Origin of the sequence: Winogradskyella alexanderae, assembly GCF_020166335.1 — a bacterium.
Lineage (GTDB): Bacteria > Bacteroidota > Bacteroidia > Flavobacteriales > Flavobacteriaceae > Winogradskyella > Winogradskyella alexanderae.
On record NZ_JAIUJR010000003.1, the window covers coordinates 1 to 57,671 of the forward strand.

Annotated in this window: 46 protein-coding genes (1 of these 46 running past the window's edge); 10 read left to right on the forward strand and 36 right to left on the reverse strand. The window is 35.3% G+C overall.

The features are described 5' to 3' along the window. The 5 genes from LBU54_RS05775 to LBU54_RS05795 all read right to left on the reverse strand — a co-directional run. A partial coding sequence (locus LBU54_RS05775; protein ID WP_224527077.1) for a choice-of-anchor L domain-containing protein occupies positions 1–4,157 on the reverse strand: 4,157 nt, incomplete at its 3' end. Positions 4,158–4,451: 294 nt separating this feature from the next. Next, a complete protein-coding gene (locus LBU54_RS05780; protein ID WP_224527079.1) occupies positions 4,452–6,233 on the reverse strand; it encodes a T9SS type B sorting domain-containing protein in 1,782 nt (593 codons plus the stop codon). 34 nt (positions 6,234–6,267) lie between these two features. Next, entirely contained in the window at positions 6,268–9,657 is a 3,390-nt protein-coding gene (locus tag LBU54_RS05785; protein ID WP_224527081.1) for a T9SS type B sorting domain-containing protein, read from the reverse strand. Between the two features lie 108 nt (positions 9,658–9,765). Further along, positions 9,766–10,593, reverse strand: a complete 828-nt coding sequence (locus LBU54_RS05790; RefSeq protein ID WP_224527083.1) for an ABC transporter permease — start codon at positions 10,591–10,593, stop codon at positions 9,766–9,768. Positions 10,594–10,646: 53 nt separating this feature from the next. Then, positions 10,647–11,546: an ABC transporter ATP-binding protein gene (locus LBU54_RS05795; RefSeq protein WP_224527085.1), complete on the reverse strand. Its 900-nt coding sequence runs from the start codon at positions 11,544–11,546 to the stop codon at positions 10,647–10,649. 129 nt (positions 11,547–11,675) lie between these two features. Between LBU54_RS05795 and LBU54_RS05800 the strand changes: the two genes are divergently transcribed. Next, complete coding sequence (locus LBU54_RS05800) at positions 11,676–12,737, forward strand: hypothetical protein (RefSeq protein WP_224527087.1); 1,062 nt, start codon at positions 11,676–11,678, stop codon at positions 12,735–12,737. A 3-nt stretch (positions 12,738–12,740) separates the two neighbouring features. Here the strand turns inward: LBU54_RS05800 and LBU54_RS05805 are convergent, their stop codons facing one another. From LBU54_RS05805 to LBU54_RS05825, 5 genes are all read right to left on the reverse strand, one after another. Beyond that, positions 12,741–13,256, reverse strand: a complete 516-nt coding sequence (locus LBU54_RS05805; protein ID WP_224527089.1) for a plasmid pRiA4b ORF-3 family protein — start codon at positions 13,254–13,256, stop codon at positions 12,741–12,743. Positions 13,257–13,285: 29 nt separating this feature from the next. Beyond that, positions 13,286–14,317: a COX15/CtaA family protein gene (locus tag LBU54_RS05810; protein WP_224527090.1), complete on the reverse strand. Its 1,032-nt coding sequence runs from the start codon at positions 14,315–14,317 to the stop codon at positions 13,286–13,288. Positions 14,318–14,320: 3 nt separating this feature from the next. After that, positions 14,321–15,736: a CCA tRNA nucleotidyltransferase gene (locus tag LBU54_RS05815; RefSeq protein ID WP_224527092.1), complete on the reverse strand. Its 1,416-nt coding sequence runs from the start codon at positions 15,734–15,736 to the stop codon at positions 14,321–14,323. Between the two features lie 142 nt (positions 15,737–15,878). Continuing rightward, positions 15,879–16,796, reverse strand: a complete 918-nt coding sequence (locus tag LBU54_RS05820; protein ID WP_224527095.1) for a polysaccharide pyruvyl transferase family protein — start codon at positions 16,794–16,796, stop codon at positions 15,879–15,881. A gap of 4 nt (positions 16,797–16,800) precedes the next feature. Beyond that, a complete protein-coding gene (locus LBU54_RS05825) occupies positions 16,801–17,601 on the reverse strand; it encodes a glycosyltransferase family 2 protein (protein ID WP_224527098.1) in 801 nt (266 codons plus the stop codon). Positions 17,602–17,670: 69 nt separating this feature from the next. Between LBU54_RS05825 and LBU54_RS05830 the strand changes: the two genes are divergently transcribed. After that, positions 17,671–18,429: a lipopolysaccharide kinase InaA family protein gene (locus LBU54_RS05830; RefSeq protein ID WP_224527102.1), complete on the forward strand. Its 759-nt coding sequence runs from the start codon at positions 17,671–17,673 to the stop codon at positions 18,427–18,429. Here LBU54_RS05830 and LBU54_RS05835 read toward each other — a convergent pair. Further along, a complete protein-coding gene (locus LBU54_RS05835) occupies positions 18,426–19,187 on the reverse strand; it encodes a glycosyltransferase family 2 protein (protein ID WP_224527104.1) in 762 nt (253 codons plus the stop codon). The genes LBU54_RS05830 and LBU54_RS05835 overlap by 4 nt on opposite strands. A gap of 41 nt (positions 19,188–19,228) precedes the next feature. Between LBU54_RS05835 and LBU54_RS05840 the strand changes: the two genes are divergently transcribed. Further along, positions 19,229–20,053 (forward strand): glycosyltransferase family 2 protein, encoded by an 825-nt coding sequence (locus LBU54_RS05840; RefSeq protein WP_224527107.1) that lies wholly within the window; start codon positions 19,229–19,231, stop codon positions 20,051–20,053. Here LBU54_RS05840 and LBU54_RS05845 read toward each other — a convergent pair. Together LBU54_RS05845 and LBU54_RS05850 are read right to left on the reverse strand one after the other, a co-directional pair. Then, positions 20,045–21,109, reverse strand: a complete 1,065-nt coding sequence (locus tag LBU54_RS05845; protein WP_224527110.1) for a glycosyltransferase family 9 protein — start codon at positions 21,107–21,109, stop codon at positions 20,045–20,047. The two genes, LBU54_RS05840 and LBU54_RS05845, sit on opposite strands and share 9 nt — an antisense overlap. A 29-nt stretch (positions 21,110–21,138) precedes the next feature. Next, on the reverse strand, positions 21,139–21,954 hold the full coding sequence (locus LBU54_RS05850) for a 2,3,4,5-tetrahydropyridine-2,6-dicarboxylate N-succinyltransferase (RefSeq protein WP_224527113.1): 816 nt from the start codon (positions 21,952–21,954) through the stop codon (positions 21,139–21,141). Between the two features lie 376 nt (positions 21,955–22,330). Here LBU54_RS05850 and ruvX point away from each other — a divergent pair, with 376 nt between their 5' ends. The 4 genes from ruvX to mazG are packed head-to-tail and all read left to right on the forward strand — an operon-like array spanning position 22,331 to position 24,584. Further along, positions 22,331–22,744, forward strand: a complete 414-nt coding sequence (gene ruvX, locus LBU54_RS05855; protein WP_224527116.1) for a Holliday junction resolvase RuvX — start codon at positions 22,331–22,333, stop codon at positions 22,742–22,744. A 37-nt stretch (positions 22,745–22,781) separates the two neighbouring features. Further along, entirely contained in the window at positions 22,782–23,372 is a 591-nt protein-coding gene (gene def / locus LBU54_RS05860) for a peptide deformylase (RefSeq protein ID WP_224527119.1), read from the forward strand. A 10-nt stretch (positions 23,373–23,382) separates the two neighbouring features. Further along, on the forward strand, positions 23,383–23,808 hold the full coding sequence (locus LBU54_RS05865) for a DUF5606 family protein (RefSeq protein ID WP_224527122.1): 426 nt from the start codon (positions 23,383–23,385) through the stop codon (positions 23,806–23,808). 2 nt (positions 23,809–23,810) lie between these two features. After that, positions 23,811–24,584, forward strand: coding sequence for a nucleoside triphosphate pyrophosphohydrolase (gene mazG / locus LBU54_RS05870; protein ID WP_224527126.1), 774 nt, complete (start codon positions 23,811–23,813; stop codon positions 24,582–24,584). Positions 24,585–24,823: 239 nt separating this feature from the next. Here the strand turns inward: mazG and LBU54_RS05875 are convergent, their stop codons facing one another. The 17 genes from LBU54_RS05875 to LBU54_RS05955 all read right to left on the reverse strand — a co-directional run bounded on the left by LBU54_RS05875 (position 24,824) and on the right by LBU54_RS05955 (position 46,418). Then, a complete protein-coding gene (locus LBU54_RS05875; RefSeq protein ID WP_224527129.1) occupies positions 24,824–26,761 on the reverse strand; it encodes a DUF349 domain-containing protein in 1,938 nt (645 codons plus the stop codon). 79 nt (positions 26,762–26,840) lie between these two features. Further along, positions 26,841–27,599 (reverse strand): shikimate dehydrogenase family protein, encoded by a 759-nt coding sequence (locus tag LBU54_RS05880; RefSeq protein ID WP_224527132.1) that lies wholly within the window; start codon positions 27,597–27,599, stop codon positions 26,841–26,843. After that, on the reverse strand, positions 27,568–28,587 hold the full coding sequence (locus tag LBU54_RS05885) for a DUF368 domain-containing protein (protein ID WP_224527136.1): 1,020 nt from the start codon (positions 28,585–28,587) through the stop codon (positions 27,568–27,570). Before LBU54_RS05885 ends, LBU54_RS05880 begins: the two co-directional genes overlap by 32 nt. Continuing rightward, a complete protein-coding gene (locus LBU54_RS05890) occupies positions 28,587–29,555 on the reverse strand; it encodes a DUF368 domain-containing protein (protein ID WP_224527139.1) in 969 nt (322 codons plus the stop codon). The genes LBU54_RS05885 and LBU54_RS05890 overlap by 1 nt, the downstream gene beginning before the upstream one ends. A 37-nt stretch (positions 29,556–29,592) precedes the next feature. Further along, on the reverse strand, positions 29,593–30,999 hold the full coding sequence (locus LBU54_RS05895) for a tetratricopeptide repeat protein (protein WP_224527143.1): 1,407 nt from the start codon (positions 30,997–30,999) through the stop codon (positions 29,593–29,595). A gap of 143 nt (positions 31,000–31,142) precedes the next feature. Next, the gene (locus tag LBU54_RS05900; RefSeq protein WP_224527145.1) at positions 31,143–32,336 is read right to left on the reverse strand and encodes an aspartate aminotransferase family protein; all 1,194 of its coding nucleotides are present in this window, start codon (positions 32,334–32,336) and stop codon (positions 31,143–31,145) included. A 6-nt stretch (positions 32,337–32,342) separates the two neighbouring features. Further along, positions 32,343–34,130: an OstA-like protein gene (locus tag LBU54_RS05905; RefSeq protein ID WP_224527148.1), complete on the reverse strand. Its 1,788-nt coding sequence runs from the start codon at positions 34,128–34,130 to the stop codon at positions 32,343–32,345. Positions 34,131–34,215: 85 nt separating this feature from the next. Beyond that, entirely contained in the window at positions 34,216–35,496 is a 1,281-nt protein-coding gene (locus LBU54_RS05910) for an adenylosuccinate synthase (protein WP_224527151.1), read from the reverse strand. Between the two features lie 13 nt (positions 35,497–35,509). After that, positions 35,510–35,962, reverse strand: a complete 453-nt coding sequence (locus tag LBU54_RS05915) for a Fur family transcriptional regulator (RefSeq protein WP_224527154.1) — start codon at positions 35,960–35,962, stop codon at positions 35,510–35,512. A 25-nt stretch (positions 35,963–35,987) separates the two neighbouring features. Continuing rightward, the gene (locus LBU54_RS05920) at positions 35,988–38,195 is read right to left on the reverse strand and encodes a RelA/SpoT family protein (protein WP_224527157.1); all 2,208 of its coding nucleotides are present in this window, start codon (positions 38,193–38,195) and stop codon (positions 35,988–35,990) included. A 106-nt stretch (positions 38,196–38,301) separates the two neighbouring features. Then, a complete protein-coding gene (locus tag LBU54_RS05925; RefSeq protein WP_224527160.1) occupies positions 38,302–38,478 on the reverse strand; it encodes a hypothetical protein in 177 nt (58 codons plus the stop codon). Positions 38,479–38,481: 3 nt separating this feature from the next. Further along, positions 38,482–39,195, reverse strand: coding sequence for a membrane or secreted protein (locus LBU54_RS05930; protein WP_224527163.1), 714 nt, complete (start codon positions 39,193–39,195; stop codon positions 38,482–38,484). Between the two features lie 3 nt (positions 39,196–39,198). Next, positions 39,199–41,592 carry an amylo-alpha-1,6-glucosidase gene (locus LBU54_RS05935; RefSeq protein ID WP_224527165.1) on the reverse strand — a complete coding sequence of 798 codons (2,394 nt, stop codon included), beginning with the start codon at positions 41,590–41,592 and terminating at the stop codon, positions 39,199–39,201. A gap of 306 nt (positions 41,593–41,898) precedes the next feature. Continuing rightward, complete coding sequence (locus LBU54_RS05940; RefSeq protein ID WP_224527169.1) at positions 41,899–43,398, reverse strand: glycoside hydrolase family 30 protein; 1,500 nt, start codon at positions 43,396–43,398, stop codon at positions 41,899–41,901. Positions 43,399–43,405: 7 nt separating this feature from the next. Then, positions 43,406–44,263 (reverse strand): glycoside hydrolase family 16 protein, encoded by an 858-nt coding sequence (locus LBU54_RS05945; RefSeq protein ID WP_224527171.1) that lies wholly within the window; start codon positions 44,261–44,263, stop codon positions 43,406–43,408. Positions 44,264–44,386: 123 nt separating this feature from the next. Next, a complete protein-coding gene (locus LBU54_RS05950) occupies positions 44,387–45,619 on the reverse strand; it encodes a M48 family metallopeptidase (RefSeq protein WP_224527175.1) in 1,233 nt (410 codons plus the stop codon). A 1-nt stretch (position 45,620) separates the two neighbouring features. Next, positions 45,621–46,418, reverse strand: coding sequence for a TrmH family RNA methyltransferase (locus LBU54_RS05955; RefSeq protein WP_224527178.1), 798 nt, complete (start codon positions 46,416–46,418; stop codon positions 45,621–45,623). A 65-nt stretch (positions 46,419–46,483) separates the two neighbouring features. Between LBU54_RS05955 and LBU54_RS05960 the strand changes: the two genes are divergently transcribed. After that, a complete protein-coding gene (locus tag LBU54_RS05960; RefSeq protein WP_224527180.1) occupies positions 46,484–47,281 on the forward strand; it encodes a DUF6503 family protein in 798 nt (265 codons plus the stop codon). A 53-nt stretch (positions 47,282–47,334) separates the two neighbouring features. Here LBU54_RS05960 and LBU54_RS05965 read toward each other — a convergent pair whose 3' ends face one another. From LBU54_RS05965 to LBU54_RS05975, 3 genes are all read right to left on the reverse strand, one after another. Further along, positions 47,335–48,645 (reverse strand): amidohydrolase family protein, encoded by a 1,311-nt coding sequence (locus LBU54_RS05965; RefSeq protein WP_224527183.1) that lies wholly within the window; start codon positions 48,643–48,645, stop codon positions 47,335–47,337. 4 nt (positions 48,646–48,649) lie between these two features. Next, complete coding sequence (locus tag LBU54_RS05970) at positions 48,650–51,640, reverse strand: amidohydrolase family protein (RefSeq protein WP_224527186.1); 2,991 nt, start codon at positions 51,638–51,640, stop codon at positions 48,650–48,652. A gap of 106 nt (positions 51,641–51,746) precedes the next feature. After that, a complete protein-coding gene (locus tag LBU54_RS05975) occupies positions 51,747–52,817 on the reverse strand; it encodes a DUF3810 domain-containing protein (protein ID WP_224527189.1) in 1,071 nt (356 codons plus the stop codon). 87 nt (positions 52,818–52,904) lie between these two features. Between LBU54_RS05975 and LBU54_RS05980 the strand changes: the two genes are divergently transcribed. Next, entirely contained in the window at positions 52,905–54,365 is a 1,461-nt protein-coding gene (locus LBU54_RS05980) for an aminoacyl-histidine dipeptidase (RefSeq protein ID WP_224527192.1), read from the forward strand. A 52-nt stretch (positions 54,366–54,417) separates the two neighbouring features. Here the strand turns inward: LBU54_RS05980 and LBU54_RS05985 are convergent, their stop codons facing one another. Genes LBU54_RS05985 through LBU54_RS05995 form a run of 3 tightly spaced genes read right to left on the reverse strand, consistent with a single transcriptional unit; the run spans position 54,418 to position 57,162 of the window. After that, positions 54,418–55,617, reverse strand: coding sequence for a peptidylprolyl isomerase (locus LBU54_RS05985; RefSeq protein ID WP_224527195.1), 1,200 nt, complete (start codon positions 55,615–55,617; stop codon positions 54,418–54,420). After that, complete coding sequence (gene gldI / locus LBU54_RS05990) at positions 55,610–56,143, reverse strand: gliding motility-associated peptidyl-prolyl isomerase GldI (protein ID WP_224527198.1); 534 nt, start codon at positions 56,141–56,143, stop codon at positions 55,610–55,612. The genes LBU54_RS05985 and gldI overlap by 8 nt, the downstream gene beginning before the upstream one ends. Next, positions 56,140–57,162 carry a DHH family phosphoesterase gene (locus LBU54_RS05995; RefSeq protein ID WP_224527201.1) on the reverse strand — a complete coding sequence of 341 codons (1,023 nt, stop codon included), beginning with the start codon at positions 57,160–57,162 and terminating at the stop codon, positions 56,140–56,142. Before LBU54_RS05995 ends, gldI begins: the two co-directional genes overlap by 4 nt. Positions 57,163–57,297: 135 nt before the next feature. On the opposite strand from LBU54_RS05995, the gene LBU54_RS06000 reads away from it, so the two are divergent. Then, positions 57,298–57,671 carry the 5' portion of a nucleoside-diphosphate kinase gene (locus LBU54_RS06000; protein ID WP_224527203.1) on the forward strand. Its footprint extends 46 nt past the window's final position, so only the first 374 of its 420 coding nucleotides appear in the window; it begins with the start codon at positions 57,298–57,300; its stop codon lies off the right edge, out of view.

The window sequence follows — 57,671 nt, forward strand, 5'->3', positions numbered from 1 at the left end:
CCAAAATTTGTATTTGCGGAGACAATCAACGGGAGATTGTCCAGACAGATAACCTGGTCTGGTATGTCTATTTCTGGAAGGGGATGAATGATTATTGAAAATTGCTCTATACTAAAGCAACCAGTACTATTATTTTCAACTCTTGCATAGATAATTTCATCGTTAAATGCAATGTAATTAGTTTCAATTGAATTGGTTGCGTTTGTGGCATCCATATTTGTGTTATAGTAATTTATTGAATAGGCATTTGGATCAAGAGCACCTAAAATTGTGTTATTTTGTTGCGATAAATCAAATTCCAATAAACCGTCAAAGTCATCGTCACAAGATGCTAAATCGCTTAATTCGTTAATTAGAGGAGATGGATTTACGTTTAAATTAAACTCATATATCGCAAAGCATTGTGTTGTGGTAAATTCTACTCGTGCAAATATTGTATCAAATGCGCTTTGGTAGGTATAGTTGTGATCGAGTATGTTGGTTTCGGCTTCAGCATCGGCTAAATTTGAATAATAATTGATTTCAATATTAAAAACAGAATCTGTTATCACAGAATTTATTTCATTAAGATCAAAGGTGTTGGTGTCATTTTCACAAATATCATAGACCTGAAAATCATTAATTACAGGAGGTAGATATACCGTTAGCTCTATAGGAACTGTAACAAAACAATTAGAAATTGTATTGGTTACTTTTAAATACACCGTCTCGGGATTAGAATTATTAGAATAATTTTCAGGATCTGTAATCTGATTCGTATTATTTTCTGCATCAGCCAAATTTCTGAAATATGCAATCTCAATGTTGTCCTGTCTAACATCGAGTATATCAAATTCTGCTACTGTTAAATCAAAGGTTACGGAGCCATCGTAATCCGTATCACACTGCACTAAGGGCTGTGATGGATTTACCTGGGGTACCTGGATTACATTTAGCTCAAATGAAATTACAGAGTTACAGATGGTTCCATTATCTATCTGTACATAGATCTGCTGTGGATTTACTGTGTTGGTAAATTCTAATGGTAATGGATTTAAACCATTTTCTGCATTGAATTGTGAAGTGTAGAAAGTAACATTTAGATTCTCAGGAATACCTTGTACGATTTCGTTTATTTTTTCATTTAAATCGAATGTTTCAAAACCATCATTAGAGGTATCATCACAAACAAACCAGTCTGTTGGTATATTGTACAATGGATTTGTACCGACTTCTATTGTAAAGTTCGATGTGTCGAAGCAGTCTTGATCTGTAAGGTTTTCTACACGAACAAATATTGTTTGGGGGTTGCTTATGTTTTGATAAGTATTGTCCTTATCAATAGCATTAATGCGATTGTCCGCATCATTCTGATTAAGATAATACAAAACTTGTTTTCCAATCTGGCCATTAAGTATTTCATTATCCTTTGTATTGAAAATAAAATCACCAATACCATCACTATTATCCTCGCATATTCTGTAATTGCTTATTGTGCTAAAAATCGGCAGTGTGTTTACAATTATATCAAGACTTTCAATCGAGTAACATCCTGTATTTGTATTTTCTACTCGGATAGTTACCGTTTCTGTTTCGGCATTATAATTCGTAGTATTTAAAATGGGATTTACTGCATTTTCTGCATTCTGAATTGTATTATAAAACGTTATGGCTCTGTCATTTGTGTTTGACACTACTTCTGGAATAACACTTTCTAGATCAATTAAAAAGAAGGCGTCTTGATCATCGTCGCAAATAACTATTGGGTTTAGAGTTGAGGTAACAGGCGCTTCTAATACTGTAATATTGAATGCGTTAACATCATGACATCCTGTATCTAGAGATTGTATTCTTGGATAAACTGTAAAAGGATTAGAAGTATTCGTATAAAAGTTTGGTAGCGCATTTGTGTTTGCATCTGCATCACTTTCTGACAAAAAATAACTCACCCCAAAGTTTGATTGTCCTTGGGTAACCAAATTATCAAACTGAGAGAGTTCAATTGTTGTAAAACCATCTTGATCTTCATCGCACAACGTTTGGTCATCAATAGGGTCGAACTCCTGTATAGGAGTAAGTATGAGTTGAATCTCAGCAGAATCTTGACATGTAGTACTTTCAAGTCCTAAATATAATGTTTGAGGATTACTTGAAGGTGTGTAGGGTACAGTTTGGTCAATAGGGTTAACTTGATTGTCTCTGTCTGTTTCAGATTCATAAAAAGCTACCGTTACATTCTCAAGATTATTAATAATTCCGTCGGCAACATTGATAAGATCAAATTCTTCCACGCCATCATTGTCAACATCGCAAGCAGAATAGTCATTTATGTTTGTTCCTGTTAATAGGAGATTTGTATGAATTTCTATTGGTGTTATTGATGCGCATCCCGTAGTATTGCTTTCAACACGAATAAAGACAATCTGAACATCTTGAGTGATATTGTCATAATTAGTACTATCTCCAATTGGATTGCTACCAATTAAAGCATCATCGTATAACTCATGAAACGTAACTGTTACATCGGTTAATCCTTCAAGAACATCTGGAATAATGGAGGTTAAATCAAATGTTGCAAACCCGTCATGTTCTGGATCGCAGGCATCGATGTAGTGAGATTCTGTATTAATTACAGGATTATCTAAAACACTAATGTCTAGTGCCGTTGTGCTTACACATCCTGTAAGTGGGTTTTGTACACTAACATAAACAGTTTCGTTAGTATTTGTATTTACATAAGGTAATGGAATGGCATTACTACCAGTTTGCGCATCTCCAGGATTATCATGATAAGTAACAACAAGTTGGTTTTGCCCGTTAGTAATTTCAACATCTTTTACACTTAAATCAATTGTGGTATAGCCGTCTGCAGTTTGGTCATCACAAACTTCTAAAGGTGTCGGATCTACAATATTTGGCAACTCGTTTACAACAAGATCGAATGTCGAAAAAGCTAGACAACCGTTATCAGTATCCTCAATTCTTACATATACAGACTGTGGATTTGATGAGTTTTGAAACGGGGCTAAGATTGAATTAGTACCTGTTAAGGCATCATTTGTTGTAAAATGATATGTAATATTATAATTGGCGGGAGGTACCGCACTAAATACTTCTGCATCCTTTGTAGAAAGATCAAATAACGCTACGCCGTCATTGGTACTATCGTCACAGACTTCATAATTAGTTATAGGGCTTGCTGGTTGCGTTGAACTGAGTGAGATATTAATATCGTCTTGAATAGTACATATGCCATTTGGAAGTGGAATTTCAATTTGTACTCTATAATTGCCAGATTGCACGGCATCAAAAGTTGCATTGTTTTCACCTGGAATTAGAGCATTGTTAAAGTACCATGAATAGTGTGCCTGGGGATTTTGAATATCGCCATTTAGCAGTACACTGCTCGCACAAGTTTCAATATCTGCACCTAGCTCTACTGTCGCATTAAAACTACTACCTTCTAAAAAGACAGCAGAATCATAATTTTCATCGGTTTGGTCGGCAATCACTAACTTAATTTGGTATTGCACATTTGGTTGAATTGAAGCTGTTGCGGTTAGTACAGAAGTTCTTCCATTGTAGTTAGTATCGCCTATATTATAACCTTCAAAATATTGAGCGTTTGAAGCGTCGCAGAAGCCCACTATTTCGTCATGTACGGTATTTGTGTTAACAGGTGTCGAGGTACCAGGTACCAAAGCAATATTAGTATATGGGCTGCCACTTCCTGCCTCTCTAATTAATAAAGCAAATCCATCTGAATATTGACAAGGGAAGTTTCCGAAGTATTCTTCTGAAGCTAGTATATAATTGAACTGTATTTGATTTGAAATGGAAATAAATTCAAACTCTATCGATGTTGCATTTAAAGTCCCTGAAATCCCTAAAGCGGTTTCTAAATCACTATCTGTTGTCCAAGAATTGCCACCTTCATTAAGTACTGATGTATTTTGGCCATTTCCAGCTGAAAGTGCATTGCCAGTCGTAAGAACAATTCCATTTTCAAACGGAAATGAGGAACCAGCTCTTTCAAAATAACCGTAACTCCCTAGTCCTGATATCGAACCATTAATAGGTGATGAAATATTAGAAACTTCTACACAACCTTGTATCAATGTATTTTCGATAAGATCCTGTGGCGTAACAGTGTTATCTACAGTAATTTGTTGAGCCATTCCTAAAGTACTGCACGCACAAAAAAATATGAGGATAAAGCGGTTAATGCAAAACATAAAATTAGGTTAAGCTTAAAAGTGTTCTTTGGGACGTTTGGGGCAGTCACAATGGTTACTCTTAAAATGCGAGGAAAAGTAGAATTTATTTAGATGAAATACAAAAAAATACGTTGAAATACATAAAAAGTTAACAAATAAAGAGGATTTTGAATCAATACATAGAGAAATCCATGAGTTATAAGTTTTTGAAGATTGTGTAGAGGAGAATAACGACCAATTCTGAATTAGAAACCGCTAATAGTTTACATACACCCAGCCAACTATAGGTTTGTAATTAGGGTCATTGAGATTTAGTACATAAAAATAGGTGCCAACAGGAACAACATTACCATTAGCATTAATTCCTTTGTTAACTTTTCCGTCCCACAGTTTATCATTATTACCCTTGAAAATTAGATCACCATAACGGTTGTATATCAATAGTTCGTGGTCAGTAAAAATATTATAGAGCCCTTGGATATTAAACCAGTCGTTAGCGTTATCGTTGTTTGGAGAGAATCCACTTGGAACGACGGGAGGACAATTTTCAACTACTAGTGTAAATTCAAAAATGTCATAACATGGAGGATTGGCCACTCTAGCATAAATAGTTTCAGGCTGTGAAAGATTGGTATAGGCTGTTGGAATCAAAATTTCATTTGAGTTGTTTTCTAAGTCTTCAATAGAGCGATGAAATGAAATATCCGTTTCATTAATGTTTAAGGACAACATAGCATCAAGAAGGTTGTATGTTGAGCTTTCAAATCCTTCGTTACAGCCAAAAAGACTAGGTAATGTTATACTGTCAGGAATAAGTAATAATTCAATATCCTCAAAAGTAACATTATTGTCTTCATTGGTTTCCGTCACCGTTCCATTCATATTGCCATCATCATCCACAATACCAATTATTGTGATATTAGCGTTTGACCCTTCAGGTATATTTACAAATGTTGAAGAACTTTCAGAACCATTTATAGGAATTGGGTTAGTGGTTTCGCTTTGCCCAATTAAAATGCCGTCCAAATAGAATGCTATTGGTGTATTTGCAGGTAAAGTCGCAGTGCTATTAAAATTATTTACTGTATAGAAAATTTCAACAGTATTATCCCCACAGTTTACTAAATTTCCATCAATATTCATTGTTGCATCTGGTAATTGGCTATTTAGAACAGTAATAATGTTATTTATCATTACAAAATCTTGACCAGAAGTCAACGAAATTGTTGCAGAAGTATCGCCAATAGCTATGTTATCTTGAATATCATAGACGTCAATATCCATATTGTATAAATCTGTAGCTCCTGTAAAGGAATTCGTTCCATTAAAGGCATTGTTCGCTGGATTTAAAGGTAAATTACTTATTACATTGCCATTAATTGTGAGTTGTTCATTTATAGCTAAGGATCGGTCACCTTCCCAGGCAATAAACCCTATTTTCGCATCTTCATTATCCAGAACATTTAGGTTGTCAAGAGTGATATTAAGTAATGTTGGTACACTTTGTAAACCGTCATAAACATTCAATTGGTTAAGTGGTAAGCCTTCATCTTGAAAAATAACCGTAATGGCCCAACCGCCAAAATTTGTTCCTGTAGGACAATAGGGCGTAATTATATCCAAAAGATCAAAATCAGATACCGTGTACTCTGTGCTCCCTTCACTGACAATTTGAGCTGTTACATCGGCAAATGCTGCAAAAAATATCCGATTTTCATCTAAGGCGTCGCTAAACGTACGTTCTGCTGTAATAGCATTACCATTTAAAGTTATATTAAAGTCACCATTCCCAGAACCAGCCCAATATAGATAGGCTGCAACAACAGTTTGATTTGGTGATAATGTGAGTGTTGCAGTAGATGAGGTTTGAATGATACAGGGCGTGTTAGGGCCATTTTCAAATACATTCATTGTATTTCCAATTGCGGTATAGTCATATCTACCGTTAAATTGTTCAAACAATGTTACATCTTGCGCAAGAAGAGGGATAGTTGCACCAAACAGAAGCGAATAAAATATGTATTTAAATCGTCTCAAAGCCTAAGTTTGGTAAGACTAATGTACATATTTTTTAACGCTTTAGGGTAAAATGGCTTGTAAAGGTTCTGCCGTCCTGCAGGTTGACCTTGAACCAGTAGTCCGATGTGGGCATTTTGTTTCCGTTGAAAGTGCCGTCCCATCCCGGCCCGAGCGGATCGAGTTCCTTTAGCAGTTTTCCGTACCTGTCGAAAATGAGTATTGAGGTATCGGCTTGGAACTGTTCCGTAATGCCGTAGACCTGCCAGAAGTCGTTGTTGTCGTCTCCGTTTGGCGTGAAGTACTTTGGAAAGCCAATGACCGATACCAGTTCCTCGGCGATGCCGCAGTTGTTCCGGTCCCTTACGTACACGGTATAGAGGCCGGGCTGAACATCGTTGAAGACATTGCTTTCCTGGTAGGGTCCGTTGGGATTGTCCAGTGCGTACTCGTATACACCCTCACCGGTTACGAGTACCGTAATGGAGTTGTTCCTTGTGGCATCAACAACTTCGATATCCGTTATGGTGGCAATGTTGGAGGGCAGTACGTTTATGGTCCTGTCCTTGAAACAACCGTTGGTATTGGTCACCGTCACTGTATAGATGCCTGGCTGGTTTACCTCTATGGAAGTCGTATTCTCTCCTGTGGACCAGTCGTAGCTGTAGTTGCTTGGCGCGTCGTCTATGACGCCTCCATCAAGTACTACGGTCTCAGGGAAGAAGTTGAGGCAGTAAATGGTCTCTGCCTGAGTTTCTATGTTCGGGAGCTCGAATACGGTGAGCTCCACCTCGCTGATGCCGAAGCACGCGTTGTCGTTTTCCACCCTTGCGTATATGGTCTGGTTGAAGGCTACTGTATTTGCAAAGGTGCCTCCCAGCGGGTTGTTCTCGATAAGTGCATCGTCGTAGGTTGCGTAGTAGACCACGTCAAGGCCCGTTGGCGCGCCAAGCAGCACTTCGCTGTCGGCATCCGAGAGCTGAAAACTTGCAAAGCCGTCTTCCTGGCCGTCGTCGTCGCAAACTGTTAGGCTTGCGTCGTTGGTGGCAGTAGCGCTGACCTCAAGGGTAACCTCGCCGAAGTCGAAGCAGCCGGTTGCGGTATCGGTAACGCACGCTACGATGACCTGGGGGTTCACGAAGTTCTCGAAGGCATCGCCATCGATAGGGTCTGCCTGCGCGTCTGCATCTGCCTGCGAGAGGTAGTAGGCCACTTCAACCTGAGGGTTGCCTCCCGTAATATCCTCCAGGAGCTGGTTGATGTTGAAGGTGGTAAAGCCATCTGGGATACCGTCCTCGTCGCACTGGAGGACCGAAACGTCATTGGCTTCCGGAATTGGATTGACGATTAAATTAAAGCTACGTGTAGTATAACAGGTTTGATTTAATGTGTTTTCGGCTCTTATGTAGAGCGTCTCATTAAATGCTATTGAATTAATGTAATTAGTAGGTAATGGCGCATTATCCATTTCAGCATCTTCTGGTGTTGCATGAAATGTTACTTCAATTTCTGAGGCATCTTGTGATCCTAATATTAAAGGTATTGATAAATTAAGATCTACATTGGCAATTCCATCAGTAACGTCTCCAAAATTATCACAGAATATTTCATCATCTATTTGTGCAATTTGAGGTGTATTGAAAACTTCCAGTTCAAATGAGTTTAAATCAAAGCAATTTGAATTGTCAACATTATCAACCCTAACAATTATTGTTTGAGGATTTGAAGTATTTAGATATGGAAAGGTGATTTCATTTGCTTTGTTAATCGCATCATCAACAGATTCATAATAGCCAACAATAAATTGATTTGGATCCTGGGTTTCTAATGCTTCCTGGTCTTTATCGTTAAACGTAAATTGAGTAAAACCATCGTTAACTTCATCATCACACACAATCACGTCTGATAAATTATTTGCGACAGGGATATCGAAAATACCAACAACAGCACTACCTTCAATTGGGCATTCGCCATTATTTGGTTCAATAAAAACTTCGTAAAATCCCGGTGCGTCAATAAATAATAGAGGTTGGTTATTACCTGCAATGGGTGTGCCATCAAGGGACCACACATAGTCTGCTCCAGGTAAGTCGTCCGCTTGAAGCGTGTAAGTGTCACCAGTACACAATCTCAATTCTGTGGTACTGATACCATTTCTAATAATATCTGTTTGCGAATTAAATAAAGATTGAATAAATGGTGGTAAACCGATGCGACTTGTATTTGCACCAAACGCACTTGTGCTTAAAAACACACCTTGTTCATTATATATAACTTGTTGACCGTCGGCTTCTGGATTTTCGATTACACCAAGATACCTCGATATATTTACATCTCCAGCAAAACTATATTGAGCTCTGTAAATACGTCTATCAATACCTAATTGCAATGCTCCAGCACTCATAGTATTAGAGGAATGAACAACCTGCTGTGAATTAGGTATGTTGGTGCTTTCTAAATCCCATTGCAGTACTTGACTTGCGCCACCACCACCAGGACCAAAACCAACGGTTGCATATACCTTTCTGTTTTCAGCTGAGAATTCTACGCCGTAGGGGCTGTTATTATTTTGCGCACTGTAAAGTTCTAGAGCGTTTGAGACAATTCCTGTATCATTATTAAAATCAAATAAATAAATTCCCCCGCCAGCATCTTCAGCCAGTATCGTAGATTCACCAAAATGAGCAACAACCAGTTTGCTGCCATCAGGTGATGCTTTTAAGTAACCTAAAGCATTTCGTCTGTAGCCCTCTATCGGTATATTTGGTCCAACTGTAGAAGTTATAGGTGTTGTATTTACTCCGTTTTCATCCACTTTAAATGCATAAAAGGTATCTCCAAAATGTGTCAAAACCCAAAAAGAGGAGCAATCATCCGCTCTAACGGCTGTAATCTTCTCAGAACACTTCAATTCACTTTGTAGTTGATCCGTTGGATCATATGTTATTAAAGGAATATTCTTTTCAACAGCATCAACTGCTCCAAGTCCACCATCATCTAAGATGTTGATTCTAGAATACATAAAACCATCATTTACACCATCGTTGGCACTCATATTTGGAAACGCAGATGTATTGTTATGGTGTGGCTCGTCTACTGTAAATAAGTAGTAAAAGTCAGGGTCTTGAGGTTTGGGGACAATCAGACCTGAGGATGTACTAGAATCATCACCTCTTAGACCTGTGCCGTTAAGCATTATTTGATGATTTCGATTCCAAATAGTGCTTCCATCAGAATAAAACAGGAGATTACCGTCTACGTCTGATATTGACGTACAACCTTCTAAGGTGTTTAATTGGCCATCCGTAACAGCGGTTACCGTACCTTGATCTGCATCAAATCTAACACCAGCATTTTGGCCAAAATACCAAAACGAGGCTTCGTTTTGAGCACTCATTTGGAAAATAACAAGGAGGAAAATATATAGATAGTTTATTCTCTTCATAACATCTTTAGTGTCCAAGACACAACAACATACTAAAACACCAAGACGTTAACGTACCTTAGTATTAGTATGTTGGTTAATTTTAAATAGCAATTGCTATCAAAGATATTATAAATCTCTCTTTTTTAATAATCGATAGGATAAAAAGATAAAAAGTGCGGTCCAGCCTAAAACAACTGCAATTTCGTACCAATGCACAGCATAGTCGTAGGCGATTTCTGTTTTTTCAGGAAACTTGGTCATTACAATCCGCTGAATTGGCTGATCTATAAGTTTATACATCGATTCTAGCGGTAAAAAGTTTTTTACTTTAAAAGCATCATCTGCATTTCCAAGTGCCTCATACGCTCCCCAAAATGCTAGCCACTCGACAATATATAGCACAAATAGGAAGCCCAATGCAAAAGCAGAGCGTTTTAAGAGCATTCCAAAGAATAAACACAAGCTAAAGAAGCCAACAAGCTTTACAAAATATGCTAATAGAAATTCTACTTCCCGTAATATGATTGCGGTCTCTGTATAACTCGAATAATATAAACCAATTAAAAAGGTGGCCAAGCCAATTAATACGGTTGCACATAAAGAGAAAAATACAATTGTGTAGAATTTGGATAGAATAAACTCCTTTTTGCTAAGTCCGTCAATAAGATTTTGTTTTAACGTTTTATTACTGTATTCGTTTCCAATCATACTAACAACTACAATGGCAAAAAAGAATTTAAAGTAGGAAGCAAAAAAAGTAGTGATATGCCAAATTATCGGGAAATTGAAAATACCGAGCTCTCCTAATTCCAGTGTAAAAAAACCAAAGAAATTAATCTTAATAGAGGATAAAACAAGTACTGTAAATGGTAATATAAACGATACAAAAATCAGTATACGGCTTACCTTATTTAGCCATAGTTTTTGTAATTCTAATTTGATGAGACGTAGCATAAATTTGATTGGTTTTGCTTCAATTTTTACAAAAGAAGCTGTTTTTTAATTGATTATTGATTATCGGTTAGTTGTAAAAATTGTTCTTCAAGACTTTCTTTACGCTTCACTAAATGGGACAAGGTAATTCCTTTCTTAAACATAAATGTATTAAAGTCTGAAGCAGACATTGGCTCATTTAAAAATGCCGTTATGAGATCGTCTTCAACCTTTACCTTACCAAAATTTTCATGGTTTTCTAACAATTGAATTAGTTCGTCGTGTTTGTCTGATTTCAACTCAAAAAAACCATGACTACTAATCATTTCGTCAACTCTTCCAGAATATAATTTTTCACCTTTGCGAAGCACAACAACATGTGAGCAGACTTTCTCTACTTCATCTAATAAATGTGAAGCCAGTAAAATTGTGGTTCCGTTTTTCGCTATTTCCTTTATTATCTGTCTTATTTGATGAATTCCTTGCGGATCGAGGCCATTTGTTGGTTCATCTAAAATCAAGATTTCAGGATCGTTAAGAAGGGCAGAGGCAATAGCTAAACGTTGCTTCATACCAAGAGAATAAGTCCTGAATTTGTGATCCTTACGATCAAGGAGACCAACAATTTCTAGTTTTTCTGAAATTTTACTTTCATCAACACCTTTAATTCTACAGACTAATTTCAGGTTTTGTTCTGCAGTCATATACGGATAAAAATTGGGACGCTCTATTATAGCTCCCACTTGCTTTAAAGCATCATGTGTTGAAATATCGCCATCAAACCAATGAAAATCACCACTGGTTTTATTAACAACATTTAATACAATGCCTAGTGTAGTTGATTTACCACTACCATTTGGACCTAATATGCCGTAGACATTTCCTTTGTTTATAGTAAAACTTAAATCCTTGACTGCAGTTAAATAGCCAAATTTTTTAGTAAGATTATTGATTGATAATATTGGTTGCTCCAAAATTGACTGGTTTTATTAATTGATTGATTAAAAGGTACTGAAAAAAGTACAGACCTTGTGGTTATTAATGTAAGACGATTGAGGGATTTATTTGTTACAATTTTTAAATAAAAGGATTAAATTTAGACAATGGAAGACGATGTAAAAATTTCAAAAAGGAAACCTTCTTACCCTGTTTCTAGTGAACTAGATTCTTATTTGTCTAATTACAGAAGGAATATAAATTTACCAATTTTCTATGAGGATCTATTGCGCTTTCAAGGTTCTGTAATTGTATACGATGATAATGATGAAGATACACTTTGGATAAGAGTTTACTACAGTGATTCTGATAGGGATGAAATAGACAATAGTTTGAAAAAAGTCTATTCTTATTTGGTGTCTGATGGTGGTGATTGGATTTTGAAATACCTTAATGTTGATGCCATTGATTACTGCACCTTTGGAAATTCTAAGCCATTTAGAATTAAAGTTAGGAATATATTAAATGATAATTTCACATACTTCTATGTAAAAAAGGCAGATGCGTCACGTATTTATGGTTTGGAATTAGAGCATATGTTATCTCCATATAACCTTAATTTTCTTGTGTGTCGTGATACCTTAATTGAAGAGCATATTGCAGGTATTCCTGGAGATGAGTTCATAAAGAATAGTCTCAAGGATAGAAGCAGCTCTGAAAAAGCACAGATAGCAAAGGAGTTTATAAAGTTTAATGAACGTTGCACCATCACACTTTTAGGTGATATGCGCTCTTATAATTATGTCATCATACCCATACATGATTTTGATCAAGTCATTTTTAAAATTAGAGCCATTGATTTTGATCAACAATCTTATGAAGGTAATTTAAAAATATACATGCCTCAGTTTTTTAAAGAGAATTATAAGATGGTAAAAATGGTTCAAGATAAAATTCAAGAAGAGTCAATTGAGCAATATAAAATTGAAGAGCGATCTATCGTAGCAAAACGAATTATTAGTTATAAAGATAGGCTAAACGCCCTGTTAGATTGTATGGAGTCTGATGAGATTTCAACACAAAATCATATAGATAGATTAAAAGAGGAAATTTATAATTATTCCCATGATAAAAACTTTAGGTCGTGCAAATCTATGGGAGAAATCGTTAAGAACATTCTTATTTTTGTAAAGCGTAATTACGAGAATGTGAGTACAAAAAGGCTATAAAAATCAATTCCAGTTTTCGTCAAAATCTAGATCACCATAATCATCTATATCTAGGTCATCTTCAAATTCATCAAAAGCATCGTCAGATTCTGATTCAAATGCTTTTTCTGGTGCCTCATCTGGAATTTGACCATGCACAAACATTAAATTTGGATAGTCCGTTCCTTCTGCCTCTTCAACAATCTCCGCAAGCTCAACATAAAATGTCCACATACTAAGAAAATCATACACATATATTAATTTTGGTGAAGCCTCATGAACAACATCCTTAATTATGGTCTGATTCATTACGCGCACTTCATTGCCAGCTTCGCTCATATCAAACATAGCAATCTCTTCACCTTGATTCCATTCATCATCACTAATGTAAAATGAGGCCATTTCCATACCGTCAAAACCAAATGATTGTGTAATGATATTGTGTAAATCTTCCATTGTGTCTGTTTCTCGGATTTCTAAATCCCTAAAAACATCATCTTCGGTATCGTTATCTAATATGACTCTGAATCTGTAAATCATTTCTAAATATTGTATTGTAAATATAAAACTTAATTTGTTGCTTTCAGTTCTCTTGTTTGCGTACTTTCCAATAGAATATAAAACTGAATTCCGATTAAAATAGTAGCGATTGCTAAATGCAGTGGCTGCGATGTAAATGGAAAATTGAAGTAGTACATGGCAATTCCAGTTGCAATTTCAATACCCAAACAGAGCATTACGAAATTTAATTTTTGATAGCCCAACCCCAGTTTTTTGTTTCTAAAAAAAAGAAATCCATTTACCAAAACGACAAGGATGGATAGACTGCGATGCACGTAAAAATTTAATGGTGCTGTGGTTGTAATATCCCAATTTAAATAACCGAATAATTTGTTTTGTACATCTACAAATTGACGTACTTGCGTACCTAAAATGATTTGAACTAAGGTGAGCAAAACTGCAAAAATCAAAATATTTCTAAAGAGAACATCTTTTATTTTAAGTCTCTCAACGGGTCTAGATATAAAAATGAGGTAAAGCAAAATACCAACAATGACCAAGGCCATTACCATATGTATGGTAATCTTATAAGGTGCAAGATTAGAGTCTACGACTGTTTTCCCTAGCCAAGCCTGAAATGCCATTGCAAGGACAGTTATAATTGATAAAATGAGAAATCGTTTTCTGTCTTTCCAAAGCCAGATAGACATTATTGTAAAAATGAGGATAGGTATTCCAGATAGTGCGCCAATTAGCCTATTTATATATTCCACCCAAGTATGTAGAGGGTTGAAAATTGCATAATCATGTGCGGTGTAGGGTTCCCAGTTAGATAAATCTAATTGTTCTCCAGAAACGAATTTAGACTTAGCTACTTGTAATGCCTCATCAACAATTATTACAATACCCTTTTTATATTCATGATTTGGCTTAAACTGTAAATCTGAAACATCTGTTGGTGGTATGTAATATCCAAAACACTTTGGCCAATCAGGACATCCCATTCCAGAGCCCGTCATTCTTACAATGGCGCCAGCACATATTACTAGATAAACAAGTACTAAAGCAATCTTTACTGTCTTTCTATATCTTCTCTTCATATATTATGCTTCAGGTTTTAAACCTAGTGATTTACCTTTTTCTATCATTAATTTGAAAGCAGGCTCATATTCATTCGGAATTTCGCCTTCTAAAATGGCCTCTTTGATAGCTTCTTTTATAATACCAATTTCTCTAGATGGTTTTAAATTGAAGGTTTTCATGATTTCTTCTCCTGAAACAGGTGGTTGAAAATTTCTCACATGGTCACGTTCTTCTACCTCAATTATTTTATCTCTTACTATTTTAAAATTATTGTGGTATTTTTTAAACCTTTGTGGGTTCTTAGTTGTAATATCTGCTTCGCAAAGTGTCATAAGATCATCTACGTAATCTCCTGCATCAAATACTAAGCGTCTTACTGCAGAATCTGTTACATCAGTTGCAAGAACTATTGGCCTAGAACTCATGAGTACCATTTTTTGAACAAACTTCATTTTTTCATTCAAAGGCATTCTAAGACGTTTGAAAAGTTTATAGACCATTTTAGAACCGACAAATTCATGTCCATGAAAGGTCCAGCCAATTTTATCGTGAAACTTCTTGGTAGGTGATTTGCCTATATCATGAAGTAGTGCAGCCCAACGTAACCAAAGGTTGTCTGTCGTTTTGGAGATATTGTCTACAACTTCTAGTGTATGATAGAAATTGTCTTTATGGCGTTGCCCTTCTTTTTCGTCAATTCCTTTTAGTGCTGTCAGTTCTGGCAAAATTAATTCTAGAAGCCCCGTTTTTTCCAACAATTTAAAACCAACAGAGGGTTTATTGCTTTCAAGAATCTTATTTAACTCAACAACAATTCGTTCTTTAGTTATAATTTTTATACGTTCTTTATTTTTCGCAATAGCATTTAAGGACGAGGACTCAATTGTAAAATTTAATTGTGTTGCAAAACGTATTGCTCTCATCATCCTAAGCGGGTCGTCGCTATAAGTAACATCAGGATCTAAAGGTGTTCTAATGATCCCATTTTGTAAATCAGAAAGCCCGTTAAAAGGGTCTAATAAATCACCATAGTTATTCTTATTAAGGCTTAGCGCTAAAGCGTTAATCGTGAAATCTCTTCGATTTTGATCGTCTTCCAAGGTGCCATCTTCTACTATTGGATTTCTGCTATCTTCGTTGTAACTTTCTTTACGAGCACCTACAAATTCTATTTCCAGATCTTCATACCTCAGCATTGCAGTACCATAGGTTTTGAAAATCTTTACTTTAGGATTGTTTGGTAAAATTTTCGAAACACGATTGGCCAATTCTATACCACTTCCAATGGCAACTAGGTCAATGTCCTTGGCGTCACCACGATTTAATAGAAAGTCCCTTACGTACCCGCCAATGACATAGCTTTCAATACCTACATCTGTTGAGGCATCGGCTAGATATTTAAAGATGATATGTTGAAGTGCTTCTTTATGATTCATAACAACACAAACTTCATGTTTGTCAAAGTTTGATGAGCTAAATCTTCTTTTTTTAATAGGCTTGGCAAAGATACGATATGATCAAAGCCTTTACAAGACTTGTTATGGTAATTAATTTATGTTTTTAGCGCTGTTTTGGCATTTATAAATTTAGGTAGTCAAAAACCTTTTCAGCAAATTTGATATTTAGTTCTCTACTTTCTTCAAGTACACCAGAATAGGATTGTGCCTTAGGTAAATCGTTGGTAAAGTTTTCAAATGTCGTAATGACAGACTTGTACTTAAAATCGTAAAATTTTGAAGTTGTTGGGACGACTAATGTTTTTTTCCCCAATAAAATAGCCCAATACATCGCATGGTAGCTGTCTGTAACTAGCGTATTTGATTTGCCAATGAAAGAAATCATATCCTTAAGATTGGTGGTATTGGATGTAAAGGGAAAATCACTTAACCTATTTACTAAGTTTTTATTATTCTTGATTGTTTTTTTACTGTAGAGTATTCCTATGTCTTGTGTTTCCTTATAAGAGTTGTCAAAAATGGAGTGAAGGCAACTAACACAAGGAATCCACTCCGTATCCATACTATAATCTCTTGTACCAACTAAACCAAACTTTTTTAGATCAACGTTGTAGTTTTTGACTTTACCAAATTGAGATCTATCAGTTTCATTATGACCAGCCCCCCAAATCACTGTTTTTTTTCCTCTCGCACCCAACTCTTCAAAAAGTTTCATTTGTCTATCGAAATACTTAATGTTAAGAAGTCCGCCACCTCCAATGATTAAACTGTTGTTTGAAACCTGTTTTATCCAATTTTTAGTAACCTCTTTCTTTAAACTTCTAATATCCGAGATATCAAGATATTTGCCATTTAATTCTTTGAAATAGAGATGAGGAGCACAATAGTAATCGCCAACATTATTCATGTCGTACCTATGAATATTTACAATATCGTTATTTTGTTGATGTAGCTTAAGAACTTTTTTGGCAATTCTTTCTTTTCGTTCATCCCCATCTACAATGGGTAGAAATTTACCTATAGTTTTTTTCAGGGACATTTATTTACAGATATTGTTGTACACCAAATGGGATGTGGGTAATTTTATTTTTGGTAGTGTTGTCCTCAATTTCTTTATTTAAGTGGATATGATCTTTAGACTGCTCGTTATGATAAATATGGTAAACGATACCTCTAAATTTAAGACGTTTTCCTTTTACACCAATATTCAATAAGCGTTGAATCATCTCACTATCATCAATTCCCCAGCCCACTAGATTTTCGTTAAAACCGTTTACCTTTATAAAATCATCTCTCCAAAAAGACATATTACAACCTCTTAATTTTGATGATCTTTTGTCCTGCTCTTTATAAAAACTTGAAAGAAATGGCAGCCTTAGAGTTCTACCGCGTTTTTTTATGCCTTTTGAAAAAAAGTTAAATGAAATCTGTTTCTTTTTGAATAGTTTTTGCAAATGACTCTCCTTAATATTTACTCTGCTACCATATAAAAACGTATTCTTTTTCGCCATGACTAAGTGATCCTTAACAAAATGTTTGTGCATAATTATATCACCATCAATCTCAATAATGTAGTCATATTTTGCCTTCGCAATGGCTTTATTCATAATTTTGGGCTTCTGATTTTTATTATCTTCATGCCATATATGAACGATTGGTACAGGGCTTATTGTTTTAAAGTGATCAATAAGTTCTTTAGTCTCTTGTCTAGATCCATCATCTGCAATTATTATTTCATTTGGTAACCAGCTTTGGTTCAACGCACTCAATAAAAGTAATTCTAAAGCCTCAGGCCAATTATAAGTTGGAGTTACTAAACTACAGGTAGGGGTTTTTCTGGACATCTTAATTTTATTGGTGCCAAAATTAACTATTTAAACTTATTTTTGCTGATCTACAAGATGGATTTTTAAATGAAAAAGGTAATTGCCGAACAGTTTGAATCTAAAACAAAAAAGTTAGACGAGATTATTGAGAATTTTGATTCTCAAGGTAAAGACTTTGGTCAACAAGATAGAAATACTTTAAAATTATTTGAACTAGACGATGATACCATTAACGTGAAGTCATTTAAGGTTCCCAATTTTATCAATCAATTTGCCTATAGGTTTTTTAGAAAAAGCAAAGCGCAACGCTCTTTTGAGTACGCTAATAAACTGATGAAGCTTGGCATTGGTACACCACAACCAATTGCTTATTATGAATACACAACGCCGTTTTTATTTAAAAATAGTTTTTACATATCAAAACAACTGGATGTAGATTTGACATATAGGGAGCTTACCCTGGATTTAAATTTTCCCGAACATGAGCAGATATTAAGAGCTTTCACAAGATTCACATATTTTCTTCATGAAAAGGGCGTAAACTTTTTGGATCATTCACCAGGCAATACATTAATACGGAAAAAAGGAGATTCTTATGAATTCTTTTTAGTTGATTTAAACCGTATGGAGTTTAAAAATTTATCTTTAAAGGAACGCATTGAGAATTTTAGGCGATTAACCACCCATAAATCTATGGTTGAGGTTATGAGTGACGAATATGCAAAATGTTCTGGTACTGATAAGGACAAAATCTTTGAGCTTATGTGGTTAGCAACTGAAGATTTTCAAAAAGCTTACCATAGAAGACGAAATCTTAAAAAGAAGCTAAAATTCTGGAAGAATTAACTCGGTTTTTTTTGATGTAATTCTCTTAGTTTCGAGTATTTTAAAAATGTGATATTGGCCGTTTGTACACAAATAACAAACCCATTAAAGCCATCTAAAAATCCCAATCGCAGGAAATAAGATTTGAAAAAAGCCCAGGTTGGATTCCAGATGATTTTCCATATAGGAGCTTTTTTACCCTTTTCAAAATAGGCTTTTGCGGCAATACTCGAAAAATATTCTGTTTTTTGATTGAATTCAGAATAGCTTTGATAGGTTTTGTGTAGGATGTCACCTTTTAATTTTCCTATTTTAGAATTGGGAGCCATGTTTATGTGGTCATGTGGATTAATACCTTCCCATTTCGCTTTTCTTCTGTCAAATATCCGTAACTTTTTGTTTGGATACCAGTCAGAATATTTAATCCATTGCCCGCAAAAATTATTTAATCTATTGCAATAGTAACCATCGCAGGCCCAATTGGATTTGAGTTTTACAATAGATTCTTGAAGTTCTTCAGAAAGCGACTCATCACCATCTAAGGATACGATGTAATCGTAATTTGCTTTCTCAAGGGCAAAGTTTTTTTGTTCAACATAGCCCAAAAACTGTTGCTCAATAAATATGACATTATAGTTTTTGCATATGGCTTTTGTACTATCTGTAGAAAACGAATCAACCACAAGGATCTCATCCACAACGTTTATCAGCGACTTTAGACACCTCTCGATATTGCGCTGTTCATTGTAGGTAATTATTACGCCAGATAGTTTAATCACTTTTGCATTTTAAGTAGGTAAAAATAGTATTTTTGTCCCACATGAAATCATTTGAGGCATCATTAATAATTAGTACTTACAACCAACCAAAATGGTTAGAAAAAGTACTTTGGAGTTGTGAAAATCAGACAGAAGCAAATTTCGAAGTTATTATAGCAGATGATGGCTCAAAAGATGATACCAAAAAGCTTATTGATACTTTTCAGAAAACATCAAAGCTATTAATAAAGCACGTTTGGCATGAGGATAGAGGTTTTCAAAAAACTATAATTTTAAATAAGGCTATTGTAGCTTCAAATACGGATTATTTAATTTTTACCGATGGAGATTGTGTTTTACGAAACGATTTTATTGCGACTCATTTAAATAATAGAGAGAAAGGCTACTTTTTATCAGGAGGCTATTTTAAACTCCCAATGCACATTAGCGAGTTAATAACAAGGCAAGTTATTTTAGATCAAAAGTGCTTTAATATTAAATGGCTAAAAGAAAAAGGTTTAAAATCTTCATTTAAAAACAATAAATTATCCTCTAAAGGACTAAAAACTAAACTTTTAAATGCACTGACGCCAACTAAAGCGACTTGGAATGGTCATAATGCTTCTGGATGGAAAGCCGATATCATTGAAGCAAATGGTTTCGATGAGCGCATGCAATATGGTGGTGAGGATAGAGAATTGGGTGAACGTTTGTTCAATAAAGACATTAAGGCTAAACAATTGAGATATAGTGCAGTTTGTGTACATTTATATCATGAAAGGGGTTATGTAACACCAGAAATGATTGAAAAAAACCTTAAAATACGGGCGCACACAAAAAAATCTAAAATAACAACGACACCTTTTGGGATAGAAAAATTAAGTTAACTGGTCCAAGAATTCTGTAAGATCTTCTTTAAAATATTCTGGTCTAAAATTCTCGTATAAATTCTTAAAGTCGTTCTTCAGGTCTTTGTAATGTGCAATTTTATTGTACCTTTTACTTTCATAATCTTGAAGATGGACGGATTTATGCCGAATACCATCCTCAAACATGTTCCAAGCTTTTTTATCTATCCATGGTGAAAAAATTGTAAATGTAGGTATATCCAGTGCTTTTGCCATGTTTGTTGCACCACCTTCATTTCCAATTAAAGCTGTGCAATGTATTGTTAATGTTAAGAACTCTCTGAGGCTTTTACCGAATAAATCTAAAAAAATCTGATTTTTTGTAACTGGTTTACAATACTCATAAACTTCTTTGGCATGGCTGTATTGTGTTGGTATGTAGTTGAAGATTAATTGAGCATTTGGTTGCTCGGTGATTATAGTATCAAGGACATGTGCCATGTACTTTAAAGGATAGGTTTTGTTTATACCACTTCCTAAAACAGCTATCATATAAAGTGGTTTTGTTAAGTCCAGACCATTATCTAATAAAATCGTTTCTCCTTTTTGCAATTCAGAAGCAGTAAGGTAAATTTTTGGTTTAATAACCTCTGACTTAATATTAAGAGGTTCTAATAAGCTTAATCTGTTTTCAATGGCTAATCCAGCACTGGTTTTTGGTTCTTTACCTTCCTTGACGGTATGAGTATATAAAAAGGACGTGTACCATTTATATTTAGATATTCTTTTTTTAGCCTTAGTACGAAATGATACGATATTACTCGATGTTTTTGAATAAACATCTATGACAGCATCATAGTTTTCCATTTGAAGGAACTTACCAAATGCCAGAGTTGCTTTAAGGCTATTCTCATGTTCCTTCGTAAAAAAATGAAATTTATCAATAAAAGGATTGTTTTCAACAACTTGATACGTATGCGTGTTTATTACATAATGCAGTTCAGCATCTGGATACTTAGATTTAATAGCTTCAAAAAGGATACTAGATGTCAATACATCACCGATCATTTTTTGTTGTATGATTAATATTTTCATGTTATGAAAACCAAGTTTAAATGTGGCTTTTAGACAGCTACATCATACTCGCGTAATGCATCATTCAAAGAAGTTTTTTTGTCTGTACTTTCTTTACGTTTACCTATAATAAGTGCACAAGGGACTTGATATTCTCCTGCGGAAAATGTCTTTGTATAACTACCAGGAATAACAACAGATCTTGCAGGAACAACACCTTTCATTTCCATTGGCTCGGCACCTGTAACATCAATAATTTTGGTACTCATAGTTAGTACAACATTGGCGCCCAATACGGCCTCCTTTTCAACGCGTACACCCTCTACTACAATACAACGGCTACCGATAAATGCGCCATCTTCAATAATCACAGGTGCGGCTTGTAATGGTTCTAGAACACCACCAATACCAACGCCACCTGAAAGGTGTACGTTTTTACCAATCTGTGCGCAACTCCCTACCGTTGCCCAAGTATCTACCATTGTGCCTTCATCTACATAGGCACCGATATTTACATAACTGGGCATCATAATTACACCTTTAGAAATGTATGCACCATGTCTTGCCACAGCATGAGGTACAACTCTTATACCTTTAAGCGCATAATCTCGCTTTAAAGGAATTTTGTCGTGATATTCAAAAATACCAACTTCATGAGTTTCCATTTTTTGAATAGGGAAATAGAGAACAACTGCTTTTTTAACCCATTCATTAACTTGCCATCCATCTCCTTTTGGTTCTGCAACTCTTAGGGTACCTTCATCCAGTAAGCCAATAACGCTTCTAATAGCATCAACAGTAACTTTATTGTTCAAAAGAGAACGATCTTCCCACGCATTCTCTATAACGTTTTTTAATTGTTCCATCAAATTGTATCCATTTATTTGCACCAAAGATAAGTCCAATACCAAGCAACATAAAATTTTTTGAAATATTTGTGACTAACCCAGAAAAGTAGTGTCTTATAAATGTTAAATCAAGGATAACTAACTATACGTAAGTGTATCTGAGAGTTTAATTAATAGCTAATTTTGAAAACTCCTCTCCCCTTTTTTTGAGGAGTTTTCTTTTTAAAAATATCTGAAGAATGTGACCTACTTAATGTTTTGGTGTCTTATAATTGATTAACGACGTGATTTATTTAAATGAGGGAAATAATATCATGGTTTAATTGATAGCTTAATTAAAACGCTTCTTTAACTAGAAGCGTTTTTTATTTAATCCGTTGTACCTTTGTAGCCTATGGGGCGAATTTTAGCAATAGATTATGGAATGAAGCGAACAGGATTGGCTGTAACTGATGAATTACAGATAATTGCATCTGGTTTAATTACTGTAGATTCAAAAGACATCATAGCGTTTTTGACAAATTATGTTGCAAAGGAGAAGGTTGAAAAAATTGTCGTAGGATTGCCTAAGCAAATGGATAATACAGCATCAGAAAGTGAAATTTATATTCAATTGTTTCTAAAACGTCTAAAGAAGGCATTGCCACAAATCCCTGTTGAAAGAGTAGATGAGCGTTTTACTTCTAAAATGGCATTTCAAACAATGATAGATAGTGGTTTAAAGAAAAAACAAAGACAAAATAAAGCGCTTATTGACGAAATAAGTGCTACACTTATACTGCAGAGTTATTTGGCTTCAAAATCTTAAATAAGAATTGTACTTTTGCTCCCGAAATAATTAGAATATGATTTTACCTATTGTTGCATATGGCGATCCTGTACTGAAGAAAAAAGCTAAGGCAATTGATGCGCAATATCCAAAGTTGGACGAACTGATTGAAAATATGCACGAGACTATGTATGGTGCATTTGGTGTTGGACTTGCTGCACCGCAAGTAGGACTGCCTATCCGCTTATTTTTAGTTGATACAGAGCCTTTTGCAGATGATGAAAATCTCTCTGAAAATGAAAGAGAACAACTTAAGAATTTCAAAAAAATATTCATAAATGCTCAAATATTAGAAGAAGAAGGTGATGAGTGGGCGTTTAATGAAGGCTGTTTAAGTATTCCTGATGTTAGGGAAGATGTATTTAGGCAACCAAAAATAAAAATACAATATCAAGATGAAAATTTTGATACATATGTAGAGGAATATGAAGGCCTCATTGCAAGGGTAATACAGCATGAGTATGATCATATCGAAGGCATATTATTTACAGACAAACTTTCCTCCTTTAAAAAGCGATTAATAAAAGGAAAGTTGAATAATATTTCAAAAGGAAAAATAAAAATTGACTATAAAATGCGTTTTCCACTTATGAGTAGAAAACGCTAACTAAAGAAATATGAGTTTAGACAAAATACTAGCAATTTCCGGTAAACCAGGATTATTTGAAATTGTGACTCAGACAAGGACAGGTGCAGTGGTGGAATCACTGTTAGACAAAAAAAGATTAACAGTTGGGGCACACAGTAATATTAGTATACTAAGCGAAATTGCTATATATACCTTGACCGAAGAGGTACCGCTTAGAGACGTACTGAAAAAAGTAAAAGACAAGGAAAATGGCAAACCCACATCTATAAGCCATAAAGACAGCAAGGATACCTTAGAGGAATATTTTTTCGAAATCTTACCAGAATACGACGAAGACAGAGTTTATGCCTCTGACATAAAGAAAGTTATTCAGTGGTACAATATCCTGCATAAGAACAATCTTCTAGATAGCCTTGAATCTGAGGAAAATTCAGATACCTCAGAAGAAGAATAATCATGTCTACAAAGCAATCACAACTTCAAGCTTTTGAGCGTTTGTTAATTGTCATGGACGAGTTGCGCGAACAGTGCCCATGGGACAAAAAACAAACTATGGAATCACTCAGACATTTAACAATTGAGGAAGTTTACGAGCTAGGTGATGCTATTTTAGATAATGATTTAGATGAAGTTAAAAAAGAACTTGGAGATGTTCTTTTGCACATTGTTTTTTACTCTAAAATTGGGAGTGAAACCAATGACTTTGATATTGCCGATGTTTGCCACACCATTTGTGATAAGCTTATTGAAAGACATCCGCATATCTATGCAGATGTTAAAGTAAATGATGAGGAGGATGTTAAACGAAATTGGGAGCAGATTAAGCTTAAAGAAGGCAAGAAAAGTGTTTTGGAAGGTGTGCCGAAAAGTCTACCAGCAATGGTAAAGGCCAACCGAATTCAAGATAAAGTTGCAGGTGTTGGGTTTGACTGGGAAAAACCGGAACAAGTTTTTGAAAAAGTAGAGGAGGAACTCAGTGAACTTAAATCTGAAATATCTAAAGGCAATATGGACGCCATCGAGAATGAATTTGGCGACGTGTTATTTTCAATGATAAATTATGCTCGGTTTTTAAAGGTAAATCCTGAAAATGCGCTTGAGCGAACTAACAAAAAATTCATTAAAAGATTTCAATATTTAGAGTCTAAGGCAAAGGAACTAAACAAATCTTTAAAAGATATGACTCTCTCAGAGATGGACGTCTTTTGGGAAGAAGCCAAATCAGTTTAAAAAAACGTATTGAGCCTTAATTTTTTAGCACATTTATAGTATTAGTGTTAAAAGTTTCAGAATATTTCCAATTTAAACGTCCAATACATATGTGTGTCCGTAGATACTGTATACAAAAACAATTACGTTTTTTATATTCTTAGTAGTAGGTCTTAATTATTTAAATAGCGGTTGTAATTAAGATTAATTTAGTTTAGTTAGGGCAAAACCCACTTGATAAACTCAAGTGGGTTTTGATTTTAACTATACATGCCCTTAATCTTTGATAGTTTGGTTTTCCAAGTATCTAATTCCTTCTTATGCTTATCAATATTATTTAGTACTTCTTTAACCACCGGATTTGTTTCATCTACGTTTGTGAAGAACTGAAGGTTGTTTTCTAATTGCGTTATTTCTGATTGTACATCACCTATTTTCTTACGAATAAAGTTTTGCTCGTTATCCAGTAATCTTGTATCGCTATCATCACTAGCTAAATTTTCAAGCTTGCTTTCAAATTTTACCATCTCTAACTTAGCTTTGTCCATCTTGAGTTGGTCAAAAGCTACGTCTATAGCCTTGTAGAACTTCCCATCAATGTAACGCTTATTTTGTGGTACGTGGCCTATGGTCTTCCATTCTGATATTTTAGATTTTAAAGTTGCAACAGCTTTCTTATTGTCTTCTGCAAGGTTTAAGGATTTTAGACTGTCTAGTAACTTTACTTTTTTATCAAAGGCATCATATAAATGTTGGTTTTCAGCTTTACGCTTGTCATGCATTCGGTCAAAATAATAGTTACAAGCGTCTTTGAATTGTTTCCATATTTTGTCACTATCGCGTCGTGGAACATGACCAATTTTTTTCCAATCGCTTTGAATTTTTTTCATCAGTGGCGTTACAACAGCAAAGTCTTCACTCTCTTTATTAGCTTCTGCAATTTTGATAAGTTCTTTCTTTTTTTTGAGATTCTCGTATTGCTCTTTCTTTAAATCTTTATAAAAAAGATTTTTATTTCGATTGAATTCGCGAACGGCATCCTTAAACTTAGCCCATGTTGCTTCGTTAGACTTTAAAGGCACTTTTCCAGCGTTGAAAAAGGCTTCTCGTAAAGATTCAATTTCTCTTATCTTTTTTTGCCAAGCACCATGAGAAGAAACGTGCTCTGATGCAACTGCTACAATATTTGCTATAATCTCTTCTTTCTTCTCAAGATTTTTTTCGTAAGCTTTATCTAAATCTGCATAATAAGCTTGTCTTTTATCGTGTATGGTTTTAGTTGCATTGCTAAAACGCTCCCAGATTTCTTCCCTATGCTCTTTGGCAACGGGACCAAGCTCTTCTTTCCATAATTTGTGGAGTACCTGTAATTCTCTAAAAGCACGATTTATATTTTCGTCCTTGCTAAGCTCTTCAGCACGTTCAATGATTTTAAGTTTTTGCTCGTAATTATGCTTAAAATCCATATCTCGCAAATCGTTATTGAGATGCAAGAAATCGTAAAAACGTTCCACGTGGTGATGATAAGAGTTCCAAGCATTATTGTATTTATCTCTTGGAATTGGACCAGCGTGTCGCCATTTTTCCTGAAGTTCCTTAAAGTGTTTGTAAGTTGTGTTTATATTCTCTTCAACATTTAAAAGTCCTTTTATTTCTTCTATGATTGCTAGGCGATTTTCGAGGTTTTCCTTGAGCGTATGTTCACGTGCTTTGTAATACGCATTAATACCTTGCCTATATTCTTTGTATAATTGGTTAAAGAGTTTCTTTGCATCATTAGTGAAGTAAAAATCAATAACATTGCCACCTTCATTAACAAATTCTTCTTTTTTCTCCTCTAATAGCGCATTAAATTTAGAATTGAATTCTGACTTTATTTGATTAACATATTTTGATATTGTTTGGATCTTATGATGACTCAAAAGTCTATTGAACTCGGTTACCAATTGATCTAAATTCATCGCATGGTAGTCTTTTTCTTCTACCTCATGACGTTCAGCATTAGTTTCATCTTCAGCATCTTCAGCGTTTGATGCTTCAATTTCATCTACATGATTCTCCTTTTTATCGTTGGCATCAATGGTTGTATTATCATCTTCATTTTTTGCCTCAACAACAGTTTCTTTTTCTGGAGTAGTTTCTAAGGTATCTACTTCTTTTTTTCCTTCTGCTTCTTGCAGGTTATCATTCTCAGACATAAGTCAATAATTTTAAACGGACAATAAAGATACTAACAACTCCTTGAACTACAAAGGAATTGAGAGGTTGGAATACATATTAAGATCTATTCCATATTTCCCAAGACTTCTCAGCCTGCAGTTCTAACATCTGGAGTCCATTAATAATTGCGGCGCCTTTCATTTCTCCAAATTGCAAAAATTTTGTGCGTTCAGGATTATAGATTAAGTCATAGAGAATATGAGAAGATGTTATCCCTTCATAAGGAATATTAGGGCATTGGTCTACGTTAGGATAGGTTCCAACTGGAGTACAGTTTATTATTATCTTATATAACCTAATTAATTCTGGTGTTAGGTCTGAATATTGATATTTGACCTTTTGCGTTTTATTCCGCGAAACAAAATCGTATTCAATTTGGAGTTTTTCTAAGGCATAAGCTATGGCTTTTGAAGCTCCTCCTGTACCGAGAATTAAAGCATTTTTATGGTATTTTGTTAAATGCGGCGTAATTGATTTTTTAAAACCGTAATAGTCGGTATTGTAACCAATTATTTTTTTGTTCTTAATTCTTATGGTGTTTACGGCACCTATTTTTTGAGCCTTTTTAGATACTTTGTCTAAATACGGTATAATCTGTTCTTTGTAAGGAATTGTAACATTGAGTCCTTTGAGATTTGGATTATTTTCAAAAATAACCGGAAATTTATCAATAGAGGTTAGATCAAAATTTTCATAGGTAAAATTGAGATTCTCCTTTTCAAATTTTTTAGCAAAGTAGCCACGTGAAAATGAATAGGAAATATTTCGACCTATGAGTCCGAATTTAAGCTTTGATTTGTCTTGTCCGTTGTCCATACCATTCTAATCCTAGCACTATCAAAATACCTAAAAAAATGTAAGCTATTGCTATGTATGTTTCTGTACTAGCACCTGGGAAAAATCGTTTGTAATTTAAAATAATTTGTTTGCCTGCAGAATCTAAAATATAGCCACCGGTTTCATTGGTTAGATATATCGTTTTTTTCCATGGCCAGACAACACCCAAGGAACCAACGATAAAACCAATTATGGTTGCAAGTGTAATATTTTTATAGTGATGTAAAATGTAATTCAAGATATGCGAAAAGGTTACTAATCCAGTAACAGAACCCAAAGTGAAAACGGCTAGTACTTTAAGCATTCTAATTCTCACTTCATTCTTAATGAAATCGAAATTTCCAGAAAAAATATCGGCAATAGTGTCGTATAAGGCATTTACGGAGTCAACTAATAAGAGTACATAGTTTCCTAGTAAAATGAGAATAAATGATCCTGAAAACCCTGGAAGTGTCATGCCAGACACACTTATGATACCGCAAAAGAATACAAAAAACAAATTATCATTTTCTTTTGCAGGATCTAAAAAGCTGATGCTTATACCTACTAAAGCTCCAAGCATCAAAAACGTTAAAGTTCTTTTGTTCCAGGACTCAAAATCTTTATTGATGTAATAAATAGAGCCTAAAATCATTCCAAAAAAAGTGCTCCAAACGTACAGTTCATAATTAACTATGAGATAGTCTAATAGTTTTGAAACACTAAAGTAGCTAATTACCATCCCAAGAAAGAGCAGTGCTAAGAACTTTCCGTTTGTATAGCGAAAGAAGCTTTTAAAGCGACCGTTAAATAATAATCTAAATGCTGTTTTATTGACTCTTTGAAGTGAGTAAATAAATTCTTCATAAAATCCAGCGACAAATGCAACAACACCTCCAGACACACCAGGAACCTTATTTGCAGCTCCCATTGCAAGACCTTTGATAACTAAAAAAATACGATCTTTAAGATGCCTTGTACTTTGCATTACACGACATTTTTATTTTTGCCAAGTTTTTCTAATATCAATATGGTGGCAAAACCAATAACAACAAATATGATTGCTAACACTAACTGATTGTCGCCATTGAATGTAGATGGTAAAACACTTTTATCTAATAGGGTAACTTCTTCGCCTTTAGAATTTATACGTGTTTTTAAAACCTCTTTCCATGGCCAGATTTTATTTAAAGACCCAATCATAAAACCAGTAAGTATTGCCAGGGTAAGATTTTTTTGGTGTTTGAACATCCAGTTTAGTGCTTTAGAAAAGACTTTTAATCCAATTACGGCGCCAATTGCTAGTAGGATAAAATTGAATAATGCCTCTTTAAAAAGCGTCATGTTGCCTTGCAAAAGGCCATCTCTTAAATTATTAATTGTATCAATGGCAGTTTGATAGGCGCCTAAAATTAATAGAATAAACGCGCCTGAAACACCAGGTAATATCATTGCTATTATTGCAATGAACCCACAAAACAACAAGTAATAAGGACTGTCCGGAGATGCAAATGGTTCTGCGAGGGTTATATAATATGATAATACAGAGGTTATTAAAACTGCTAGAAGGACTTTAAGTGACCATTTGTTTATTTGCTTTGCAATGTAAATGATACTGGCAAGCACCAATCCAAAAAAGAAGGACCAAAGCAAAATAGGTTCGTTATGCAATAACCACTTAATAAGCTTAGCCAATGAAAGAATGCTTATTCCAATACCCAAGAATAGTGCAAACAAAAAGCTTCCATTAATTGACTTCCAAGCATTTAAAAATCCATGATTTTTCCAATTTTTAAAAAAATCAAGATTTACCTTATCTATGCTCTCAATGAGCTCTTCATAAATACCAGAAATAAATGCAATTGTACCACCTGAAACACCAGGGACAACATCCGCTGCACCCATGGCTATCCCTTTAAGAGAAACGACTATGTAGTCAATTATTCTTCTTCTCATTCTAAGAATTATAATGAGATGCTAAGGTATGGATTTTTTAATTGGATGTCTTTTTGAAATCCGAAATTATGGCTTTGACAATTGGCTTATCTTTAAGGTTAGGAAAGAGCTCGGTTATGATAAAATTATACTCGAAATTGAGTTGGATAGCATTCTTTAAGTGAAAACGACCCTCTTCATTTTTATTTAAGGTGAAATACAAGCCACCTAAACGATATTCAATTTCTGCATTTTCGAGATAAAACTCTGACGCTTGCAATAAATTATGAATTGAAGCTTCGTATTCACCTAGAGAAATAAGTATATCTGATCTATCCAGCCATGTATCTAATTCGTAATTTCCTAACTCTATACAATGTTTATAGCCACGCTCTGCTTCTTCCAAAAAGTTGAGCCGTTTATTAACCGTAGCATATAGTTTCCAATATAAAACATTTTCACCATCAATATTCACTGCTTTATTTATGTAGTAGAGGGCTTTTTGATAGTTGAGGCGTTTCATGTAGAATTTTGTTATGGCGAGCCATCCTTTATCTAATAACGCATCTTCATCTACCGTTTTTTTTAAAAATTGAAGGGCCAAATCATCCTGACCAAGTTTTTCATAGCAATATCCAATTCTAAGAAGAGCGAAGGAAGTTGGATCATCTAATGCAAGCGTAATTTTGTAGTTTTCAATTGCATCTTCGTATTGCTTTAATTTTTCTAAAACCTTACCTTTTTCTATATAAGCACCAACAAAACTATCGTCAGATATTATTGCAAAATCAAAGGCTGCATTTGCCTTGGAATATTCCTTAATTGCAAAATATTGACGTCCTAATTGGTGCCACGCAACTTCACAATAAGGGTTATTGTCCAAAAAGCCATTTAAGTACGAAATAGCTTCTGTGTTTTGGTTTAAAAAGTCATAACAGTAAATAATGTTGTGAAGAGCAGAGTAATCGGTTGTGTCGGCCTCTAAACATTTTTTAAAATAGATAATGGCGTTTTCAAATTGATCAAGAAAAAGATATTCCATGCCAATAAGTGCGTAGAGGTCACTATCATCTTCAGGTGTTTTTGACATTCCAATAGCCATTAGCAAAATTTCAATTGCCTTCTCGTGCTGGTCTTGCTTGGATAGCACATTTGCCTTTTGTATATATATCTCCTCGTTGTTTGGCTCTAAATCATGAAGTTCATTCAAAATAGTGTTTGCTTCTTCAAATTTATTTTCAATGACGAGGATTTCAACCTGATATAATCGTAGGTTAACAGAAGAAGGATGTTGTTCTAAGCCCAATTTGATTGCGCGTTTTGCTAAGGCTATTTTACCATTTTCAAGGTAGTGGTGAATGATGTTTTCAAATTCGTTGGAGTCGAAAAACAAAATGTCATTTGTTTTTAACATCGATTCAAATCTAGTAAGAGAGAAATTTTCGTCGTTTTGACTGTATTCCATAAGCGGTTTTAAGGTTTCACTGAAATAAAAATACAGTTATCCCCTTCGATTTTATAAAAAAAGCGTTAATGTTTTTAACAAATTAATTAACATAGAAATGTTATTCATACAATAATTTTTGGTGACTGAATTTCAATAATTTACTATACTAGCTTCTCATCAATTTCGTCTAATACAGATAGAATTATTTGACAACCTTTAATAATTTCATCGTCAGAAATGGTTAGTGGAGGCGTAATTCTAATAGCTCTTGGCTCAAATAATAGCCAAAATAGAATTAACCCTTTTTCCTTGCATTCTAATATTATTTGATTCGTTACATCTGGATATTCTGTAAAAGCAGCTAACATTAACCCACGCCCTCTAATTTCTTTAATTAAGGGATGCCGTAAGTGTTTTCTAATAAGTTTTTCTTTTTTGAGTGTACCCTCAATCAAATTACTCTCGGTGATCTGTTTTAAAGTGGCCAGTGCGGCACTAGCAATAACAGGGTTTCCTCCAAAGGTGGTAATATGACCTAACTTTGGTTTGTCTGATAGGTAGCTCATTAATTTACTGGATGTAGTAAATGCACCTATTGGAAGCCCACCTCCAAGACCTTTGCCTGTTACGACGATATCTGGTAAGCAATTATAGTTTTCAAAACCAAATAATTTACCTGTTCTGCCAATACCAGGTTGAATTTCATCCAAGATTAAAAGTGCTCCAACTGCATTACATTTTTGCTGTACTTTATGTAGATAGTCATTTATAGGCTCTATAAATCCAGCTCCACCTTGTATTGTTTCAAGAACAACGGCGGCAGTCTTCTGTGTTATCTGATTTAGGCACCACTCACAGTTAAAGCTAATATGCCTAACGTCCGGAATTAAAGGCAGAAAAGGTTGTTTTCTTTCTTGAAAATCCATTAAACTCAATGAGCCCATGGTGTTACCGTGGTAAGCATTTTTTGCTGCTATTATTTCAGTTCTTCCTGTGTAGCGTCTTGCGAGTTTAATACTTCCTTCAATGGCTTCTGTTCCTGAATTAACTAAATATGTAGTATCCAAAGGTGCTGGGAGGTGTTTAGCCAGCAACTTACATAGATCGACTGCCGGTTTTTGAATGTACTCTCCATAGACCATCACATGTAGGTATTGATCGAGTTGTTTTTTTACTGCTTCAACAACTTTTGGATGACAATGACCTAAACTGCATGCTGAAACTCCAGCTACAAAATCAAGATGGGCTTTCCCATTACTGTCATAAATATATGACCCTTTGGCATGGCTAATTTCCATGGCCAATGGATGTGGTGTAGTCTGTGCTTGATATTTAAAAAAGTCTCCTTCTTGCATTGCACATTATTGACTAGTCTTTTTCTTAGATCCCTTGGGTAGACTTACAGTATTGGGAAACGGAAATGCCTCGTTTTTTTCTGGTAAATTTTGAGCGGCTTTGTTGGGTTTGTTCGGTGTTTCTTTTCCAGCTTCTTCAATACGCTCAGTCATGGAGCTGTCAACAAATTCCTCAGGTGGAATATAGTCATCTAAGCCTTTGATTACTGGTAAATCAAGAGGAGGGTCATCTTTGAACAAATCCTCTATTGACATCAAACGTTCTTCACCACGCCAATCAAAACCACGTAAACGCCTACCGCTTTTTGGAAACATTGAATCAGGATAAAGCTCACCATCAATTTGGTTTATAAATCTAATTTCCTCAATGGCCTGTTCCAATATTTCCATATTTATACTTCCGGATTTAGATTTTTGGATGCCAACAAGTTCATTCTCATCATTGCGCATATAGTAAATCATTTCGGCATTTTTGATGATATCAACGTTGTAGAGTTCGTTATTTTCAAACAAGCCAATTAACACTTTTCCTTTTACTTGGTTATATCCGGTTTCGCTAATAGTATCTCTGCTAACTAAGAAGGCGTTATTAAAGACTTTTAGTGAATCTAGTTTTTCTGTTTCAATATTTGAAATTAAATGAATCGTATCTCCTGTCATTTGATTGCCCATATTCCATAAAATGGGTTTGCGCATAGTAGCAAATGCATCTTTTGAACTAAAGCGCTGTAGATTTATCATTTGTGTTAATCCTGTTTGATGATTAACGTGAATAGAATCTGCCTTACCAGCAAGATCACTTTTATATAACCTAACATTGTAAAAAGCTCTAGTAATTCTATTGTTTTCCTTGCCTGTTAACATTAGTGTATCTGCATGGATATAAACAGAATCTCGATCTTGCACTGAAATTCCAAGTGCTCGCTTAGTGATAAAAACCGAGTCCCTGTCTCGCCAAACCTCTGCATAATGCCCTTTAACCAGACTGTTATTAATAGTATCTGTAACCGTAATATTATTTGTTGCAGATGCAAAACTTCTATTTCTGTCAAAGTAGATACTATCGCCTTCAACAGTACGATTATCGTAATCTATGCGCGCATTACGCTGAAAGTGCCCTCTATCCGTATTTGTATTATAAAATCCTCTTTCGGTATAGATACTACTGTCTTCTCCTACAATTGTAGAAGGTCCAAATAAATGGGCATGACCATTTTCTGTAAAGAAATCCAAACGCTCCGTATTTAAGGTGTAATCAGGATTGACTAAAACGACGTCTTGGAGAAACTGATACTTTCTTGAATTCATGTAATAGCGTCCAATCTGACTAGTGATGGTGCCTGATGTATCTCTAACAACTTTTCCTTTGGTATTGTAAAAGGCCAATTGTCTTGTTCTGTCAAAATAAAGTTTATCTGTAGTAAGTACGGAGTTTGGCTCAGTTAATACCACATCGCCACGTGCGAAAGCCAATTGTGTTTTACCACTGTAGGTAGCATATTTTGCAACCATATTGATAGAATCACCTTGTTTCATAACTACATTACTGAAGGCCTCGATGAAATCTTGATCTTCAAAATATATGGCTTTATCACACCACATATTAACGCCCTTATGAACAAAGTGAACTTGTTGTGATTTATCCCTTAGAAAAACTTTGGCACCATCTTCAATTTCCGAGTCTGTGTATGCAGTACCTGCATATTTAATGTTGATTTTTTGTTTTTCCTGTGAAAAAAGTAAACTAGCCGTGCATAGAAGTATTGAAAAAAATAGATTTTTTAAAGCTCTCAAAACTGTAAGTATTTTTTACAAAGTAACATTTACGCTATTGCTTTAGTATGACTTAACAGAATATTTAACAGTCTTTAGTTAAATATTAAATACTCTTTCTTACAATTGTTTGCTTACGGTCAGGACCAACTGAAACAATAGTGATAGGAATATTGAGCTCCTTTTCTATGAATTCGACGTAAGCATTAAACTCCTTTGGTAAATCGGAAGCTTGGGTCATTTTTGTAAGGTCCTCCTTCCATCCGTCAATCTCTGTGTAAATTGGAGTTACATTTTCCTCTTCAATATTGTACGGTAAATGTGTAATGGTTTCACCTTTATAATTGTAGGCTGTACAGATTTTCAGTTTTTTAAAACCTGACAGTACATCTCCTTTCATCATTATAAGTTGGGTAACTCCATTGACTTGACATGCATATTTCAATGCGACCAAATCTAACCATCCACATCGTCTAGGTCTACCAGTTGTTGCACCAAATTCGTGGCCAACTCTGCCCATAGTCTCACCGTCTTCATCAAAAAGTTCGGTAGGGAATGGACCTGAGCCAACACGCGTTGTATAAGCTTTAAAAATGCCAAATACGTCACCAATCTGACTTGGAGCAACACCAAGTCCAGTACATGCACCAGCTGCAGTAGTATTAGACGATGTTACATAGGGGTATGTACCAAAGTCAATATCAAGCAAGGAACCTTGGGCTCCTTCGGCTAAAATAGTTTTACCAGACTGTTGAGCCTGATGTATGAATTCTTCAGAGTCTATGAACTTTAACTGTTTTAAGGTTTCGATAGCATCAAAAAAATCTGCTTCTAATTCTTCCAGATTGTACTGAATATCTACATTGTAGAATGCTATCATTGCCTCATGCTTATCTGCAAGCGCTCTGTATTTGTCTTTCCAATTACTTAATTCTATATCTCCAACTCGTATACCATTGCGACCCGTCTTGTCCATGTATGTTGGTCCTATTCCTTTTAAGGTTGAACCTATTTTTGCCTTACCCTTTGAGGCTTCACTTGCAGCATCTAGTAAGCGATGGGTTGGTAATATGATGTGTGCTTTGCGTGAAATGTATAGCGCGTTTTTATAATCCACATTTTGCTCGTTGAGCTTAACTAATTCCTTTTTGAATATTACGGGATCAATAACTACTCCGTTACCAACAAGATTTATAGTATTATCATGAAAAATACCTGATGGAATTGTGTGTAAAACATGTTTTCTGCCATTAAAAACTAAAGTATGCCCTGCATTTGGGCCACCTTGAAATCTTGCAATAATATCATATTTGGAGGTGAATACGTCAACAATTTTACCTTTTCCTTCATCACCCCATTGTAATCCTAGTAGTAAATCTACTGCCATTTTAATAAATAAGTTAGTCGTGTTTTTTACGCGTGCCGTAAAAATATAGTGAATGATTGTTTATTTCAATATCGAAAACTTCTTCGATGGTTTGCTTAATTGATTGAATACGAGGATCGCAAAATTCTATAACTTCACCGGAGTCGGTTAGAATTACATGATCATGTTGCTTGTCAAAATAAGACTTCTCATAATGTGCTTGGCTTTTGCCAAATTGATGCTTACGCACGAGATTGCAATCCAAAAGTAATTCAATAGTATTATAAAGTGTTGCTCTACTAACGCGATAGTTTTTATTTTTCATTTTAAGATATAGTGATTCTATATCAAAATGTTCTTCACTATCATAAATTTCTTGGAGTATAGCATAGCGCTCAGGTGTTTTTCTATGCCCATTTTCTTCAAGGAATTGCGTAAAAACACGTTTCACAATTTCTTGGTTACTCTCTTCTGTAGTTGCCTTCATAATCAAAGTGTAAATTTACACAAATTTAAACTCTCGATACCTTATCAATACCATTAATTTTTTTCAATCTTTCAATAAGTTTTTTCAGCATGGCTTGGTTTTTAACTTCTAAAGTAATCTTGCCCGTAAATACACCGCTATCAGTTGTAAAACTTATACTTTTCATGTTTACATGCATGTTTTGTGATATGAGCTTTGTGATATCATTAACAAGGCCAAGGTTGTCAAGTCCAGATAAAGTAATTTGCGATGTGTAAACTTGTTGGGTGGAATCTATCCATTTGGCAGCAATAATCCTGTAGGCATAGTTGGATTGTAAGCTCACAGCATTTGGACAGTTTTTTTTATGTACTTTAATGCCATCATTTATGGTTAAAAAACCAAATACTTTATCCCCTGGAATTGGGTTACAACAATTAGCTAATTTATAGTTTAATTTTTCTTCTCCTTGACCAAAAACCAGCATGTCATATTTTGACGTTATTTCGTCCTTATCAATATCTTTTGGGACATCTGGTCTTCGTATTTTATTTTTAAAATAACTGACAAAGGCATTGCTTCTTGAAGAAGCGAAAGCTTTAAGTTTGGAATTATCAATGGTACCAATGCCAACGCGATAGAAAAGATCTAGTGAGGTGCTTAACTTAAAATAATTAACCAGCTCATTTACTGAACTTTCGTTAAGAGTAATTTTCAATTGTTTTAACTTGCGTCTCAATATTTCTTTACCCTCCTCAGCAATTAGTTTTACGTCTTCCTTTAAAGCTGATTTTATTTTGCTTCGGGCCCTTGCAGTTGTTGCATAATCTAACCAGTTTGAATTTGGCTTGGCGTTATCAGAGGTTAAAATTTCAACACGGTCACCACTTTGAAGTTCATGGCTTAATGGAACCAATTTGCCATTTACTTTAGCACCTCTGGTTTTCATGCCAACTTCAGTGTGTATACTAAATGCAAAGTCTAAAGGTGTTGCTCCCTTAGGAAGAGATTTGAGGTCGCCTTTTGGCGAAAACACAAAGATCTCTTTAGAATAAAGATTGAGCTTAAACTGTTCTACAAAATCAACAGCATCGGTTTCGTTACTTTCCAGAGCTTCTTGTAACTTATTGATCCAAAGATCCAAATTATCCTCCTTATCATTTTGATTTTTGTATTTGTAGTGCGCCGCATAGCCTTTCTCTGCAATTTCATTCATACGTTCACTTCTAATCTGGACTTCTACAAATCTACTTTTTGGTCCAACAACGGTAATGTGTAATGCTTCATATCCTGTAGATTTCGGAGATGAAATCCAATCGCGTAGTCGTGTTGGGTTAGGGGTGAAATGGTCCGTAACTATGGAGTAAATCTTCCAAGCGAGGAATTTTTCGTTTTCGAAATCTGATTTGTAAATAATACGTACGGCGAACTTGTCATAAACTTCTTCAAAGGATACACCTTGTTTTAGCATTTTTCTTCGAATGCTAAAAATGGACTTTGGTCTGCCTTTAATTTCATATTTAAGACCTTCCTTATTCAAAGAGTTTTCAATAACCTTGGAGAATGATTTTATGTAGGCATCCTGCTCTTCTTTACTATCTTGCATCTTTTCTGCAATATCATTGTATACTTCAGGCTCCGTGTACTTAAGGCCAAGGTCCTCCAGTTCTGTTTTAATATTGTAAAGTCCAATTCTGTGCGCTAATGGAGCGTAAATGTAAAGTGTTTCTGAAGCAATCTTCACTTGTTTATCCGATCGCATGGCTTCCATTGTTTGCATGTTATGCAAACGGTCTGCTATTTTAATGATAATAACCCTTATGTCTTCATGAAGGGTTAAGAGCATTTTACGAAAGTTTTCTGCTTGTAACGATACATCCAAGTCCTTTTTTAAGGACGAAATTTTTGTGAGTCCGTCAACAATTCTAGCTACGTTCTCACCAAATAACCGCTCAATATCTGCAATGGTGTAATTAGGATTGTCTTCTACGACATCATGGAGCAGGGCAGAGGCAATAGCAGTTGCATCTAACCCTATTTCTTGTGCAACAATTCTTGCAACTGCGATAGGATGGAAAATATAAGCTTCGCCAGATTTTCTGCGCTGATTTTTATGTGCGTCAACAGCAACCTCGAAAGCATGGCGGATTAGTTTCTTATCCTCCTTACTAAGAGTTTGGTAGCTTACTTTTAATAGTTCTTTGTAAGCTTTAGCAATGGCTGCATTTTCTTTTTCTATTTCCACCTCAGTCATAGAACTAATGTAGTGAAAGCTATTGTAATGTGCAATGCTTTGTAATGTGAAAAATAGATAAGGTTATAAGTAAATTATATTCATTTTTTGGGAAGTCTTTTTAAATTTATTTTTGCTTTGAAGTCTTATAATCTTGGTAGCCTTTAATGGTAACTCCCAGACTTGCTATAGTACCAAATATCCCAATCACCAAAGAATTCTGAAAAATCAGAATTATAACTGCCAAGGTCCCTAAAATGCCAATAACTAATGTAGCTTTACCGGTATATTTATGACCAGCCATTTTCTATTTATTTCTTGTACTCCAAATTTCGTGTATGGGATCCCCTTTGCTGGATAATCCCTTATGGTGCCAGTCACCATTAATTAATTCATAGTCGAATTTTAAACTTAAACCAGTCTTGGTTTTATCTCTAGAAAAGAACTCAATATTTTCAGTATAAATACCATCTTTTGTTGTGTATGTTCCTCCTCCTGTACCTTTGAACTCCTTTGTTTCCGTATTGTAAGCAACCCACTGAAATCTAGAGCCTGATAAAATTTTCATAGTTTTTCTTGGCCTTTCCGTGTCTCGTAATTGTGTTTTGCCATCTCTTACTCTTCCCGACATTAACCACGCACCTTGCAAATCTCCAGGAGTGCCATCATCTATTCTTTTAAAGACTTCCGCCCGATCTACGATTTTAATTTCATTATTGGTAAGTTCAACCTTAAAACTAAATTCAGAACCAATTTTTCCAGGATCATCAGTATGAAACTCTACCAATTCTGTTATAATATTGCCATCTAATTTCCAAGAGCCACCGTTTGTATGTACAAATTCCCCTGTGGCCATATTATAAATTGTTAATACTTGATACCCATCAGCAAGAATTAATACACTTTTTAATGGTTCACCCTCAGATGAAGAGGAATACGATTCCCAGGCTCCGATGAGATTTTGTGCATTTAAACTGAATAGGAAACACAATTGTATAAGGGTTATGAAAATGCTTTTCATGTTTTAATAGCTTAACATTAATTCTATTTTTTTTGATTTTGATTTTACGACATATGAATTGTCATTAGGAATTAGTTCTTCTGAACTTTGAGTAAATTCATAAGAGATATTTCCAACTGTTTTCGGAAGAATTAGTTCTACCTCCCAATTAGGATTGTTTTGAAGTACCTTTAGATTTAGTTTTCCATCTGATTTTGAATAGTATACTGAAATGGTATTATCAGCAACAATTACATTTTCTATTGATGCGTTATCCCACTTTGTTGGCATTTGTGGACGAATGATAACTTTTTTGTTTTGAGCTTGAGGATTAATTCCGAAAAACTGTTGAACTATTGGAATAGCAAAGCCATAAATATTCCAAGCTTGTGTGATCATTCCATAATCTGGAGAAACCTCATAAATGCTGCCTGGAAATGCAAAGCTGAAGGTTCTCGTCATACGTTGGATATAATTTAGTGCTTGGTCAGGATTTCCGTAATTGTTTTCTGCAACGGCCTGTACACTGGTTGGTAAGGTCATGACAGCACCAGTATAAGAAAAGACCTTTGTGCCTTTGAATGAGCCGTCGTCCGAGCCAACAGATTCATCTCTATCTATTCCCGTAACAAAAACACCAAAGGGATTTACAAATTTTTCTGCTGTTTTTAATCCTTTCTCTGCTTTATCCTCATCTGCAATATTCATTTCCATTGGCGTATTAACCACCCAATTATGGTGCAACACAAATGGTCTTGGTTTATCTGATGGATTTTTCAATATTGTTGCTTTAGTAGTCTCTAGTTCTTCTACAGCCCAGGGTTTATTTAGTGATTGGGCTCTTTTAATGGCATCGTCTATCAAACGCAATGCTTGTTGATCTGTCCCTATAAAATCCGCATATGAATTAAAATCTTCAGACCAGAATTCAGTATTAATTTTGATTTTCAGTGCGTTTGCCGTTTTTCGGTATTCTTTTGCTAGATTTTTCTCACCTAGCTCTTCAGCGATTTTAGACGCATCATCGAAAGCACGTTGGGTATAAGAAGCAACATCAATCATTTCACTATCCATACCATGGATTTCCATCATACCATAACCGTCAGGGAATAAATTGTTATCCAAGTCCTTTTCTGTCATTAACCAATGTAGTCCTTTCTTTATTGTAGGAAAGTAGGTTCGTAAGAATTCCTTATCGCCATTCCACTGGTAAACTTCCCATATAAGCGAAGCAAATTGAGGTGTTTCATTAATATTACCTTCATTGAAAACAGCGCCATTGGTAGATACTTCGTGGATAATTCTTCCATTTCCATTAGTAGCTTCAGATAAACTATCTAATAGTTTTATAGTACTGTATGTAGCGTCTCTCTGCCCAACTGCCATATAGCCTTTTAGAGCATATTCACTATCCACGCCAAACCACCAAGGATAGTCTGGTATACCTGCTGTGATACCCGTTCCGATTTCTGGTACCTTTCTAACAAGCCAATCACAATTATATTTTAGCCATTCAAAGGCTTGCTCAATATTTTTATCTGGTACAGTAAGTTTTGATTGTTCTGCCAAAGTCCTGTACCGATCTCGTTTTGAAATAAAATCTGTCTTAATATTGTTTTTTAGAGCTTCAAAAGTACTCAAAGCATCTTCTTCAGAAATATATGAACCCGCAATTATATAATTTATAATATGTGTTTGACCATTTTCCAAAAAGAGAACATCTTCAATGCCATTTCTTGACGTTTTATTTTGAGTAACTGAGGAGTTAAATGATGACTTTTGATCAAATTCTAATTCTGATCCAAATAATGTATACCACTCATTAAGGCTGTCTTTTATTTTCCAAATTTGGTTATCATCATCAAATTCAGCTACATCTTTACCATTAAACATGTTTGTGCGTTCCCCTAACCAAGTTGGTCTTAAGTCGGATACCGCTTCGAATTTCAATTTTAATTTTTGCTCGGCACCTAAGTTCTTAATTACAAGTTGTACAACGGCGCCTTGTCTGTCATCTGGGGCAAATTGCCATCGTTCGATTTCAATATTCCTTTTGGTCCAGGTATAATCGAATTTACTTGCCATAGGATAGTTTGTAAAACGATCTGCTTTGTCTAAACTTAAAGTATCTTGATTATCAAACAAAGTGATAGTGAACCCATCCATGAGTTTAATTGGGTGATTCCAAATACCACCCATTTCTCCTTTGATGTGCCATCCTATATCCGGAAAAGATCCGTTTTGATGACCAACCATGTACACCCTATTACCAGCCGTGACATAAGGCGAATTCAAATATTCCTGTTTGCCAACAATATTAGGGATTCCTTCTGAAGTTTCACTAAGGTTTGAATTTTCGCTTTCTTGACAACTTAATACTAGGGCAAATAACAGGAGTATTCCGATTGGCGTTTTCATTGAATATATTGAAAAAGAAAATTGATTGATTTTTATTCCAACTAAAGATAAATAATATGATTGACTTAAGTTTAAATGAGCCCTAGTTCCTTATTTACAGGTTGAACGAGCATTTGAATTATTTTATCTTTCCTCCAGACAATGGTTTCAAAAGTAGTTTCAGCTATATGAAAAAAAGGGTTTTATTACACCGTAGTATTCTAATAATGATTCTTAACTCGCCCCATCCATATAACCCTATGACTTTCGTTATAGTTTTTTCTTAAGTTTGGCCTTATCGTGAATAGGTTATAATAATTAAACAACTTATAGGTTGGTAATAATCGTTTGAATGGCATGTGCTGGAATATTCATTGAAATGGCTTCAGCTTCACCAACATAAAGTTTATAATCAATGGCTTCATCACTCTGGTTCATTACTACGTTGACCATACTATTGTCTTCATTAACAAAAGATGTACACAATAGGTGGCTTCTACTACTTACAGTGCTTATTCTTTTTGCTCCAGGTCTTATAAACTTTGAGAAATGACCAATGTAATAATAGGTAGGCGTATAGATTAACTCTCCTGTTTGCGTGTCTCCATGAATTGGTGCAAAACAATAATTGCCAACATGGTTAGGACCTCCTTTTTCGTTTAATAAAATGTTCCAATCGGTCCAACCAACGGTTCCGTTATTGAAATCATTGATTATTGACCGACCATAGCGCTCGGCATGCTTCCAGAATTGATACCTATCACTTCTGAAACCTTCCTGGCAACCTTCTGTAAATAATAGATTTTTTGTAGGAAAAGATTCATTTATGTTACCTAAGTTAGTGAACATAGGATCTCCACCAGCCCAAGTCTCATACCAATGAAACCCTATGCCCCAGGCATATTTTGAAGCCTCAGGATCTTCAAAAATAGTATTGGCTCTATGATTAATTAAATCCCTGTTATGGTCCCATACGACTATTTTTTTATCACCTAATCCTTCCTTCTCTAAAGTAGGGCCAAGGTGATTTTTTAAGAAATCGCGTTCTTCTTCCGCTGAATATATACATGACTCCCATCGCTGAACTGCCATTGGTTCGTTCTGAATGGTAATGCCCCAGATTGGCATTCCTTCGTCCTCATAGGCTTTAATAAACTTTGCATAGTAAAGTGCCCAAGATTCGAAGTATTCCGGAAGTAACTTACCTCCTTGGAGCATGTTATTATTGTCTTTCATAAATGCTGGTGGACTCCAAGGACTCGCATAAAGCATTAATTCACCTCCTGCGGCTTTAATTGCTTTTTTAATTAGCGGAATTTTATACCTTTTATCGTGTTCAATACTAAACGTGTTTAGTTCTTTATCACCTTCTTCAATATAAGTATAACTGTGACTACTAAAATCACAACTGTGTATTGGAGTTCGCGAGAGTGAATATCCTATTCCTTTCTCTTTATCATAATATGCAGTTAAAAATTCCTCTTGTTTTTCAATAGGTAATTGCGCAAAAACCTCTGCAGATGCATCTGTTATTGCGCCTCCTATACCAAGAAAAGATTGAAAAGATTTCTTAGGATTTACAAAAACTGAAACTTCATTTTCCAAAGGTTGTGATGCAGTTTCAAATATTACCGTATTGGTTTTTTCAAGCCTTAATTCTGTATCGCTCGCTGTTGTAAAAACAACAGATTCTTTACCAAGCATGGTGCTTTTTGCCGAATCTGATGTGATATTGGTCTCTTCTTTCTTCTGAGTCTCGGTATTTTGTACTTGAGTGCAATTGGTAAACACCAGGCAAAATACTATTGTAATAATACTGTATCTCATAATTCAATCACATTCTGTATTCGTGCTTAACCCAATCAACTTCCATAACCCATTCTCCTTCCATTGGTGAGTCCGTGATTTTTGCAAAATTTAATATCGCAAACATAGGTTCTGGATATTTGTCACCTTCCCCTTCGTTACGATATACTTCTTTTCCATCTAAACGATAGACGAGATCACTGTCTTCCCATTCTACAGAATATTCATGAAATTCATTAAGTGTAGCAGGGAAATTACGCCTTTTGCTTTGCCAATCTCCTTTATCACATTCCCCTAAACTAACTATGGCACCAGTAGTAAATTCGTCTTTCATATGGTCTCCATGATGTTCAAATATGTCAATTTCTCCAGAACCGGTAAGAGGCCAGCAAATAGTTTCATCTTCTTCTTGTACGGGTGGTTCATTATTTTGTGCACCAAGTAACCACCATGCTGGAAACATACTAGGTTCTCCATTGCTTGATAATTTGAGACGGGCGGTCCATTTTCCTTTTACAAATTCCTTTCGGTTTTTAGAACAAATCCGTCCGGCTACATATTCTGTATCAGGATGTTGATTTCCGTGTTTGTCAAAATTATCACATGGTCGCTTCTCGTCTATTTTAACCACTTTGATTTTAAGGGTGCTATTGCTTACCTCTCTTGTACCATATTCACCATCTGGCACATAACAATGATTTTCATTATTTACCCAGATTCTTTGGTCCTGCCAATTATCGGGATTGAAGGTGTCGAAATCATCAAAGAAATCTATTTCCCATGTTTTTGTGCTTTTTTTCATGGTGTCATTGGATTTGTTTTCATTTTTACAACTTGATGTAGGAATAACTAGAACTATTACCAGTATAAATAGGATTTGTTTCATTGATCTGACATATTAGTAGTTTTATTTGTGTACTATTACAAATAAACATGGTTACTTGATTTAAAGATATACAATTAAGATAAAACAGTACATAAATTAATGAAGCATTAAAGGCAAACGACCTTATTTGCTAAGATTTTTCACTCTATCCAATAGTGTTGGATGAGAATAGTGCATAAACACGTAGGCTTTATGGGGCGTTAAATTACTAAGGCTATTTTTTGATAGTTTTTTTAATGAGGTAATTAATGGTGCAGCTTTATACGTTGCTTTAGCATAATCATCTGCTTGATATTCAAAAACTCTTGAGACATAATTCATTACTAAACCGGTAATTTCGGAAATAGGAGAATAGAGCAGTCCAAAGGCAATCAGTCCAACATGAAAACTTGGTTTTGCCACACCTATTGCATTAGACAGCAGGGGATTGGATATAAATATGGATAAAACAAATAATGTAAGTCCAGTAAGTAAAATAGAAGTTGTGAGGTTATAAATGATATGCTTCCTTTTATAATGACCAACTTCATGAGCCAAAACAGCGACTATCTCATCATCATCTAAATCATTAATTAAGGTGTCATATAATGTGACCCGTTTTTCACTACCAAACCCTGAGAAATAGGCATTGGCTTTAGTACTTCGTTTAGACCCGTCAATGACAAATATTTTACTGAGACTGAATCCTACAGATTTTGCATAATCTGAAATTTTATGGCGCAGTTCACCATCTTCTAACGGTTTTTGCTTATTGAATAGCGGTACAATGAGTTTAGAATAAAACATATTCATCAACACTGTAAAAACAGTTATTATTACCCATGCATAAAGCCAAAATTGGTCGCCAGTTAATTGATAAAACCAAATAATTATTGAAAGAATGCCACCTCCAAGAATAATCATCATTAACCAACCCTTAATCTTATCTACAATAAAGGTTTTTTTAGTGGTTTTATTAAAGCCAAACTTTTCCTCGATAACAAAGGTTTTGTAATAGGAGAAGGGCGTGGTTATTATATCGCTTGCAATCATGATAATTCCAAAAAATAATAAACCATTAACAATCGGATGCTCCGAATAATCGCGGGCAATATTATCTACAAATTCAAAACCATCTAGCAGTAAAAATGCAAAAGTGAGTACAAAAGAAAACAATGATGTCCATAGATTAAAGCCGTAGTTAGTTGTTTTATAGGCTTGTGATTTTTTATAAGCTTCTTCATCATAAACATCGTCCAATTCGACTGGAATTGGGTCATTATAATGTCTAGCATTTAGTGCATTAAGAATTTTATCCTTAATAAAATTGATCGTTAATATTCCAAGAACAATGTAGAAAAGGGTTTGTGCAGTCATGCTATTTAAAATCGCGTTGTCTTTTGGCTTCAAAAATAAGGATTCCTGCGGCAACAGACACATTCATAGAATCAATTATACCTTGCATTGGGATATTAATTTTCTGTGTTGACGCATCTCGCCATTCTTGGGTCAAACCTGTAGCCTCAGTACCAACTACAATTGCCGTTGGTAGGGTATAATCTTGTTTATGATAGGGTTGTGAATCTTGAAGTATAGCAGCGAAAATATTGAAGTTGTATTTCTTTAGAAACTCTATGGCTTCATTAGTACTTGCCAATGCAATTTCCGTGGTGAATACACAACCTACACTGGAGCGTATAATATTTGGATTATACAAGTCCGATTTTGGATTAGCAATAATTACAGCATCGACATTTGCCGCATCTGCTGTACGTAATAAAGCTCCAATATTACCTGGTTTTTCAGGAGCCTCTGCAACCAGAATCAAAGGATTTTTAGATTTTAATTGAAGTTCTTCTAATTGATGTGATTTTGAATTAACAAGCGCAATGATCCCCTCCGTTGTTTCTCTATGCGCTAGTTTTTGAAAAACATCTAAGGAGATTTCGATAATCTCAATTCCATAACGTGACATTGCCTTGGCTTCGCTTTCAGAAAAAAAATCGGGATAGAAAAGAAGTGTTTCAATATTATAGCCACCTTTTATTGCTAACGATAATTCGCGTTTACCTTCAATTAAAAACTGACCTGTTTTTCTACGTTCACGCGATTTGTCTTTTAATAAAACGAGTTGTTTTATTAATGGATTTTGTGTGCTTGTAATGGCCTTAATCATAATTATAGCAAAAGTACTGTAATTTTGGCGTTTGTTTAACGTCCAAAGTGAGAAACAAACTGAACATGAAAAACATTTTAGCAGTACTTCTTTTAATGGTTTTAGTCACAGCGTGCAAAAATGATAATAAAATTGAATCTACAGTGATCGATGAGATTACTAAGGAAGATATAACAACTAGCATATATCCAGAATCCATTACAAAGGTATTTGAAGCCCATGGTGGTATAGATACGTGGAATAAAATGCAAACGCTCTCCTTTACTATTAATAAACCAAATGGTAAAGAAATAACTACCACCGATTTAAAAACTAGAGCAGAACGAATTGAAACACCATCATATGCCTTGGGATTTGATGGTAAAACACTTTGGGTAGACGAAAAGAATGGTGAAGCGTATAATGGAAATGCTAGATTTTATAAAGGCCTAATGATGTATTTCTATGCCATGCCTTTTATTCTTGGCGACAACGGTATTATCTATGAAGAAGTTGAACCGCTCACATTTGAAGGCAAGGCCTATCCTGGTATTCTTATTTCCTATGAGTCTGGAGTTGGTGAATCGCCAGACGATCAATACATATTGTATTATGATGAAGCATCAGGGAAAATGGAATGGTTAGCTTATACAGTAACCTTCGGTAAGAATGAAAGAAGTAAGGACTTTCATTATATTCGATATAATAACTGGGAAACGGTAAATGGTTTGGTGTTACCTAAAAGTATAGATTGGTACAAATTTGAAAATAATGTACCAACAGAAAAGCGAAATACAGTAGTCTTTGAGGATATACAAATATCTGACATTGCACCTGATGCCAGTTTATTTATTAAACCTGAAACCGCTAAAATTATAGATTAATTTCCTAAAACATAAGGAATAAAAAAGCGAGCTGTTACGCTCGCTTTTTTATGTTAGTCTTCTACGCCATACTTCTTAGAATAGCGCTTCCATAATTTCGTTTGATGTGTTTCCAGACTGACTTTTCTACCGTCGATAAAGGCATGAATTACTTGATTGGTTCGCATGTCAAGGGCATCACCTTCACTAATGAAAAGCGTTGCACTTTTACCTTCCTCTAAAGTTCCGTACATAGCATCAATACCCAAAATCTTTGCAGGATTCTGTGTTATGAGTTGTAGTGCTTGTTCCTTGGTTAAACCATAAGCAACTGTTGTTCCTGCATAAAATGGCAAGTTTCTAGAATTCATACGTTCCATCTGACCGCTTGTTTCAAGGGCAACTAATACACCATCATCAACTAATTGTTTAGCCAATTTAAATGGAAGGTCATAATCATCATCTTCATTATTTGGTCTAGTATGAACACGTCTTAAGAATACAGAAACATTATTCTGTTTTAAAAAGCTTGTAATATTACCAGCCTCATAGCCACCAACTATTGTAATTTTATTTATACCTTGGGCTTTTGCAAAGTTTACTGCATCTGTTATGCTCTTTTCATCATTGGCATTGATATATAATCTTTTCGAGCCATCAAAAACACCAGCCAAGCCGTCAAAAGGTAAATGCGGTTCTTTTTTATCGCCATTATTATAGCTTTTTGCTTCATTGAAGTAATCTCCTAATTCCTTAACCTGTTTTGAATAGTTTTTATTCGGTTTTAAACCTGGATCTTCACCTAACCACCAACGACCTCTACTAAAACTATTTGGCCAGTTGATATGTAGACCATTATCCATTTTAATGACCGCATCTTCCCAGTTCCAGGCATCGTATTGAACAACAGATGAGGTTCCTGTGATGCGTCCGCCTCTCGGAACAACTTGACCTAAAAGGACGCCATTAGGTCTCATAGATTCTACTACTTTAGACTCCGCATTGTAAGCTATAATACTTCTAATATGTGGATTGTATGTTCCTAGTTCTGAAAGGTCATTAGATGCTTTTACAGCATCTACTTCCACAAGACCTAGGGTTCCATTGGAAACAATAAATCCAGGATAAACGTGCTTACCATCAGCATTTATAATTTCATGATTTGAAGCTAATGAAGTGGTAACATCATTAGAAGCAATTCTTGTTATTTTTCCATTGGAAAATGTAATAATGCAATTCTCTATGACTTCACCGTTACCAATATGAGCGGTTGCTCCAACAATTGCAAAATCCTTAACTTGATCTGAAGCAGGTGTCTGTTGTGCGAAACAGATTGTAAAACACAACAGTGTTATGATAGTAGTAATTTGTTTTAATATTTTCATTGCCTTACTTTTTTTCTGTTGTATTAAAATCCATTGAGTCACAGTGAAGGAGAACCTTCTCCTTTTTCTTCACAGGTTGGGTTTTTAAACCCTTGTTCTTTTCCTTCAGCATCAGATTAACCAATGTGCTTTTTTCCTTTTTAATGGCTTCACGCATCTGCTTATCCTTATCAATATCAAAATAGGTAGTTCCTTCAATAATTGTTTTTTCGGCTTTCGCATAGATACTCAATGGATGGTCAGACCATAATACGACATCGGCATCCTTACCTACTTTAATACTTCCTACACGATCATCAAGGTGTAATAATTTGGCCGGATTTAGCGTCACAAATTTCAGTGCGTCTTCTTCACTGACACCACCATATTTTACAGATTTGGCCGCTTCTTGGTTTAATCTTCTCGACATTTCGGCGTCGTCACTGTTTATAGCAGTCACAACTCCAACATTATGCATAATTGCTGCGTTGTAAGGAATTGCATCATTAACCTCATATTTATAGGCCCACCAATCACTGAATGTTGAACCACCAACACCATGTGCTTTCATCTTATCAGCCACCTTATAACCTTCTAGGATATGAGTGAAGGTGTTGATGTTAAAGTCGAATTGTTCTGCCACCTTCATGAGCATATTTATCTCGCTCTGTACGTAAGAGTGACAAGAAATGAAGCGCTCTTTATTTAAAATCTCAGAAAGAACTTCCATTTCGGTATCCTTTCTGTATGGTTTACCACTTTTCTTAAGTTCATCATATGCTTTAGCTCTACTGAAGTAGTCCATGAAAACTTGCTCCACACCCATACGCGATTGTGGGAAACGCACGTTAAAACGACTTCTAGATTGCTTTACATTTTCACCCAAGGCAAATTTTATAAATTTTGGTGTTTTGTCGTAAACTAGATCATCTGCAGATTCGCCCCATTTAAGTTTAATGATTGCAGATTGGCCACCAATTGGGTTGGCACTGCCATGTAATATTTGTATTGATGTTACACCTCCTGCAAGGTTTCTGTAAATGTCAATATCTTCATCATCAATAACGTCTTCAATAGTTACTTCTGCTGATGAATTGTGGCCACCTTCGTTTATAGAAGCTGCGGCAATATGCGAATGTTCATCAATGATACCTGCTGTAATATGTTTTCCTGAGGCATCAATAACTTTTGCACGTTTATCGGTTATGTCTTTTCCAACTTTAGCAATTTTACCATCTTTAATAAGAAGGTCGGTGTTTTTAAGAACACCATCTGATTCGTTGGTCCAAATCGTTGCATTTTTAAAAAGTAAGGTCTCAGACTTTGGTTTTTCTGAAAAACCATAAGCGAGGTTAGGGTAGGTGATTGGACTTATGAATGGCTCATCCTCTGGCTTACTTTCCGTATTTTTATCATCCATTTTATCTTGAGCTACTTCTTTTTTAGCCTTTTTCGCATAGAATGAGAGTTCATTTCCATTGGGTAAAGTAGCCTTTCCATTGAGACTATTGGAATCAGTGGCACTTGCTACAACTCTTATATATTCAGTCTTAGTGGTGTCTAAAGTCTTGAACGTCAAGGTTACCCAGTCGTCACTGTAATTTAGTTTTATTCCTAGTTCTTTATCACCGCTTATCAATTTAGCTGATGGTTTTGAAATACTTCCTGATATCGTTAGGTCATATACCTTGCCTGCCAAATTAAAATTGTAATCGCCATCAATATCCTTAACATTCATGTTCGCTATAATATGAGGTGTTCCTTGAACCCAATTCTCATAGAGTTTAGTTTTCTTGTCGAAAATATCACCACTTGTAATTAAGAAATTAGCATAGCTTCCTGCTTTTAATGTTCCTATCTCATTAGATTTTCCTAATAGTTTTGCAGGTACGGTAGTCAAAGCTTCAAGCGCTGTTTGTTTTGATAGGCCACTCTCTATGGCCTTCATTAAATTATCCTTAAAGGACTTTTTAGATTTTAAACCATGTGTGGTCAATGCAAAGCTTATTCCGTTTTCGGCTAAAAGTCTTGGGTTATGTGGCTCTTGATTCCAAGCACGCATGTCACTTAATGAAAGTGTTTTTGCTAAAAATGCGTTGTCAACATCGTAAGCCAATCGAAAATCGATTGGTAATATTAGGGTTGCATTGGTACTTTTTACCTCGTTAATACGTTCGTATTCGTCACCACCACCAACAATTATATATTGGATGTTAAATTGATCGCCTACCTTGTCTGCACGCAATACATTAGCCCTACCATTTGCTTCAAAAATTTGAGGTAAATTTTTATTTTTATTCAAAGCTTCTAATGAAAGGTCTCTCGTATCTACATTTCCATCAGCGTACCATTTGGCATCATTGTACATTTGTCTTAGCAAGGCCATACTACCCATTAAGGATGAAGGATAAGACTGTCGTGACGCAACACTCTTATTGAAAGATAAATGCTGGGAAGTTTCACCATCTAAAACGCGCATAGAATTGTCGGCATTGTTGTTTAAGGCAATCAACGCACCTGTGCCTCTCACTATACCATCTGGCATATGGGTGTTAACAACACCGAAACCTAATTTGTGCATTTCAGATGCTATTTTATCATCATACTTAAAGCTGGCCATGACATCTTGCTCGGGCATAATATGGTCGTTCCAATAGAAACCACTTCTGCTTGCCTCGTATTGTGGTAGGTTACCAGTAGCACGTTTAGGTTTATTTAAACCATAAGATGTGTAAATGTCAATAAACGATGGATAAATCGATTTACCATTCAAATCAATTTTTGTGGTGTTGCTAGGTAGCGAAATGGTCGCTCCAACATTAACAATTTTACCCTCTTTAATCAAAAGGGTTCCTTTTTCAATAACTGTTGTTGGAGATACATGAATCTTTGCATTTATTAATGCAGTGTAGTTGGTGTTGTTTGCAATTACTCCAGAATTACTTGGGAAGTATTCTTGTGCAAACAAGGAAATACTGCACATAAAAATGAGCAGCCATACAGTTCTTTTCATCATAAAATGTCAGTTAGTTAAATTAGAAGTCTAAAGATAAGGATATATGAGTCGTGTCTACTTTTCCTTAAGAATTTTTAACGTTTAAATTTTTATTGAGAACGCTGGTTTATAAAGGTCTATCCTTAAAATAATTTACAAATAGAGCGACAACATAGTTGTAACTCTTCATGCCATCTGATTGGTTATTTGCTTTTAAAAAGCGATCAAACGTTTTTTCAAAATAAGGTTCTAAAGGGTTTTCGTAATCCATCCAAAAGGTTTGTATTTCTTGATAGTTTCTAATAATGCCATAATTTAAAGTTGGCAAAATACTGTAATATATATCGGCATCCCGTCTAAATAATTCGGAAAGACAATATCTCAAGGCGAAGGTATATCCAGCATATTTAAAATAATTGTCCTTATTATGTATTGCAGCCAAACCACCAAAAAAGTTAGCTTCGTTTTCAGCGGCATATCCTAATTGGTGTGCCACTTCATGGCAGGAGGTTGTTGGAAATTTATAAACAGGAATCAGGCCATCTACTTGTGCCTCGTTGGTAAAAGGATTCAAATATCCCGAAAAACCCATATAAGTTAATGGTATACTGTAGATTGATTTTTTAATACTTGTAGGCTCATATTTTAGGTGTGAATATGTTTTTGCCAATTCATCGTACCCATTTTGGACCATGTCAAAAATTTCAGATTTGGAATAAGGGATTTCAATTTTAAGTGAGTCATTTCCTGGACTTAATTTATTGTGAAAATCATTTGATTTTTTAATCAGACGTTCTGTTAAATCTACAAGGGCGTGCGTAGTATAATCGGATTCAAGATTGAGCGATTTGTGAAGTGGTTGCCTATAATAATTGAAAGCCCAAAGTATATGAAAGGCAATAAAAGCTATGGATAGGGTAGCACCCACATCTAAAAGCCAATTTTTAGTATCCGTTATAATTCGTTTTCGGTTAACAATCAACCATCTTATGAGATAAATTGACGCCACCGTGTAGAATAGGTCACCCACTGAAAACGGTAACCAGCCGAATGTATACCGCATTAATTTAGAAAGAAATATATAGATGCCATGACTGTAGTATCGCTCTACAAACTCCGGGTAATGTTTTAATACATTGTTCAGTAGAATTTGAGCTACAAAAAGAATAACAAAAACAAGTCTTTTATTTTTTTGCATAGTCCAAAAATAAGCAAAAGTTATGGTCTATAGATTTACAATAACGCATATCGTTTTGTAATTTTGTAAAACTTAAATTTGATAGATATGAGTGCAGAAATAAGAGCATTAAAACCAAAGGAATTATGGAACAAGTTTGCAGATTTAAATGCTGTACCAAGACCATCCAAAAAGGAGGAACGCGTCATTAAATTCATGAAAAATTTTGGCGAAAACTTAGGCTTAGAAACTTTAGAGGATGAGGTTGGGAATGTCATAATTAGAAAACCTGCTTCGCCAGGTATGGAAGACCGTAAGCCAGTGGTTATGCAGTCGCATTTAGATATGGTGCATCAAAAAAATAACGATACTGTTTTTGATTTTGATACGCAAGGTATAGATATGTTTGTTGAAGGTGATTGGATAAAAGCCAGAGGTACAACCTTAGGCGCCGATAATGGTCTTGGAGTGGCTACAATCATGGCCATATTAGAAAGTGATAGTATAGCCCATCCACCTCTGGAGGCCTTATTTACGATTGATGAGGAAACTGGTATGACTGGTGCTAAGGGGCTTAAAGGTGGTATTCTAAAAGGTGAAATACTTTTAAATCTAGATACTGAGGAAGATGATGAGATTGGTGTTGGTTGTGCAGGAGGAGTAGACGTAACTGCTACCAGAACTTACAATGAAGAACATGTAACTGAAAATTATAGTGCTTATAAAATTGAAGTAAAAGGCTTACAGGGTGGCCATTCCGGTATGCAAATACACGAAGGTTTAGGAAATGCCAATAAGATTATGAATCGATTGTTGCATGTTGTGAATAAAATTGTAAGAGTCGCTGAGATAGATGGGGGAAGTTTGCGTAATGCTATTCCTAGGGAAAGTGTTGCCGTAATAGTTGTAGATAATAACAAAGAAGCAACCGTGTTGTCAGAAATTGAAGCTTTAGGCCAAACTATAAAGCACGAGTATAAGTCTCTTGAGCCCGAATTAGAAATTTTGGTGAGCAAAACAGATTTACCTGAAAAAATGATGGATACTGTAGCGCAAAATCAGTTATTGCACGCCGTTTATGCAGCACACAACGGCGTCTATCGAATGAGTCCTGATATTGCGGATTTAGTGGAAACGTCTAATAATATCGCACGTGTTATTGTAAAGGATGGCAACATAAAAATTGGTTGCCTAACAAGAAGCTCTGTTGAAAGCACAAAAGCTGATTTAGCCAATGCTCTTAGCGCTTCTTTTGAATTAGCGGGATTTTCTGTTGAACTTTCTGGAGATTATCCAGGATGGGCACCAAACATGGATTCAGATATTTTAAAGGTTATGGTTCCTATTTACGAACGTCTAAACAATGGCGCCAAACCACATGTTGCTGCCTGTCATGCTGGATTGGAATGCGGTATACTTGGTACTAATTACCCAGAAATGGATATGATAAGCTTTGGTCCAAACATTAAGGGCGCACACTCACCAGATGAACGTGCACAAATATCGTCAGCACAAAAGTATTGGACATTTGTGCTAGAGATATTAGAAAACATACCAAAAGCAAGCTAAAAACAGGGCATAAAAAAAGCAGCGATAAAGCTGCTTTTTTTTCTATTAGATCTTAGTTTTTAATACTTACCAATTCAATATCAAATACAAGGTTTGTTCCTCCAGGAATAACGGGTGGTCTTCCAGCATCGCCATAACCTAAGTAATAAGGTATAAAGACTCTCGCTTTGTCACCAATCTTCATGTTAAGCATTGCTTCCCTAAATCCAGCAACTAAACTTGCAGTTTCATTGTATGGCATTGCAAATGGTGCGTAATAGCCTGCTTTATCTTGGCGCTCGTCGTACTTGCCATTCTTTTCCGCAATTTCTTTCCATGTGGTCCAGAAAAGGGTGCCGTCTTCAAAATAGCCAGCGCAATCAATATTTACGCTTTGGGTTGGTTCTGGTTTCACACCGTTACTTTCATAGGTAAAAATCATAGCCATTCCAGTTGGTGAGTCAATTCTACGACCGTCTAAGGCTTCGTTTTTCTTCAACCATTCTTCTTTTGCTTTCATTGCCATTTGTTCAGCCTGTTCTTTAGCTTCTGCTCTAATAGCCATGAATTTTTCTTCAACTTTTGGCATTTCTTCTTCAAATACCTTCGGTGCATCAAAGAATTTGGCGTCTTTGCCTTTTCTGATAATGTTTACTTTTTCAATCACCACATCTTCCACAGGCTTATTTCGTCCTGCTACTTTCACGTTAGAAATGGAGTCTTGGACATCAAGTCCAATCACCAATTCTCCAAACACAGAATGGCAACTTACACCTGGTTGATCACAAGGTTTTAACTTGCCACTTTGATCATAAATATCACCTCTAGGATAGGGTCTTTCAGTAATAAAAAACTGACTGCCATTAGTATTGATACCACCTGCGTTTGCCATGGATAAGATTCCGGGTTTATCATGTCTTAAATCTGGACTAAAATCAGCCACAAATTTATAACCTGGAGTTCCTGTACCATTACCTAATGGATCTCCACCTTGAATCATAAAGTTGTCCATAACGCGATGAAAGGTTAAACTATCATAGAACGGTTTATTTTTATATTGCTCTTCAACCATAGGATGATTTCCTTCTGCCAATGCTACAAAGTTGGCAACGGTTACAGGTACTTTATCGTAAAAAAGTTTTGCGACCATTGTGCCTTTTGTAGTTTCGATTTCTGCATAAAGACCATCTTCTAAATCAGGATAACGCTCTTGGCAAGAAATACTTACCAAAACGAGTAATACAACAAACGCTGTAAGTGTTTTTTTAATCATTGTTTTCAATTATAGTATTTAAGGTTACTTCACAAATTAAAGGAACATTTGTTCCAATTTTATTATCATCGCCATAGTAGCCATAAGCTATTTGAGAAGGAAAGATAAAAGTCACGCTTTCCGTGGGCTTCATGAGTTTCAAGCCTTCACGGAGACCTGTAAACAACTCTTCCTTGTCCATGACGTAGGTTTTGTTTTCTGATGCGTAGATTTCAGAACCTTCTAAATTTGAAACATTAAAATCAAAATCTATAATATCGCCAAACTGCGGTTGCAAGGTATCTGCTTCTACTTTACTGGTATAGAAGTACCAAAACCCATTTTCTGATGCAATGTAATCGTGCTCTGGATTATTTTGCATAATGGATTGAATCTTCTTTTCTTCCAGTGCATTGAGTTTTTTGTTGCGTTCTGCAGACTCTTTTAAGAATGAGCCCGATTTAACCGATACTGGCACACGCGCCTCAGGTGATTTGCAACTAAAAAATGTTATTAGGATTATTACTATTATAAATAGGTTTTTCATTTTTGGGACAATTGTGATTTATACTGTGGTAATATACTAATAAATTTATCAACTGTCTCTTCAAGAGTACTTTGACTCCTGCCACCAGCAGCATTAGTGTGACCTCCTCCGTTAAAATGAGCACGTGCAAATTCATTCACGGAAAATTCGCCTTTACTTCTGAAAGAAATCTTTACTATACCTTCTGCCTTATTTTCAATGAAAATTGCGGCAAATATTATGCCTTTCAGAGAGAGACCGTAATTTACAAATCCCTCAGTATCGCCTTTTTTAAAATTGAAACTATCCAATTCTGCTTGAGACAAGCTGATGTAAGCTGTTCGCAACTCAGGAACAACCTTTAAATTTTGCATGGCTCTGCCCAATAATTGCAATCTGCTGTAACTATTGGTATCGTAAACATTGTTGTGAATCTCGGCATTATTGGCGCCTTTATCAATTAGGTCTGCAACTACATGATGTGTTCTGCTTGTTGTTGACGGAAACCTGAACGAACCGGTATCTGTCATTATGCCTGTGTATAAACATGTCGCAATGGTTGCATCTATAGCATCTAAATTACCCATCATTTCAATGAAATTATAAACCATTTCACTTGTCGAGGACATGCTAACATCTGAGTAGGTATATTTGGCATAATCATCAGGTTGTTGGTGATGGTCTATCATAACTTTGATGGCATCAGATGCCTCAATTAAATCTCCGTAATTGTCACCAGCTCTATGCAATGCGTTAAAATCTAATGTAAAAATGACAGATGCTCGGTTAATCAATGAAGCAGTAACTTCTGGCTGGTTTTCATATTTTAAAACCGTTTCATCACCTGGTAGCCATTTTATAAAATCGGGATAGTCGTTAGGTGCAATAACCACAACGTCATGCTTACATTTTAAGAGATAGTGGTACAGGCCTAAGGTCGAGCCCATGGCATCTCCATCGGGATTTTTGTGTGGTACAATTACAATATTGCTGGGCTTGCCTAAAAGTGATTTTATTTCTGAAATAGCACCTGTAATCATAGTTGACGAAGATACGATTTTTTACAATCTAAGAACGGAATTTATGATTTTGAAATGATAAAGATTTATTAAAATTAGAGACTTGATAAATTAAAGAAATACATTACTTTTGCACCACATTTTAAAAAACATTACATGGCAACTAACAGAACATTTACAATGTTAAAGCCAGATGCTGTTGAAAAAGGACACATTGGCGCAATTTTAGAAAAAATAACGGCTTCAGGCTTTAGAATAGTAGCAATGAAGCTTACGCAAATGACAAAGGCGGATGCACAGGAGTTTTATGCAATACATAAGGAACGTCCATTTTTTGGAGAATTGGTAGAATACATGACAAGAGGTCCAATTGTTGCAGCAATTTTGGAGAAAGAAAATGCGGTTGAAGATTTTAGAACATTAATTGGAGCGACTAATCCAGCTGAGGCAGCTGAGGGAACGATACGTAAATTGTATGCGGCTTCTATTGGCGAAAATGCCGTACACGGAAGTGATAGTGATGACAACGC

Coding starts and splice junctions, on each gene's coding strand:
- LBU54_RS05785 (WP_224527081.1), bottom strand. CDS start 9,657: ATGAAGAGAATAAACTATCTATATATTTTCCTCCTTGTTATTTTCCAA.
- LBU54_RS05790 (WP_224527083.1), bottom strand. CDS start 10,593: ATGCTACGTCTCATCAAATTAGAATTACAAAAACTATGGCTAAATAAG.
- LBU54_RS05800 (WP_224527087.1), top strand. CDS start 11,676: ATGGAAGACGATGTAAAAATTTCAAAAAGGAAACCTTCTTACCCTGTT.
- LBU54_RS05805 (WP_224527089.1), bottom strand. CDS start 13,256: ATGATTTACAGATTCAGAGTCATATTAGATAACGATACCGAAGATGAT.
- LBU54_RS05810 (WP_224527090.1), bottom strand. CDS start 14,317: ATGAAGAGAAGATATAGAAAGACAGTAAAGATTGCTTTAGTACTTGTT.
- LBU54_RS05815 (WP_224527092.1), bottom strand. CDS start 15,736: ATGAATCATAAAGAAGCACTTCAACATATCATCTTTAAATATCTAGCC.
- LBU54_RS05820 (WP_224527095.1), bottom strand. CDS start 16,796: ATGTCCCTGAAAAAAACTATAGGTAAATTTCTACCCATTGTAGATGGG.
- LBU54_RS05825 (WP_224527098.1), bottom strand. CDS start 17,601: ATGTCCAGAAAAACCCCTACCTGTAGTTTAGTAACTCCAACTTATAAT.
- LBU54_RS05830 (WP_224527102.1), top strand. CDS start 17,671: ATGAAAAAGGTAATTGCCGAACAGTTTGAATCTAAAACAAAAAAGTTA.
- LBU54_RS05840 (WP_224527107.1), top strand. CDS start 19,229: ATGAAATCATTTGAGGCATCATTAATAATTAGTACTTACAACCAACCA.
- LBU54_RS05845 (WP_224527110.1), bottom strand. CDS start 21,109: ATGAAAATATTAATCATACAACAAAAAATGATCGGTGATGTATTGACA.
- LBU54_RS05850 (WP_224527113.1), bottom strand. CDS start 21,954: ATGGAACAATTAAAAAACGTTATAGAGAATGCGTGGGAAGATCGTTCT.
- ruvX (WP_224527116.1), top strand. CDS start 22,331: ATGGGGCGAATTTTAGCAATAGATTATGGAATGAAGCGAACAGGATTG.
- def (WP_224527119.1), top strand. CDS start 22,782: ATGATTTTACCTATTGTTGCATATGGCGATCCTGTACTGAAGAAAAAA.
- LBU54_RS05865 (WP_224527122.1), top strand. CDS start 23,383: ATGAGTTTAGACAAAATACTAGCAATTTCCGGTAAACCAGGATTATTT.
- mazG (WP_224527126.1), top strand. CDS start 23,811: ATGTCTACAAAGCAATCACAACTTCAAGCTTTTGAGCGTTTGTTAATT.
- LBU54_RS05875 (WP_224527129.1), bottom strand. CDS start 26,761: ATGTCTGAGAATGATAACCTGCAAGAAGCAGAAGGAAAAAAAGAAGTA.
- LBU54_RS05880 (WP_224527132.1), bottom strand. CDS start 27,599: ATGGACAACGGACAAGACAAATCAAAGCTTAAATTCGGACTCATAGGT.
- LBU54_RS05885 (WP_224527136.1), bottom strand. CDS start 28,587: ATGCAAAGTACAAGGCATCTTAAAGATCGTATTTTTTTAGTTATCAAA.
- LBU54_RS05890 (WP_224527139.1), bottom strand. CDS start 29,555: ATGAGAAGAAGAATAATTGACTACATAGTCGTTTCTCTTAAAGGGATA.
- LBU54_RS05895 (WP_224527143.1), bottom strand. CDS start 30,999: ATGGAATACAGTCAAAACGACGAAAATTTCTCTCTTACTAGATTTGAA.
- LBU54_RS05900 (WP_224527145.1), bottom strand. CDS start 32,336: ATGCAAGAAGGAGACTTTTTTAAATATCAAGCACAGACTACACCACAT.
- LBU54_RS05910 (WP_224527151.1), bottom strand. CDS start 35,496: ATGGCAGTAGATTTACTACTAGGATTACAATGGGGTGATGAAGGAAAA.
- LBU54_RS05915 (WP_224527154.1), bottom strand. CDS start 35,962: ATGAAGGCAACTACAGAAGAGAGTAACCAAGAAATTGTGAAACGTGTT.
- LBU54_RS05920 (WP_224527157.1), bottom strand. CDS start 38,195: ATGACTGAGGTGGAAATAGAAAAAGAAAATGCAGCCATTGCTAAAGCT.
- LBU54_RS05925 (WP_224527160.1), bottom strand. CDS start 38,478: ATGGCTGGTCATAAATATACCGGTAAAGCTACATTAGTTATTGGCATT.
- LBU54_RS05930 (WP_224527163.1), bottom strand. CDS start 39,195: ATGAAAAGCATTTTCATAACCCTTATACAATTGTGTTTCCTATTCAGT.
- LBU54_RS05935 (WP_224527165.1), bottom strand. CDS start 41,592: ATGAAAACGCCAATCGGAATACTCCTGTTATTTGCCCTAGTATTAAGT.
- LBU54_RS05940 (WP_224527169.1), bottom strand. CDS start 43,398: ATGAGATACAGTATTATTACAATAGTATTTTGCCTGGTGTTTACCAAT.
- LBU54_RS05945 (WP_224527171.1), bottom strand. CDS start 44,263: ATGAAACAAATCCTATTTATACTGGTAATAGTTCTAGTTATTCCTACA.
- LBU54_RS05950 (WP_224527175.1), bottom strand. CDS start 45,619: ATGACTGCACAAACCCTTTTCTACATTGTTCTTGGAATATTAACGATC.
- LBU54_RS05955 (WP_224527178.1), bottom strand. CDS start 46,418: ATGATTAAGGCCATTACAAGCACACAAAATCCATTAATAAAACAACTC.
- LBU54_RS05960 (WP_224527180.1), top strand. CDS start 46,484: ATGAAAAACATTTTAGCAGTACTTCTTTTAATGGTTTTAGTCACAGCG.
- LBU54_RS05965 (WP_224527183.1), bottom strand. CDS start 48,645: ATGAAAATATTAAAACAAATTACTACTATCATAACACTGTTGTGTTTT.
- LBU54_RS05970 (WP_224527186.1), bottom strand. CDS start 51,640: ATGATGAAAAGAACTGTATGGCTGCTCATTTTTATGTGCAGTATTTCC.
- LBU54_RS05975 (WP_224527189.1), bottom strand. CDS start 52,817: ATGCAAAAAAATAAAAGACTTGTTTTTGTTATTCTTTTTGTAGCTCAA.
- LBU54_RS05980 (WP_224527192.1), top strand. CDS start 52,905: ATGAGTGCAGAAATAAGAGCATTAAAACCAAAGGAATTATGGAACAAG.
- LBU54_RS05985 (WP_224527195.1), bottom strand. CDS start 55,617: ATGATTAAAAAAACACTTACAGCGTTTGTTGTATTACTCGTTTTGGTA.
- gldI (WP_224527198.1), bottom strand. CDS start 56,143: ATGAAAAACCTATTTATAATAGTAATAATCCTAATAACATTTTTTAGT.
- LBU54_RS05995 (WP_224527201.1), bottom strand. CDS start 57,162: ATGATTACAGGTGCTATTTCAGAAATAAAATCACTTTTAGGCAAGCCC.